This window comes from Streptomyces sp. NPDC002324 (assembly GCF_053593335.1).
The window spans coordinates 113,198-170,868 of record NZ_JBSFCF010000004.1; the positions used below are offsets into that span (position 1 = coordinate 113,198).

44 protein-coding genes and 1 riboswitch (1 of these 45 cut by a window edge) are annotated in these 57,671 nt (G+C 71.9%); of the genes, 16 read left to right on the forward strand and 28 right to left on the reverse strand.

The genetic code is table 11. The features are described 5' to 3' along the window. Positions 1 to 5: 5 nt before the first annotated feature. The 3 genes from ACWCRJ_RS08065 to ACWCRJ_RS08075 form a co-directional block, all read right to left on the reverse strand. A complete protein-coding gene (locus ACWCRJ_RS08065) occupies positions 6 to 1,292 on the reverse strand; it encodes a DUF2690 domain-containing protein (protein ID WP_450938512.1) in 1,287 nt (428 codons plus the stop codon). A gap of 826 nt (positions 1,293 to 2,118) precedes the next feature. Then, on the reverse strand, positions 2,119 to 2,625 hold the full coding sequence (locus tag ACWCRJ_RS08070; protein ID WP_450938513.1) for a DUF3017 domain-containing protein: 507 nt from the start codon (positions 2,623 to 2,625) through the stop codon (positions 2,119 to 2,121). A 541-nt stretch (positions 2,626 to 3,166) separates the two neighbouring features. After that, on the reverse strand, positions 3,167 to 4,021 hold the full coding sequence (locus tag ACWCRJ_RS08075) for a bifunctional methylenetetrahydrofolate dehydrogenase/methenyltetrahydrofolate cyclohydrolase (RefSeq protein WP_450938514.1): 855 nt from the start codon (positions 4,019 to 4,021) through the stop codon (positions 3,167 to 3,169). A 284-nt stretch (positions 4,022 to 4,305) separates the two neighbouring features. On the opposite strand from ACWCRJ_RS08075, the gene ACWCRJ_RS08080 reads away from it, so the two are divergent. Beyond that, positions 4,306 to 4,887, forward strand: a complete 582-nt coding sequence (locus ACWCRJ_RS08080; protein WP_450938515.1) for a hypothetical protein — start codon at positions 4,306 to 4,308, stop codon at positions 4,885 to 4,887. Positions 4,888 to 4,990: 103 nt separating this feature from the next. Here the strand turns inward: ACWCRJ_RS08080 and ACWCRJ_RS08085 are convergent, their stop codons facing one another. From ACWCRJ_RS08085 to purN, 3 genes are all read right to left on the reverse strand, one after another. Then, on the reverse strand, positions 4,991 to 5,362 hold the full coding sequence (locus ACWCRJ_RS08085; protein WP_450938516.1) for a hypothetical protein: 372 nt from the start codon (positions 5,360 to 5,362) through the stop codon (positions 4,991 to 4,993). Between the two features lie 238 nt (positions 5,363 to 5,600). Beyond that, positions 5,601 to 7,193, reverse strand: coding sequence for a bifunctional phosphoribosylaminoimidazolecarboxamide formyltransferase/IMP cyclohydrolase (purH, locus tag ACWCRJ_RS08090; protein WP_450938517.1), 1,593 nt, complete (start codon positions 7,191 to 7,193; stop codon positions 5,601 to 5,603). Then, on the reverse strand, positions 7,190 to 7,819 hold the full coding sequence (purN, locus tag ACWCRJ_RS08095) for a phosphoribosylglycinamide formyltransferase (RefSeq protein WP_450938518.1): 630 nt from the start codon (positions 7,817 to 7,819) through the stop codon (positions 7,190 to 7,192). The genes purH and purN overlap by 4 nt, the downstream gene beginning before the upstream one ends. Before the next feature lie 334 nt (positions 7,820 to 8,153). Here purN and ACWCRJ_RS08100 point away from each other — a divergent pair, with 334 nt between their 5' ends. Beyond that, positions 8,154 to 8,948 carry a hypothetical protein gene (locus ACWCRJ_RS08100; protein ID WP_450938519.1) on the forward strand — a complete coding sequence of 265 codons (795 nt, stop codon included), beginning with the start codon at positions 8,154 to 8,156 and terminating at the stop codon, positions 8,946 to 8,948. Positions 8,949 to 9,015: 67 nt separating this feature from the next. Here ACWCRJ_RS08100 and ACWCRJ_RS08105 read toward each other — a convergent pair whose 3' ends face one another. Next, positions 9,016 to 11,256, reverse strand: a complete 2,241-nt coding sequence (locus ACWCRJ_RS08105; RefSeq protein WP_450938520.1) for a cell division protein PerM — start codon at positions 11,254 to 11,256, stop codon at positions 9,016 to 9,018. 138 nt (positions 11,257 to 11,394) lie between these two features. Between ACWCRJ_RS08105 and ACWCRJ_RS08110 the strand changes: the two genes are divergently transcribed. After that, positions 11,395 to 12,360 (forward strand): RNA polymerase sigma factor, encoded by a 966-nt coding sequence (locus ACWCRJ_RS08110; RefSeq protein ID WP_450938521.1) that lies wholly within the window; start codon positions 11,395 to 11,397, stop codon positions 12,358 to 12,360. 96 nt (positions 12,361 to 12,456) lie between these two features. Here ACWCRJ_RS08110 and sucD read toward each other — a convergent pair whose 3' ends face one another. The 7 genes from sucD to ACWCRJ_RS08145 form a co-directional block, all read right to left on the reverse strand. Continuing rightward, the gene (gene sucD, locus ACWCRJ_RS08115; RefSeq protein WP_046915897.1) at positions 12,457 to 13,341 is read right to left on the reverse strand and encodes a succinate--CoA ligase subunit alpha; all 885 of its coding nucleotides are present in this window, start codon (positions 13,339 to 13,341) and stop codon (positions 12,457 to 12,459) included. 21 nt (positions 13,342 to 13,362) lie between these two features. After that, on the reverse strand, positions 13,363 to 14,541 hold the full coding sequence (gene sucC, locus ACWCRJ_RS08120; RefSeq protein WP_013001321.1) for an ADP-forming succinate--CoA ligase subunit beta: 1,179 nt from the start codon (positions 14,539 to 14,541) through the stop codon (positions 13,363 to 13,365). A gap of 678 nt (positions 14,542 to 15,219) precedes the next feature. After that, on the reverse strand, positions 15,220 to 16,245 hold the full coding sequence (locus ACWCRJ_RS08125) for a hypothetical protein (protein ID WP_450938522.1): 1,026 nt from the start codon (positions 16,243 to 16,245) through the stop codon (positions 15,220 to 15,222). A 286-nt stretch (positions 16,246 to 16,531) separates the two neighbouring features. Then, positions 16,532 to 17,740, reverse strand: coding sequence for a VWA domain-containing protein (locus ACWCRJ_RS08130; RefSeq protein ID WP_450938523.1), 1,209 nt, complete (start codon positions 17,738 to 17,740; stop codon positions 16,532 to 16,534). Next, complete coding sequence (locus tag ACWCRJ_RS08135) at positions 17,737 to 17,907, reverse strand: hypothetical protein (RefSeq protein ID WP_450938524.1); 171 nt, start codon at positions 17,905 to 17,907, stop codon at positions 17,737 to 17,739. The genes ACWCRJ_RS08130 and ACWCRJ_RS08135 overlap by 4 nt, the downstream gene beginning before the upstream one ends. Further along, a complete protein-coding gene (locus ACWCRJ_RS08140; RefSeq protein WP_450938675.1) occupies positions 17,904 to 20,360 on the reverse strand; it encodes a DUF5682 family protein in 2,457 nt (818 codons plus the stop codon). Before ACWCRJ_RS08140 ends, ACWCRJ_RS08135 begins: the two co-directional genes overlap by 4 nt. A 26-nt stretch (positions 20,361 to 20,386) precedes the next feature. After that, complete coding sequence (locus ACWCRJ_RS08145; RefSeq protein WP_450938525.1) at positions 20,387 to 21,541, reverse strand: ATP-binding protein; 1,155 nt, start codon at positions 21,539 to 21,541, stop codon at positions 20,387 to 20,389. Between the two features lie 133 nt (positions 21,542 to 21,674). Between ACWCRJ_RS08145 and ACWCRJ_RS08150 the strand changes: the two genes are divergently transcribed. Together ACWCRJ_RS08150 and ACWCRJ_RS08155 are read left to right on the forward strand one after the other, a co-directional pair. Next, positions 21,675 to 23,042, forward strand: coding sequence for an SWIM zinc finger family protein (locus ACWCRJ_RS08150; protein ID WP_450938526.1), 1,368 nt, complete (start codon positions 21,675 to 21,677; stop codon positions 23,040 to 23,042). Positions 23,043 to 23,094: 52 nt separating this feature from the next. Next, positions 23,095 to 24,732 (forward strand): DUF5691 domain-containing protein, encoded by a 1,638-nt coding sequence (locus ACWCRJ_RS08155; protein ID WP_450938527.1) that lies wholly within the window; start codon positions 23,095 to 23,097, stop codon positions 24,730 to 24,732. Between the two features lie 156 nt (positions 24,733 to 24,888). Here the strand turns inward: ACWCRJ_RS08155 and ACWCRJ_RS08160 are convergent, their stop codons facing one another. Continuing rightward, positions 24,889 to 25,305 carry a cobalamin B12-binding domain-containing protein gene (locus ACWCRJ_RS08160; RefSeq protein WP_450938528.1) on the reverse strand — a complete coding sequence of 139 codons (417 nt, stop codon included), beginning with the start codon at positions 25,303 to 25,305 and terminating at the stop codon, positions 24,889 to 24,891. Between the two features lie 649 nt (positions 25,306 to 25,954). Between ACWCRJ_RS08160 and ACWCRJ_RS08165 the strand changes: the two genes are divergently transcribed. After that, entirely contained in the window at positions 25,955 to 26,818 is an 864-nt protein-coding gene (locus ACWCRJ_RS08165; RefSeq protein ID WP_450938529.1) for a lipase family alpha/beta hydrolase, read from the forward strand. Positions 26,819 to 27,251: 433 nt separating this feature from the next. Then, positions 27,252 to 28,865, forward strand: coding sequence for a M23 family metallopeptidase (locus ACWCRJ_RS08170; protein ID WP_450938530.1), 1,614 nt, complete (start codon positions 27,252 to 27,254; stop codon positions 28,863 to 28,865). A 99-nt stretch (positions 28,866 to 28,964) separates the two neighbouring features. Here the strand turns inward: ACWCRJ_RS08170 and pcrA are convergent, their stop codons facing one another. Then, positions 28,965 to 31,481, reverse strand: coding sequence for a DNA helicase PcrA (pcrA, locus tag ACWCRJ_RS08175; protein WP_450938531.1), 2,517 nt, complete (start codon positions 31,479 to 31,481; stop codon positions 28,965 to 28,967). Between the two features lie 241 nt (positions 31,482 to 31,722). After that, positions 31,723 to 31,896, forward strand: a riboswitch (cyclic di-AMP (ydaO/yuaA leader). Positions 31,897 to 31,905: 9 nt separating this feature from the next. On the opposite strand from pcrA, the gene ACWCRJ_RS08180 reads away from it, so the two are divergent. Further along, positions 31,906 to 33,180 carry an NlpC/P60 family protein gene (locus ACWCRJ_RS08180; protein WP_450938532.1) on the forward strand — a complete coding sequence of 425 codons (1,275 nt, stop codon included), beginning with the start codon at positions 31,906 to 31,908 and terminating at the stop codon, positions 33,178 to 33,180. A 27-nt stretch (positions 33,181 to 33,207) separates the two neighbouring features. Here the strand turns inward: ACWCRJ_RS08180 and ACWCRJ_RS08185 are convergent, their stop codons facing one another. After that, entirely contained in the window at positions 33,208 to 33,561 is a 354-nt protein-coding gene (locus ACWCRJ_RS08185; protein WP_005481106.1) for a hypothetical protein, read from the reverse strand. Between the two features lie 588 nt (positions 33,562 to 34,149). Here ACWCRJ_RS08185 and ACWCRJ_RS08190 point away from each other — a divergent pair. After that, a complete protein-coding gene (locus ACWCRJ_RS08190; RefSeq protein WP_450938533.1) occupies positions 34,150 to 35,229 on the forward strand; it encodes an NlpC/P60 family protein in 1,080 nt (359 codons plus the stop codon). Positions 35,230 to 35,616: 387 nt separating this feature from the next. Here ACWCRJ_RS08190 and ACWCRJ_RS08195 read toward each other — a convergent pair whose 3' ends face one another. Both ACWCRJ_RS08195 and ACWCRJ_RS08200 read right to left on the reverse strand, forming a co-directional pair. Continuing rightward, on the reverse strand, positions 35,617 to 36,426 hold the full coding sequence (locus tag ACWCRJ_RS08195; protein WP_450938676.1) for a LuxR C-terminal-related transcriptional regulator: 810 nt from the start codon (positions 36,424 to 36,426) through the stop codon (positions 35,617 to 35,619). A gap of 122 nt (positions 36,427 to 36,548) precedes the next feature. After that, the gene (locus tag ACWCRJ_RS08200) at positions 36,549 to 37,838 is read right to left on the reverse strand and encodes an ATP-binding protein (RefSeq protein WP_046917654.1); all 1,290 of its coding nucleotides are present in this window, start codon (positions 37,836 to 37,838) and stop codon (positions 36,549 to 36,551) included. Positions 37,839 to 38,004: 166 nt separating this feature from the next. Between ACWCRJ_RS08200 and ACWCRJ_RS08205 the strand changes: the two genes are divergently transcribed. After that, positions 38,005 to 39,582: a PspC domain-containing protein gene (locus ACWCRJ_RS08205; protein WP_450938534.1), complete on the forward strand. Its 1,578-nt coding sequence runs from the start codon at positions 38,005 to 38,007 to the stop codon at positions 39,580 to 39,582. A gap of 1,013 nt (positions 39,583 to 40,595) precedes the next feature. Here ACWCRJ_RS08205 and ACWCRJ_RS08210 read toward each other — a convergent pair. Continuing rightward, entirely contained in the window at positions 40,596 to 41,138 is a 543-nt protein-coding gene (locus ACWCRJ_RS08210; RefSeq protein ID WP_401610393.1) for a DoxX family protein, read from the reverse strand. 544 nt (positions 41,139 to 41,682) lie between these two features. Continuing rightward, on the reverse strand, positions 41,683 to 42,933 hold the full coding sequence (locus tag ACWCRJ_RS08215) for a hypothetical protein (protein ID WP_450938535.1): 1,251 nt from the start codon (positions 42,931 to 42,933) through the stop codon (positions 41,683 to 41,685). Positions 42,934 to 43,044: 111 nt separating this feature from the next. Between ACWCRJ_RS08215 and ACWCRJ_RS08220 the strand changes: the two genes are divergently transcribed. The 3 genes from ACWCRJ_RS08220 to ACWCRJ_RS08230 all read left to right on the forward strand — a co-directional run bounded on the left by ACWCRJ_RS08220 (position 43,045) and on the right by ACWCRJ_RS08230 (position 44,437). Further along, positions 43,045 to 43,296, forward strand: a complete 252-nt coding sequence (locus tag ACWCRJ_RS08220) for a hypothetical protein (RefSeq protein ID WP_450938536.1) — start codon at positions 43,045 to 43,047, stop codon at positions 43,294 to 43,296. Next, on the forward strand, positions 43,293 to 43,430 hold the full coding sequence (locus ACWCRJ_RS08225; RefSeq protein WP_450938537.1) for a hypothetical protein: 138 nt from the start codon (positions 43,293 to 43,295) through the stop codon (positions 43,428 to 43,430). The genes ACWCRJ_RS08220 and ACWCRJ_RS08225 overlap by 4 nt, the downstream gene beginning before the upstream one ends. A 113-nt stretch (positions 43,431 to 43,543) precedes the next feature. Continuing rightward, on the forward strand, positions 43,544 to 44,437 hold the full coding sequence (locus ACWCRJ_RS08230) for a DUF4429 domain-containing protein (protein ID WP_450938538.1): 894 nt from the start codon (positions 43,544 to 43,546) through the stop codon (positions 44,435 to 44,437). Between the two features lie 44 nt (positions 44,438 to 44,481). On the opposite strand, the gene ACWCRJ_RS08235 is transcribed toward ACWCRJ_RS08230, so the two are convergent. After that, positions 44,482 to 45,276: a class II aldolase/adducin family protein gene (locus ACWCRJ_RS08235; protein ID WP_450938539.1), complete on the reverse strand. Its 795-nt coding sequence runs from the start codon at positions 45,274 to 45,276 to the stop codon at positions 44,482 to 44,484. A 233-nt stretch (positions 45,277 to 45,509) separates the two neighbouring features. Between ACWCRJ_RS08235 and ACWCRJ_RS08240 the strand changes: the two genes are divergently transcribed. Continuing rightward, positions 45,510 to 45,992 (forward strand): pyridoxamine 5'-phosphate oxidase family protein, encoded by a 483-nt coding sequence (locus tag ACWCRJ_RS08240; protein ID WP_450938540.1) that lies wholly within the window; start codon positions 45,510 to 45,512, stop codon positions 45,990 to 45,992. 17 nt (positions 45,993 to 46,009) lie between these two features. Here ACWCRJ_RS08240 and guaA read toward each other — a convergent pair whose 3' ends face one another. Next, positions 46,010 to 47,590: a glutamine-hydrolyzing GMP synthase gene (gene guaA / locus ACWCRJ_RS08245; protein ID WP_450938541.1), complete on the reverse strand. Its 1,581-nt coding sequence runs from the start codon at positions 47,588 to 47,590 to the stop codon at positions 46,010 to 46,012. A gap of 323 nt (positions 47,591 to 47,913) precedes the next feature. On the opposite strand from guaA, the gene ACWCRJ_RS08250 reads away from it, so the two are divergent. Continuing rightward, positions 47,914 to 48,285 carry a chorismate mutase gene (locus ACWCRJ_RS08250; RefSeq protein WP_450938542.1) on the forward strand — a complete coding sequence of 124 codons (372 nt, stop codon included), beginning with the start codon at positions 47,914 to 47,916 and terminating at the stop codon, positions 48,283 to 48,285. Between the two features lie 551 nt (positions 48,286 to 48,836). Here ACWCRJ_RS08250 and ACWCRJ_RS08255 read toward each other — a convergent pair. From ACWCRJ_RS08255 to ACWCRJ_RS08270, 4 genes are all read right to left on the reverse strand, one after another. Next, positions 48,837 to 49,580, reverse strand: coding sequence for a hypothetical protein (locus ACWCRJ_RS08255; protein WP_450938543.1), 744 nt, complete (start codon positions 49,578 to 49,580; stop codon positions 48,837 to 48,839). A 328-nt stretch (positions 49,581 to 49,908) separates the two neighbouring features. Then, positions 49,909 to 51,690 (reverse strand): GMC family oxidoreductase N-terminal domain-containing protein, encoded by a 1,782-nt coding sequence (locus ACWCRJ_RS08260; RefSeq protein WP_450938544.1) that lies wholly within the window; start codon positions 51,688 to 51,690, stop codon positions 49,909 to 49,911. 106 nt (positions 51,691 to 51,796) lie between these two features. Next, complete coding sequence (locus ACWCRJ_RS08265; RefSeq protein WP_450938545.1) at positions 51,797 to 53,452, reverse strand: succinic semialdehyde dehydrogenase; 1,656 nt, start codon at positions 53,450 to 53,452, stop codon at positions 51,797 to 51,799. 213 nt (positions 53,453 to 53,665) lie between these two features. Further along, positions 53,666 to 55,057: a diacylglycerol/lipid kinase family protein gene (locus ACWCRJ_RS08270; protein ID WP_450938546.1), complete on the reverse strand. Its 1,392-nt coding sequence runs from the start codon at positions 55,055 to 55,057 to the stop codon at positions 53,666 to 53,668. 370 nt (positions 55,058 to 55,427) lie between these two features. Here ACWCRJ_RS08270 and ACWCRJ_RS08275 point away from each other — a divergent pair, with 370 nt between their 5' ends. Further along, complete coding sequence (locus tag ACWCRJ_RS08275; RefSeq protein ID WP_450938547.1) at positions 55,428 to 56,372, forward strand: alpha/beta hydrolase; 945 nt, start codon at positions 55,428 to 55,430, stop codon at positions 56,370 to 56,372. 4 nt (positions 56,373 to 56,376) lie between these two features. On the opposite strand, the gene ACWCRJ_RS08280 is transcribed toward ACWCRJ_RS08275, so the two are convergent. Beyond that, positions 56,377 to 57,671, reverse strand: the 3' portion of a protein-coding gene (locus ACWCRJ_RS08280) for a serine/threonine-protein kinase (RefSeq protein WP_450938548.1). The gene runs 433 nt beyond the window's last position; the window shows 1,295 of its 1,728 coding nt (coding positions 434-1,728); its start codon lies beyond the right edge, outside the window; it ends in the stop codon at positions 56,377 to 56,379.

Genomic DNA, 57,671 nt, shown 5'->3' on the forward strand with positions numbered 1-57,671 from the left:
CACCACTACCCCGTGCAGCCCTTCTGGCCCGACGCCAGCGTCGCGCAGGCCGCGGCATCGCCCGCGTCCTTCACGGTGACCATCAGGGTGTAGGCGATGTTGTCGCCGGCCTCTTCGATGGCGGCGGTCTGCTTGGTCCCGCCTGCCGTGACCTGGACCTCGTCGCCCTGGGCGGCGCCGGTGATGCGGGCCCAGGCGGCCTGGCAGGTCTTGCTGTAGCGGACCTCGACCCGTGTCGTGCCGATCGTGGCCTCGTCGGCGGTGCGCACGAGGTTGCCGATGCACCCCATGGTCTCCGGGTCCTTGCCGTCGCAGTCCTTGCCGCTGCACTTCACTCCGGCCGGGAGGTCGGGGTTCGTGCCGGTCGAGGTCGACCGGGAGGCGGGCGGTTTGCCGTCCGCCTGCTCCTTCCCGCCACCGTCGGTGAGGAGGAAAAAGGCCGCCCCGATCACGACGAGCCCCCCGACGGCTCCCACGAGGAACATCGGCACACGCCGCTTCGGCCGGGAATCGCCGTCGTCGGACCGGCCCTCACCGCCAGGCGGCGGGCCGAACACACCGGACGGCGCCGAGGCACCACCGGAGACCTGGGCGCCACCGGAAACCGCGGCACCACCGGAACCCGGCGCCCCGGCAGGACCCCGGGACGAGGACGCCGACGAGACCGAGGCCGAGCCCGAGGCAGAGGCGGAGGAAGCCGACGAGGGCCACCCCCCGACCAGGCCCGACGGTGATGACGTCGAGGGCCGGGACGCGGCCGACGACGGCGTGGCGCCCCAGCTGGTGCGCGACGAGCCACCGGAGGCAGCCCTCGCCCCGTACGGCGGGCGCGAGGCGCTGTCGTCGGCCGAGGAGCGCGGCTGCAGCGGCACCGACGGGACGACGCCGGCCGGGCCCGCCACACCCGGTGTCACGGTCGCGCTCCGGCCTCCCCTGCCGTTCCTGCCACCCTTGACGGTGGACTGCCCGCCCGTCTCGCCCAGGGCGGCGCGCGCCTGGGAGATACGGATCGCCTCCATGGTCATGTCGTGGCGCATCTCCGAACGGCTCCAGGCCCGCTCGGCCAGCTCCCACATGGTGGCCAGATGGACGGGATCGGTGCCGGTCACCTCGGCCAACGCCACGATCGCGCCCTTCGGCGCGAGCAGTCTGCCGTTGAGATACCGCTCCCAGGACGTCTTGCTGTAGCCCGTGCGGTCGGCCACCGCCGCGATGCTCAGTCCACCGCGGTCGACGAGCCGACGCAGCTGACCCGCGAACTCCCTGACCTGTGGATCGAGTTCATCGGGCAAGGCCCTCCAACGAGGCATTTCTTCCCCCCTCTTCCCCCCGTACGGATTCCCGTACGACTCTCCGTACAGATGCCCGTACGGATCTCCGTACGACTCTGGACTGTCCCCCCGTGCCCGCTGTCCGCGTGCCACGCATGATGCCCTCGCTGCATTCCGTTTCGGGACCTGCCCGTCGGTCCCGAGGCCCTCTCCGGAGCCCCGTTCTGGCCTACCCACTGGGATGCGCCCGGTCGGGATGTCAGTTCCCCGGAAAGGGGCGCGCGGGAGCATTCCGGGCAGGGCCGCGCGCTGCGCACGCCCCCCGCACCGTCAGCGATCCAGTGTCCCACCGACGTCCCGGAATTCCGGGCGGAATCGCAGGTCCCCGCACGGGACGTCCCGGACCGCCCCAAATACCCTCGTCCGCCCGGGTATTGAAGGTCCACGTCCCACATCCTCGAACCTGTCGGCACAGCGGCACACCGACGGCACCTCCACCTCACGCGGGTCGCACACGGACTCGTGCGCATCGTGTGCGGCAGTGAATACCGGAAGACGCGAAGGCGCGGAGCGGAAAGTGACGCGGACGGCCTCGTGAGGTGAGACGACGCGAGGAGCGTGACGAGGGGGCGCGCGGATGACGTCCGGGTGCCACCGTCGTCGCGCGGCGCGGACACCTTGGCGGAACGGTCACTTCCGTGCCACAGCGGGCTGACAGGTGTTGAAGGGGGCGTCCGCCGTGCAGGAACGTGGAACGCGACGGCGGTCCGTCCTTACTCGGGGGAGGGGACGGACCGCCGTCGTACGCGCTCGGACCGGGGGGATTCTCCCGGCGGGGCGAAACGCCTCAGCCCGCCTCGTCGCCCACCGTGAAGTGCAGGGTGTCCTTGAGGAACGGGATCTCCAGCAGCGGCTTCGGCTGGGCCATCAGCGCGAGGAGCACGATGGCGGTGCCCAGGAAGATGTACGTGGCCATGTCCGTGAAGCGGGAGCGGACGGCGAGCATGCCGACATCCCGGACGGCCCAGCGCAGCACCGCGCCGCCGAGCATCGCGGCCCCGATCAGGATCGTGCCGGCCCGAAACGCGTCCAGCGCGGTGAGCAGCAGCCCGAGCCCCACGGTGGACAGGACGGCGAGGATCGGCCACTGACGGACGGGCGCGGGCGCCTCACGCGGTGCCGCCCGGCCACCACCCTCGGGCCGCGCGGTGTCCTTGGTGAACATCGGGAACCGCCGGGTGCCGCGAACGGGGTTCCCTTCGGCATCGGGCACGCTGATGTGATCACGGACCTCGATCTCGTCCGCGGCCTCGGTCGCACCGGCCACCCCGGTCGTCCCGGCGGTCTTCGCCATGTCCACCCTTTCCGAAGCAGCGCTCTCGTCCGCCGCAGCCCCGTCCGTCGTCGTCCCGGACCGTTCCGCGGCCCTCGATCCGCCCGCCGTCTCCCCGGACCACCCACCGTCGGACGAACCGGCGGGCGAAGGCGACGTCACGAGCGGCTCGGCCTCGGCTGAAGCCTTTGCCGGCGTCGAAGGGGTCGGCGCCGTCGAAGGGGTCGGGGCCGTCGAAGGGGTCGGGGCCCCCGAGGCCGTCGAAGCCGTCGAAGCCGTCGAAGCCGTCGAAGCCGTCGAAGCGCCGGACGTCCCCGAAGCCGTCGAGGCGTCGGACGTCCCCGATGCCCGAGAAGCGTCCGGCCGTGCCGGCTTCAGCGGCTTCAGCGGCTTCTCCGACCCACCGGCCGTCTCCGCCCCTTCCGCCGCCCCTGGCTCCTCCGCCGCCCTCGACTCCCCCGCCGCCCCTGGCTGCTCGGACGTCCCGGAGGCCTCCGCCGTGCCGGGCGCACCGGAGGCGCCCGACTCCCGCGGCGCCCCGGAAACGCGCTCCGCCCCGCCGTCAGCCGGCACTGCGCTCCGCCGCCTCCACCACGTTGACGAGCAGCTGGGCGCGGGTCATCGGGCCGACGCCGCCGGGGTTGGGAGAGATCCAGCCGGCGACCTCCGCGACGCCGGGGTGGACATCGCCGACGATCTTGCCCTCGGCAGAGCGGGACACACCGACGTCGAGGACGGCGGCGCCCGGCTTCACGTCCTCGGGCCGGATCAGGTGGGCGGAGCCGGCCGCGGCGACGATGATGTCCGCCTTCCGCAGGTGCGCGGACAGATCACGCGTGCCGGTGTGGCACTGGGTCACCGTCGCGTTCTCGCTGCGCCTGGTGAGCAGCAGCGGCATCGGGCGTCCGATCGTCACACCACGCCCGACGACCACGACCTCGGCGCCCTTGATCTCCACGCCGTACCGGCGGAGGAGGGTGAGGACGCCGTTCGGGGTGCAGGGCAGCGGGGCGGGCTCATTGAGGACGAGGCGCCCGAGGTTCATCGGGTGCAGACCGTCCGCGTCCTTGTCGGGGTCCATCAGTTCGAGGATGCGGTTCTCGTCGATGCCCTTGGGGAGCGGCAGCTGGACGATGTAACCGGTGCAGGCGGGGTCCTCGTTGAGTTCCCGCACCACCGCCTCGATCTCCTCCTGGGTCGCGGTCGCGGGCAGTTCACGCTGGATGGACGCGATGCCGACCTGCGCGCAGTCGCGGTGCTTGCCCGCGACGTACTTCTGACTGCCGGGGTCTTCGCCGACCAGGATCGTGCCGAGTCCGGGCGTGATGCCCTTCTCCTTCAGCACCGCCACGCGGGCGGTCAGATCGGACTTGATCGCGGCTGCGGTGGCCTTGCCATCGAGAATCTGGGCGCTCATGGCCCCAATCTTCGCGGATGACCGGTGCCGGGTTCCAATCCGGTCACCAGGCGGACGCCTTCCGACCTGTACCGGGCCGGACCGCCGCCCGTGCCGGACAAGATCGGATGTGTTGCACTTGCACAACACCCGAGCAATCTCCCTGGACATCCGAGCAGGCATATAAAACGATTGGGTCACAGTGCCGCGGGCACTGCCGGGGGGCGTGACCATTTCAAGATGCCAGGGCATTCCTCCGAACCGTGCCGCGCGTCCCCGCACCAGGCAACGGAGGAAACCCCGCCATGAGTTTCGGCGACCCGAACAACCCGTACGGCCAGCCCCAGCAGCAGCAGCCGCCCGCCCAGGGCTACGGCTACCCGCAGCAGACCCCGCCCCAGCAGCCCGGGTACGGCTACCCGAGCGCACCGCCGGTCTCCCAGGGCTACGGCGGCTACCCGAACGCACCCGAGACCATGCCGAGCTCGGTGAACGCGGCCCGCATCATGCTGTGGGTGATCGTCGGCCTTCAGGTGGTCGGTGTGCTGCTGTACGCCATCGGCGCGGTCCTCGTCTCCGCGGCGAGCGAGAAGGCCGAGGACCCCGCCCTCGCCGAGGCGCTCGGCAACATCTCCATCGGCCAGATGGTGGCGACTGCCATATTCGCGGCGGCCTGGCTCGTCTACGCGGTCATGATGGCCGTGAAGTTCAAGTCCGGCGGCAACGGCGTACGCGTCGCCACCCTGGTCTTCGGCATCATCACCGCGATCCTGGGCGTCTTCCCGTTCATCGTGATCGGCCTGGTCCACCTGGTGCTGGGCATCCTGATAGCCGTCTTCGTCGGCAACGCCAACGGCAAGGCGTGGTTCAACCGCCCGCGCTACTGAGCACCGGGCACCGCGCGCAGCCGAGCGGCGCACGGGACCGGGCGCCGGGCACCGCACCCGAAGGGCCGTGCCTCCCGTACGCGGGGGCACGGCCCTCGGTGTGTCAGAGCGGGCAGAAGCTGCCGCTCGCCGGTGACAGCTGGTTCACGCCGTGGTCGTAGCTCTGCGTCTGGCCGGGCCCGAGCGGATAGCTGAGGGTGCCGCCGACGCAGTAGGGCGTGTCCGTGGCGTTGACGACGGCGGTGACCCGCAGGGCCGGGCTGTATGTGGCCCGGTCGCCCTCTCTCACCATGACCGGCTGGGCGCCGAGCAGCGGCTGGAGGCAGACGTACCCGCGGAGACAGGACACCACCGCCTCCTCTCCGGCAGCACTCGCGTCCGCGGCCGTGGCGCCGCTCATCCCCGTACCGAACGCGACGGCGAGCACCGCCCCGACGGCCGCCGCCCGGCGTGAACCACTCGACCTGGTGCGCATGACCGACCCCCTGAGTCCCTGTCGATGGAACGGACTCCTCGACCCTCGCAGCGGAACCCACGCCTCTGCACCGGGGTATCGGCCATTCCGCATGCTCCCGCCCCAGGCGGACACGCCGAAGGGCCCGCCGGTGTGCCGACGGGCCCTTCGTCTCACGCAATCGGCTCACGCCATCGGCGCGGCGGATCAGTAAAGCGAACCAGTGGAGCGAAGCAGTGGAGCGGATCAGTGGAACGGGTCAGTGGAAGAAGTGCCGCGTCCCCGTGAAGTACATCGTCACGCCCGCCTTCTGCGCGGCCTCGACGACCAGCTCGTCACGGACCGAACCGCCCGGCTGCACCACGGCCTTGACGCCGGCCGCGGTGAGGATCTCCAGCCCGTCCGGGAAGGGGAAGAACGCGTCGGAGGCGGCGTACGCGCCCCGCGCGCGCTCGGCCCCGGCGCGCTCGACGGCGAGCTTGGCGGAGTCGACGCGGTTGACCTGCCCCATCCCGACACCCACCGAGGCGCCGTCCTTGGCCAGCAGGATCGCGTTGGACTTCACCGCGCGGCAGGCCTTCCAGGCGAAGGCCAGCTCAGCCAGCTCGTCGGCGGAGAGGGCGTCCCCGGTGGCCAGGGTCCAGTGGGCGGGGTCGTCACCGTCGGCCTGGAGGCGGTCGGTCACCTGGAGGAGCGCGCCGCCGTCGACGGGCTTGAGCTCGACCGGGGCGGCGGGCGCGCCCGGCGCCTTCAGCACCCGGATGTTCTTCTTCTTCGCGAGGGCCTCCAGCGCGCCGTCCTCGTAGTCGGGCGCGACGATCACCTCGGTGAAGATCTCGGCGACCTGCTCGGCCATCTCCTTCGAGACCGGCCGGTTGACCGCGATCACACCGCCGAACGCCGACAGCGGGTCGCACGCGTGCGCCTTGCGGTGCGCCTCGGCGACATCCGCGCCGACCGCGATCCCGCACGGGTTCGCGTGCTTGATGATCGCGACGGCCGGCTCGTCGTGGTCGTACGCGGCACGGCGCGCGGCGTCCGTGTCCGTGTAGTTGTTGTACGACATCTCCTTGCCGTGCAGCTGCTCGGCCTCGGCGAGACCGCCGGTCCCGGAGACGTACAGCGCGGCCGGCTGGTGCGGGTTCTCGCCGTAGCGCAGGGTGTGCGCGCGCTCCCAGGTCGCCCCGAGGAAGTCGGGGAACTGCGAGTCGTCGGCCGGCGCGTACGAGGACGCGAACCAGGAGGCCACCGCCACGTCGTACGCGGCCGTGTGCTGGAAGGCCTCGGCCGCGAGCCGCTTGCGGGTGGTCAGGTCGAAGCCGCCGTGCTGCACGGCCGCGAGGACGTCGGCGTACCGGGCGGGGCTGGTGACGACCGCGACGGAGGGGTGGTTCTTGGCGGCGGCGCGGACCATCGAGGGGCCACCGATGTCGATCTGCTCGACGCACTCGTCGGGGGTGGCGCCGGAGGCGACGGTCTCCCGGAACGGGTAGAGGTTCACGACGACGAGGTCGAACGGCTCGACACCCAGCTCGGCGAGCTGGTGCCGGTGGTCCTCCAGGCGCAGGTCGGCGAGGATGCCCGCGTGCACCTTGGGGTGCAGGGTCTTGACCCGGCCGTCCAGGCACTCGGGGAAGCCGGTCAGCTCCTCGACCTTGGTGACGGGGACGCCGGCAGCGGCGATACGCCCGGCGGTGGACCCGGTGGAGACGAGTTCGACGCCCGCCTCGTGCAGGCCGCGCGCGAGGTCTTCGAGGCCCGTCTTGTCGTAGACACTGACGAGCGCGCGACGGATGACCCGCTGGTCGCTCGTGCCGCTCTGGCCGGCCGTGACAGTGCTGTCGGCGGTCACTGGATAACTACCTTTCGTCCCTCAATGCGATAGCCGTTGCGGGCGAGCCGCCCCACGACATCGACGAGCAGCCTTCGCTCGACTTCCTTGATGCGCTCGTGCAGAGCGCTCTCGTCGTCCTCGTCCCGGACCTCCACCACGCCCTGCGCGATGATCGGCCCGGTGTCGACGCCGTCGTCGACGAAGTGGACGGTGCAGCCGGTGACCCGGGCGCCGTACGCGAGCGCGTCCCGCACGCCGTGGGCCCCCGGGAAACTGGGGAGGAGGGCCGGGTGGGTGTTGACGAACCGCCCGCCGAACCGCGCCAGGAACCGCTTCCCCACGATCTTCATGAACCCCGCGGAGACGACGAGATCCGGCTCGTACGCGGCGACGGCGTCGGCGAGCGCCGCGTCCCACTCGTCACGCGTCCCGTGGTCCTTGACCCGGCACACGAAGGTCGGCAGCCCGGCGCGCTCGGCGCGGGCGAGCCCCTCGATGCCACCGCGGTCGGCTCCGACGGCCACGATCTCGGCGCCGTAGGCCTCGACGCCGGCCGTGGCGATGGCGTCCAGCAGCGCCTGGAGGTTGGTGCCGGATCCGGAGACCAACACGACGAGGCGCTTGGCCACGGGCTTGGCGGCCACGGTGGGGCCCTTTCTACGGTTTCTGCTTGACGGGTTCTGCTTGTGGGATTCCGCAGGGGGAACGTTCAGGTCTGCCGTACGCGCACATGCACTTGTACTTTCATACGAATGCTTTGTGTCCCCCAATACGGGGAAGTCTACGAAGCGGCCGACCGTCAGCAACGATACCGGCACACCGGACGGCCCCCGTGGGACGGGGGCGTGGCCGGGAGGTAGCGTCTGCCGGGAGTGGGCTCGGGAACGCGGTCGGCGTGTGTGGCGTTCAAGGAGTGACAGCTCATGCGCTACCAGTAGATTTCACCGCCGTACTCACCAAGGGGAAGACGCACACCTGATGCCGGACCGCAGTTTCCGCCTTCCTCCGCTCCTGCTGCGCGAGCGGAGTTCCTCGCCCACGCCTCCGCGCGAGAGCGAGGACACCCCCGAGCAGTCCGGGCAGCCCGGGCGGGGCCAGGGCGCAGGCGCTTCGGACGACAACCCGTTCGCGCCGCCGCCCGAGGGCACGCCCGACCGGCCGTGGCGGCCACGCCGGCCCGACGGCCAGGGTGCCGACGACGGAGCGGGGCGCGATGGTGGCCACTCGCCGTGGGGCAGTCAGTGGAGCGACCGGCAGCCCGGCCGCTCGTCCGGCGGACCCTTCGGTCAGCGCTCCGGCGGGCAGGGCGGTCCGGGTGGACCCGGCGGTTCCGGCCAGGGCCCCGAGGGCGGTCCGGGCCGCGGCCTGCGCTGGGACCCGACGGACCCCGCCCAGCGCCGCGCGCGGTACTCGTTGCTCTGCGGCATGTGGGCCTTCTTCTTCGCCCTCTTCGCCTGGCCGTACGTCGCCCTGCTGCTCGGCTCCCTGGCCGTGTACTGGGCCGTCAGCGCCCTGCGCGCCAAGCCCGCAACCCCGGACCCGGACCGGCCGGCGGCCCCCGAGCCGAGCGGCCGGCCCCAGCGGACGGCGGCCATCAGCGGCCTGGTGACCTCGACGATCGCCCTCGCCATCGTCGCCATCACCTTCACGGCCCAGTTCGTGTACCGGGACTACTACACCTGCGTCAACGACTCCCTGACGACCACCTCCGCGAAGGCCTGCAAGGAACTCCTGCCGGAGGGGCCGCTGCGGCAGATTCTGGGCGCGCAGTAGGAGCGCCCCGGGCAGAGTTGCGCGAAGGCGCGCCGTCGGTGGTCATCGGCGGCGCGCCTTCGGTTCGTCACACGGGCTCCTCGCGGCTGGGGGGCGGGGTGTGTTCGCGTCCGTCCTGCTCATCCCGCCCGTGCCGGTCGTGCCGCCCGTGCCGGTCGTGCCGGTCGAGTGCGGACGCCTCGCGCAGCGCCGCCCAGCGGGCCGCGCGGGAGTCGGGGTCCCAGACGGGCGGGGGTACTGCGGCGGACTCGTCGGCGTACGGATCGACGGCGGCGTACGACGTGAGGGCGTCGGTGTGATCGGTGTCATCGGCGTGATCGGTGTCATCGGTGGCGAGGGCGCTGGGGTCGCGGGGGTCGCTGGGGGCATGCGTGAGGCCCCTCGTGCTACCGAGTCCCGGGCCGGGACCGGTGTCGGTGGCGGTGTCGGTGGAGGCGTCGGCTGAGGCGTCGGCTGAGGCGTCGGTGACAGTGGCGGTGGCGCCGGCGTCGACGGCGGGCGAGGAGTCGGCCGGGATCGACGGTCCGACCGGACGGCGCTTCGCTCCCGGGAACCACGTCGGGAACCGGCGGGGGCGCTTCGGAAGCGGCTGAGGTTGATGCTGAGGCTGTGGTCGCGGCTCGGAGGGGGGTGCCGTTGACCGACCCGTGACCGCCCGGGACCCGGTACGGGACCCAGTGCGGGGATCAATTCGGGATTCGGATCGGGATTCGGTTCGGGGTCCGCCCGGTGTGTCACCGGGAGCCTGCCCGCCTCCGACGGCGTTCGCCCCGCGCCGGAACACTCCGGCCGCCCCCGACCGCTTCCGCCGTCCGGCCCCCTCGCCCACAAACTGCCCCGGCGTCTTCCCCTGTCCGGCCCCCCTGGCCACCGGCACCGCCGACGTCTTCGTCCGGCCGGTCCCCCCGGACGCGTCCGCCCTCGTCCGGGCCCGCGTCCGGCACCACCGCGCGACCAGGGCCACCGGCAGCCCCACCGCGCCCACCCAGGCCCCGGCCGCACCGCCGGCCTGCCACCACACCGGTCCGAAGGCGGTCAGGGCGGCCACTCCGAGAGGCCCGCCGGCGAGGAGGGCGAGGAGGGCGAAGGCGACGGCGGACAGGAGGGCCGCGAGGAAGGTCGCGACGACCGTGCGCCCCGCGGACCACGGCGCCGTCCGGTCGGCGGCCGCCCGCGCCGCGGTGAACAAGCCGACCGTCACCCCCGCGGCGAGCGGCACCGCTCCCACCATCCAGTACACGGGCGTGCCCCCGCCCGCCGGGACCGCCGCGAGCAGCGGGAACGGGGGCAGAAGGACTGCCGGGGCGGCCGCCTCCAGTGGGGCGACAGTGGGTCCGGCGCCCAGCACGAAGCCGGGGCCGAGGGCATAGGCCGCCGCCCACAGCGCCGCGTTCGGGATGAGGGCGAGGCAGAGGAGCAGTACGGCGAAGCGCCCGGACAGCCCCTCGGTGAGCTGGAGGAAGGAGGCGCGTGCCGCGCCGCCGTGCCACACCAGGGAGACGGCCACCAGCAGAGCGCCGCCACCGCCCAGCACGAGCACGCCCGCCCCGGCGGCGCGTCCGGCGGCCGCCGCGAGATGCCGCCGGTACTCCGTCCTCGGGGCACCGCCGAGGAGCGCGGGCAGCGGCAGCCGGGGGCGCCCTCGCGCCGCCCACACCCCCGTGCCCGCCGCGAGCGCCGCCAGCAGCGGCACGCACAGCACGGCCCACCACCACGACGGCCGCAGCACTCCGCCCGAGGCGTAGAGCGTGACCGCCGCGCCGACGGTCGCGTAACCGATGACGAGCCCGGCCCACGTCGCACGAGCACTCACGCCGGAACCGTCGCCCGCGTGGTCGCGGGCCGATCGGTGCAGCAGGACCACCGGCAGGGCGAGCAGGAAGAGCGGGACGAGGCCGACCGGCGCGGGGGTGCCGGTGAGCGTGTCGGTGCGGACGAGTTCCACGCCGTGGGAGAGCAGCCACAGCGCAGCCGCCACGTGCAGGGCCCCGCCAGGCCCGCTGTCCGGGTACGGCGAACTGATCCACAGCACGGTCACGAGGGCGACGAACGCCCCCAGTCCGAGCCCCGCCGCCAGCGCCCCGCCCAGCACCCCGGCGACGAGCTTGGAGGACCGCCGCCGCGCCCGCCGGAGCAGCGGCGACAACGGCGACCGGGGCGCGGACGAGTACAGGGACGGCGTGGAGGCCACGGGCCTCATGGGCACCCCGGACGCCGTGGGAGGCGCCGACCGGCCGTGGCCGACGGAGTGCTGGTCCGGCCCCGCGGCCGGGTCGTTCGGGTCGGTCGCGTGTGTCACGTCGGCCATGCTCCCAACGACACGCGCTTCAGGTGCGTAACGGAGGATTCCTGCACGTGTCGCCCAATATGTTCTTATGTGCTTTTTCGTACGCAGATCGGTCCAACGGAGGTCGCTTCCGGGGTCGCTTCTGGGGGAGGCGATCCGGTGACCGGGCGTGGGCCCCGGACCGGGGCCGCCATCGGGCACCGTGACGAAGGCGGACGCTGTGACGCAGACGGACGCCACAACGGAGGCGAGTGGTACCAGCAGCCGCTCGGCCCGGACGACGCCGCCCGCGCCGACGTCGACCTCTCGGATCCTGCCCCGCCGCCCCTGACACCCGGCCAGGCCTTCGACGCGCTCTACGCGTACTGCGCCCCCGCGCTCGTACAGCAGACCTATCTGCTCACCGGGCAGCGGCGCCTCGCGCGTGAGTCGGTGGAGCGGGCCTTTCAACTCGCCTGGCACCGCTGGCCGGAGGTGGCCGTCGACCGTGACCCGGCGGGCTGGGTGCGGGCGGCGGCCCACGAGTACGCCCTCTCCCCCTGGCACCGGCTGCGCCCCCGCACCCGGCGGCACCTCGAACCGCAGCCGGCCGACCCCACCGACCGCGCCCTGCTGTCCGCAATGCTCGAACTGCCGCCCCCGTACCGCCGCACCCTGCTCCTCTACGACGGCGTCGGCCTCGACCTGCCCGACACGGCCGCCGAGACGGAGTCCAGCACACCGGCCGCGGCGGGCCGGCTGCTCTACGCCCGCACCAGGGTCACCGAGCGGCTCCCGGAGCCGGTGGCGGCCGACGACCTCGGCCGTCTCCTGGCCGCACTCCCCTCCGACGTCCGTCCGGGCCCCGCCAGGCCCCTCGCCCTCCGCGCCCGGGCCGACCTCCGCGCCCGCCGCTGGATCCACGCCGCCATCGCCTTCACCACCCTCCTGCTCACCACCACCGCCCTCACGCTGTACACGGCCCCGGACCACTACGAGGCCCCGGTCCCCCCGGGCGCCCCGATCCACGGCGTCCCTCCGCGAGCGGCCCCCGGCCCGCTCTCCCCGCCCCAGCAGAAGCTCCGGGCCAAGCTGCGGGCCGAGACCGCCGCCGGGCCGGAACGTCTGCACCCGGAGGCCCACTGAGCCGGGGCGCGGGCCGAAGCCGGCCCCGGGAACGCCAGCGGGCCCGCACCCCCGACAAGGGATGCGGGCCCGCAGAAGGCTCGGCGGATCCGAAGATCAGCCGCCGAGGATCTCGCGCGCGAGCTTGGCCGTCTCGGTGGGCGTCTTGCCCACCTTGACGCCGGCGGCCTCAAGGGCCTCCTTCTTCGCGGCGGCCGTACCGGAGGAGCCGGAGACGATGGCGCCGGCGTGGCCCATCGTCTTGCCCTCGGGCGCGGTGAAGCCGGCGACGTAACCGACGACCGGCTTCTTCACGTTCGCCTTGATGTAGTCGGCGGCCCGCTCCTCGGCGTCGCCACCGATCTCACCGATCATCACGATGAGGTCGGTGTCGGGGTCGGCCTCGAACGCGGCGAGCGCGTCGATGTGCGTCGTGCCGATGACCGGGTCGCCACCGATGCCGACGGCCGACGAGAAGCCGATGTCTCGCAGCTCGTACATCATCTGGTACGTCAGCGTGCCGGACTTCGAGACGAGACCGATGCGGCCCGGCTTGGTGATGTCGCCGGGGATGATGCCGGCGTTCGACTGGCCGGGGGTGATCAGACCCGGGCAGTTCGGGCCGATGATCCGGGTCTTGTTGCCCTTGGAACCGGCGTACGCGTAGAACGCGGCCGAGTCGTGGACCGCGATGCCCTCGGTGATGACGACCGCGAGCGGGATCTCGGCGTCGATGGCCTCGACGACGGCGGCCTTGGCGAAGGCCGGCGGTACGAAGAGGACGGACACGTTCGCGCCCGTCTTCTCGATCGCCTCGGCGACGGTGCCGAAGACCGGGATCTCGGTGCCGTCGACGTCGACGGTCGTGCCCGCCTTGCGGGGGTTCACGCCACCGACGATGTTCGTGCCGTCGGCCAGCATGAGCTTGGTGTGCTTCATGCCCGTGGCACCGGTCATGCCCTGGACGATGACCTTGGATTCCTTGTTGAGGAAGATAGCCATGGCTGTTCTGTCCCTCGTCCCTTACTTCGCGGCCGCGAGCTCGGCGGCCTTGTCGGCCGCGCCGTCCATGGTGTCCACGCGCTGGACCAGCGGGTGGTTGGCGTCGGAGAGGATCTTGCGACCCAGCTCGGCGTTGTTGCCGTCGAGGCGGACGACGAGGGGCTTGGTGACTTCCTCGCCCTTGTCCTTGAGCAGCTGCAGCGCCTGCACGATGCCGTTGGCGACCTCGTCACAGGCGGTGATGCCACCGAAGACGTTGACGAACACGGACTTGACATCCGGGTCGCCCAGGATGATCTCCAGGCCGTTCGCCATGACGGCGGCGGAGGCGCCACCGCCGATGTCGAGGAAGTTGGCGGGCTTGACGCCACCGTGGTTCTCACCGGCGTACGCGACGACGTCCAGGGTGCTCATGACGAGACCCGCGCCGTTGCCGATGATGCCGACCTCACCGTCGAGCTTGACGTAGTTGAGGTTCTTCTCCTTGGCGGCGGCCTCCAGCGGGTTGGCGGCCGCGTGGTCGACGAGCTCCTCGTGGTCGGGGTGGCGGAAGTCCGCGTTCTCGTCCAGGGAGACCTTGCCGTCGAGGGCGATGACGTCGCCGGAGGCGACCTTCGCCAGCGGGTTGACCTCGACGAGGAGGGCGTCCTCCTCGATGAAGGTCTTCCACAGCGTCACCAGGACGTTGACGACCTTGTCGGCGACCTCGGCCGGGAAGTTCGCGGCCTCGACGATCTCGCGGGCCTTCTCGGGGGTCACACCCTCGTTGGCGTCGATCGGCGTCTTCGCGACGGCCTCGGGCCGGGTGGCCGCCACCTCCTCGATCTCCATGCCGCCCTCGACGGAGGCGATGGAGAGGAAGGTGCGGTTGGTGCGGTCGAGGAGGTACGAGACGTAGTACTCCTCGACGATCTCCGGAGCGGTCTCGGCGATCATCACCTTGTGGACCGTGTGGCCCTTGATGTCCATGCCGAGGATGTTGGTCGCGTGCTCGACCGCCTCGTCTGCGGTCGCCGCGAGCTTCACGCCGCCGGCCTTGCCACGGCCACCGACCTTCACCTGGGCCTTGACCACGGACTTGCCACCCAGACGCTCGGTGGCTGCGCGAGCCGCCTCAGGCGTGTCGATGACTTCACCGGCCAGCACCGGTACATCGTGCTTGGCGAAGAGGTCCCTCGCCTGGTACTCGAACAGGTCCACGCGCGTCCGTCCCTATCAGTGAGCTAGCGGTTCGTTGGATGCGTGGGCGTGCCGCGAAGGGCAACGTGACGTCCGCCGTGAGTCACAAGGGAGGCGCACACGGTGTCCGAGCGCGCGGCATGTCCGTCTCGCAGGTTATCGCTGCTTCCGGGAGGCCCCTAAATCGCGGGTCACACCTGAGCGGTGATACCTGTCACATGATGCCGCCCTCACTGGCACCGCGTGCCGCGTATGCGGGACCTCACCGAACGGGGGTACGTCCGGTGAGGTCCCTGCGAGGCCCTTCAATGACTCCGAAGGGCCCCTGGCGGGTGATCTCCTCCCCGATCGGAGACCGTCCGCCACCGACCCCGACTCCCGCCCGGACCGGGCCGACGGCTTTCGGCGGTCCGGGTTCGAGCCGTGGGTCGGTTGTCTGTGGCCGACCCCGCAGCCGCGCCTACGGGGTCGGGTCTGGGGTCGGGCTCTGGAGCAGGGGGTGGGCGCCGGTGGCGTTGCCGCTGCCGCGCGGGGGTGGTCGGATGCCTTTGTTCATGCGTGCCTGGGGTTCCTTCGGGATCCGGGTCGGCCGTGGGTGCCCAGGGAGGCAGGAGCCGCGACCGGTAGATCTCCATGCCTCCCGGAGCCAGGGCTCCGCGAGAGGGAAGGGCGACAGTCCTTCGGAAGAGAGGACCGGCGCTAGCCGGGGAACTCGGGGATGTCCCGGTGCCGGTCCCGGATACCGCCCGGGGCATCGGCCGCGGGGGCGCCGGGTACGACGCTCAGCGGCGCCCGGCCGAGCGAGGCGACGGTCGACGCCTCCACGTGCCGGGGCCAGCCGTTGTCGACGGCGGAGTGGCGGCCGAGGGCACCGGTCGGAAGACCGCCGGGGCTCCGGTGCGCGGGTCCTCGCACGACGGGCGCGTCCCCGGCCCCGGCGTCACGGCGAGGAGCCGGCACGACCGCCGATCCGCTGACGACGCCCGTCGGCCCGAAGGCGACGGAGGGGGGAACGGAACTCCGTTCGCCGTCACCGCCGCCGTCACCGTCGACGGTCGAGCCCGGACTCCCGGCCACCGCTCGGCCCGGTTCCCGCGGCGTCGCCTCGACCGGCTGAGCCTCCACCGGCGACGTCGTCCACCCGGACGGTTCCGGAAGCCCCGGCACCGTGGGCAGCCACGGCATCCCGGACGACCCCTCGGCGATCGGCCGTAACACGGGAGGGACGACCGGCTGCACGACGTCGTCGACGACGGGCGGCACGACTGCCTCGACGACCGGCCGTACCAGGTCGTCGACGACTTGCCGCACGACATGCTCGGTGGCCTGCTGTGCGAAGCGTTCGGCCACCGGCTGTACGGCTTGCTCGGTCACCGGCCGCAGTACCGGGTGGTCGGTCACCGGCTGGGCGACGTCCGCCATGACCGGTCGAGCGATCCGCTCGGCCAGGGGAGCGATCCGCTCGGTCAGGGGAGCGGTCACCTCGGTCAGGGGAGCGGTCACCTCGGTCACGGGCTGAGCCGTCGACTCGCCGACCGGCCGGACGACCCGATCGGTCCCGGCAGCGGTGACGCCGGCGGTGACGGCAGCCGGGAGGGAGGACACCACCGGTGCCGCCTCGTCCGCCGCGCTCGCCCGCGCGCCGCACAGGACACCCAGCGCGAACAGCCCGCCCACCAGCAGCCCCACCCGCACGACACGGCGCCCGGCGGCCCCGCGCGTCACGCGCAAGACGGCACCGGCACCGGGGAGCGGGGCTGCTGCGGTCAAGACGGGGAGGTCCCTCCCGTGCGACGGAACGGCGGAGTACGGGGGCGAAGATGCGCGAGATACGAACACCCGTGTGGAGGCTGTGAAGCGCTGCCGATCCTCGCACGGGACTCCCGCCGTCACGCAAGCCCCGTGTCACCGACGCATGGTCATGTCCTCTTTTCAACCTCCCTTGTCCGGTTACCGACTGGCACGTCGGTCACGACCGACGTCCCGGCCCTAGCCCTCCTCGGCCCGCCCCTCACGCACTGTCCGGTATCGGCAGCGGCCGCTTCTCGATCGCCGACGCCAGCACCTCCGGGAAGAGGTCGGGCGTGCAGGCGAACGCGGGTGCGCCGAGCGCCGCGAGGGCCGCCGCGTGCTCGCGGTCGTACGCCGGTGCCCCCTCGTCGGAGAGCGCGAGCAGCGTCACGAACCGCACCCCCGACGCCTTCATCGCCGCCACCCGCTTCAGCATCTCGTCGCGTATCCCGCCCTCGTAGAGGTCGCTGATGAGCACGACCACGGTGTCCGCGGGCCGGGTGATCTGCGACTGGCAGTACGCGAGGGCCCTGTTGATGTCCGTGCCGCCGCCGAGCTGGGTGCCGAAGAGGACGTCGACGGGGTCGTCGAGCTGGTCGGTGAGGTCCACGACCGCCGTGTCGAAGACGACGAGCCGGGTGCTGAGGGAACGCATGGACGCCAGCACCGCCCCGAACACCGACGCGTAGACGACGGAGGCCGCCATCGACCCGGACTGGTCGATGCAGAGGACGACCTCCTTCTTCACCGACTGCGAGGCCCGCCCGTACCCGATGAGCCGCTCGGGCACGACCGTCCGGTGTTCCGGCAGGTAGTTCTTGAGGTTGGCCGCGATCGTGCGGTTCCAGTCGATGTCGTGGTGGCGCGGCCGGTTGACGCGGGCGCTGCGGTCGAGGGCGCCGGTGAGGGTGGCCCGGGTGCGGGTCGCGAGCCGCTTCTCCAGGTCCTCGACGACCTTCCGTACGACGGCCCGCGCGGTCTCCTTGGTCGTCTCGGGCATGGCCTTGTTGAGGGACAGGAGGGTGCCGACGAGGTGTACGTCCGCTTCCACCGCCTCCAGCATCTCCGGCTCCAGCAGCAGCGCGGACAGACCGAGCCGGTCGATGGCGTCCCGTTGCATGATCTGGACGACGGAGGAGGGGAAGTACGTCCGGATGTCCCCCAGCCACCGGGCCACGGACGGCGCCGACGCCCCGAGCCCCGCCGAACGGTCGTGCCCCGCCCGCGCCTTGTCCCCCTTCCCGTACAGCGCGGCCAACGCCTGGTCCATCGCCGCGTCCCGTCCGCCGAGCGTGCACCCGGTGCCGTCCGCCGTGTCCCCGCCGAGCACGAGCCGCCAGCGCCGCAGACGTTCGCCGGCTCCGTCGTCCCCCGCCCCCGTGTCCGCCTCTGTCCCTGTCGCTGTCCCTGTCTCCACCCCGCTCGTCATCCGCGTACCCCCGCCCGAGGCCTGGCCCAGAGCGGCATCACCGTCACGGTCGCCGGGCGCTTGCCCGAACGCCCCCCGTGGCCGGGGCCGCGCCCGTCCCCGGTGCCCACCACGGTGTCCATCGCGTCGGCGGCCCGCGTCGGCTCGCGCAGTCGTTCGGTCGTCATCCCGCCACCCCCACAAGGTCGTCATCGGTATGCACCCGGCGGCCGTCAGCGTCGCGGTCGCCATCGCGGGCGCCATCCCGGTCACGGTCGCCATCGCCATCGCGGTCGCCGTCCAGGCCGAGCAGCAGCCGCAGCACCGGGAGCACCGCGTCCGCGCGGTCGCTGTCGAGGTCGTCGGCGAAGCCGGGTAGGCCGGAACCGCCGGCCGGCGTGCTCCCCCGGCGCCCCGGCCCGCGCCGCACCTGCTCGCCGAGCGTCCGGCGCACCCCCGGCTCGTACGCCGAGAACGTCCGCCGCAGCAGGGGCAGTACGTCCGTGAACGCGTCCGCCGGGACCCCGGTGAGCCAGGCGTCCACCAGGCCGAGGAGCCGTTCGTCGTGCACGAGCAGCATCCCGCCGCCGGAACCGCCTCCGACGAAGCCCTCGATCCACGCCGCCGCGTCCGCCGGCGCGGTCCCCGGTGACAGCACCAGCCCCATCAGCCGCGCCGCCTCGTCCTGCGCCAACTCCCCGTCGTCCAGCAGCAGTCGTACGGCCCGCCCCCGGATCACACCCGGCACCGTGTCCCGTCCGGCCAGGACGTGGAGCACCGAGTGCCAGCGGGCCCGTATCCCGCGCCCGCTCCCGCCGTCCCGTGCCGCGTGGTCCGCCGGGGCGGCGTCACCGAGCAGGCCCACCGCCCCCTGCACGGCGTCGACATGACGGCGCATCTCCTGTGCCGCCTCCGCGTCGAGCGCGGCGCACGCGGGCGGCAGGCCGACGAAGACCCGCTCGGCGAGACCGGCGGCGACCTCGGTGAGCGCGCGGGTGTCGGTGGCGCGGACGTCGCCGTAGCGGAGGGAGCGGACGAGGGCCGGGAGTGCCTGGGCGAGGTGGCCGACGTCGGCGTCGAGGGCGGCGCGGTCGGCGAGCACGCGCATCACCACGGGCAGGGCGGCGGGGAGTTCGGCGAGGAGACAGCGCTCGGCGAGGCCGGTGATGTCGGCGAGCGAACCGGCCATGACGGCGTCCGCCTCGGCCTTGGCGGTCGCCGCGGAGAGCACTGTGGTCCCCCAGACCCCGGCCTCGGCCACCCGCACCGACAGCTCCGGCTCCCAGCGCAGCTGCCAGGTCTCCCGGAACGTGCCCGTGCTGCCGCGCGAAGTCGCCGGCTCACCCCACTCGACGCCGAGCAGCCGCAGCCGGTGCAGCAGACGGCTTCGCTCGGCGTCGTTCTCCTTGCGCAGGTCGAGCTCCAACTCCCGCTCCAGCGCCTCCGGCTTGAGCCGCAGCCGACGCTGGAGCCGCGTGAGGTCCCGCTGCAACGGCACCGCCGGCGCCGCGTCGGGCACCTCTCCCAGGACATCGCCGACCACCAGCCGGTCCCGCACCAGCGACAGCGGTACGTCCGATCCGTCGCACATCACCGCCCGTACGGCGTCGGTGGTCTCCGTGAGGCCCGGCAGCGGGCGCCCGCGCATCGCGGCGAGCGTCTCGGCCAGCCGTACCGCCTCGATGACGTGCGCGGAGGAGACGATCCGGTCCTCCTCGCGCAGCAGCCCCGCCACCTTGGTCAGCCATCGCTCCACGGGGCGGTCCGGCACGGCGAACAGATGCCCGTACCAGCCCGGCGACTCGATCCCCGCCCCGTAGCCACCGGCCCGGGCCAGTCGCCGGTTCGTCCACGGCACCCAGGTCATGTCGGCCTTGACCTTGGGCAGACTCTTCAAGGACGCCCGGTCGGCGGCCACGGTCCGCTTCTCCCGCAGCGCGGGCACGTGCCAGGCCCCGCACACCACGGCCACTGCGTCGTCCCCGAACTCCTTCTGCGCGGCCCGCAGCTGCAAGCGCATGTGCGCCTCGCGCACCGGATCACGGTCTCGCCCCCCGCTCCCGTACACCTCCCGCAGCGCCCCCATGGCCTCCTCCAGCACCGCGAACGGGGCGAAGACGTCCCCGCCCGTCCCCCGGTGCTCGACGACGTCCTCCCACCACCGCTCGGCGTCGTCGTACCCGGCGACTTCGGCGAGCGCGGCGAGCGGATCACCCCGGAGAGCTTCATCCCCCTGGGCGGTCGGCTCGTCCGGCTCGGCGGCGGCGTCTTCTCTCGCCCAGGCCAGTGTGTGCGCGGCCGGCAGGTCGATGAAGCGGGCCGGGACGCCGTGGGCCAAGGCCCAGCGGACGGCGACCCACTCCGGCGAGAACTCGGCGAAGGGCCAGAAGGAGGAACGGCCCGGCTCGTCGACCGCGTGGGCGAGGAGCGCGACCGGCGGCCGCATGTCCTCGTCGGCGGCCAGCGGAATGAGCGCATCCGCCTCCGGGGGCCCCTCGATCAACACGACCCGGGGCCGCGCCGCATCGAGCGCCGCCCGCACGGCCCGCGCCGACCCCGGCCCGTGATGCCGCACCCCGAGCAGCAACGATCCACCCCTGACCCCCCGCGGCGTCGCCTCGTCCGGGGCATCGCCGCGCACGGCCGCCGTTCCCTCCCCCCGTTCCGTCACGCGCTCACCTCACGGCAGGCTCGGTAGAAGTCGGTCCAGCCGTCACGTTCGCGGACGACGGCCTCCAGATACTCCTGCCAGACGACGCGGTCGGCGGCCGGGTCGCGGACGACCGCGCCGAGGATGCCGGCGGCCACGTCGGAGGCGCGCAGGACGCCGTCGCCGAAGTGGGCGGCGAGGGCGAGGCCACCGGTGACGACGGAGATCGCCTCGGCGGTGGACAGCGTGCCGCTGGGCGACTTCAGCTTCGTACGGCCGTCCGTCGTGATGCCGTCGCGCAGCTCGCGGAAGACCGTGACGACGCGGCGGATCTCGTCGACACCGTCGGGCACGGCCGGCAGGTCGAGGGAGCGACCGATCTGGTCGACGCGGCGCGAGACGATGTCGACCTCGGCGTCGGCGCTCTCCGGCAGGGGCAGCACCACGGTGTTGAAACGGCGGCGCAGGGCGCTCGACAGGTCGTTCACCCCGCGGTCGCGGTCGTTGGCCGTGGCGATGAGGTTGAAGCCCCGGACGGCCTGCACCTCCTGCCCCAACTCCGGTATCGGCAGCGTCTTCTCGGACAGGATCGTGATCAACGTGTCCTGGACGTCGGCCGGGATGCGGGTCAGCTCCTCCACCCGGGCCGTCATGCCCTCCGACATGGCCCGCATGACGGGGCTGGGCACCAGGGCGTCACGGCTCGGACCGTGGGCGAGCAGCTGCGCGTAGTTCCAGCCGTAGCGGATCGCCTCCTCCGGGGTGCCCGCCGTGCCCTGCACGAGCAGCGTGGAGTCGCCGCTGACGGCCGCCGCCAGGTGTTCGGAGACCCAGGTCTTGGCGGTGCCGGGCACGCCGAGCAGGAGCAGGGCGCGGTCGGTGGCGAGTGTGGTCACGGCGACCTCGACGATGCGGCGCGGTCCGACGTACTTCGGTGTGATCACCGTGCCGTCCGGGAGCGTCCCGCCGAGCAGATACGTGGCGACGGCCCACGGTGAGAGCTTCCAGCGGGCCGGCCGGGGCCGGTCGTCCTGGGCTGCCAGCGCGGTCAGTTCCCCGGCGAAGGCGTGCTCGGCGTGCGCCCGCAGCACCTCACCGCCCGTGCGTGTGTTCGCGGGCGCGGACTGGTTGCGGCTCGGGTCGACAGTGGTCGTTCCAACGGACGCAGGCATGGCTGAGTCCCCCTCCAGCTCGGCCGGTTCGGATCTGCTGACCACACTGCACCACGCCACTGACAATCCAGTCTGACCTGGGGAAATTAGATCGCGCAAGCCAATTGTCAGTGGTGGGATCTACCTTCGGAACATGACTCAGCAGGGGGTGCGCTGGACGGCTGAGCAGGTGCTGGCATTGGCACCTGACGCCGCGTCGCGCAAAGCCGGAAGCAAACTCGCCGCGGCAGGGCCGTGGTCGGGTACTGGCAGTTCGGACGAGGGGACGGTGTGGGGACTGTGCAAAGGAAGTGGCAGCAAGCCGTATCAGACGATCATCGACGTGGCGGACTCCTCGGGGCCCGCGTACAAGTGCGGTTGTCCGAGCAGGAAGTTCCCGTGCAAGCATGCGCTGGGGCTGCTCCTGCTCTGGGCGGGCGACGCCGCAGCGGTGCCGTCCGGGCAGGCGCCGGACTGGGCGCAGCAGTGGCTGTCAGGCCGCCGCACGCGCGCAGCGGCGAGGACGACGAGGACGGGCGCGGCATCTGGGGCCACGTCCGCTGACCCCGAGGCGGCGCGCCGCCGAGCGGAGCGGCGCGCCGACCGCATCACCGCGGGCGCGACGGAGCTCGAACAGCGACTGACCGACCTGTTCCGCGGCGGCCTGGCCGCCGCGGAACAGGCGGGGTACGGGCTGTGGGAGGAGACGGCGGCCCGCATGGTCGACGCCCAGGCCCCAGGACTCGCGGCGCGGGTGCGGGAGTTGGGCGCGATACCGGGCTCGGGCCCCGGCTGGCCGGCCCGCCTGCTGGAGGAGTGCGCGCTGCTTCATCTGCTCGACCAGGGCTGGCTGCGCCGCGATCGTCTGCCGGACGGCCTCGCGGCCACGGTCGGTTCCCGGGTCGGCCTGACCGGCTCGCCGGACGGCCCACCGGTCCGCGATCGCTGGCTCGCCCTCGCGCAGTACGACACGTCCGACTCCCACTCCCCTCTCACCACCCGCCGCATCTGGCTGCACGGCGTCCACACGGGCCGTACGGCCCTGCTCCTCTCCTACGGAGCCGCCGGTCGCGCGCCTGAGCTGTCGCTTCCGGTCGGGCTGGCGTTCGAGGCCGAGGTGTCGGCGTACCCGGGTGCCGGTCAGCTCCGAGCGGCCCTGGGCGAGCGGTTCACGGCTCCCGAGCCCACCGCCGTACGACCGCGGGGCAGCACTCCGTCCGAGGCGGCGGCCGGTTACGGCGCGGCCCTGCGGGACGATCCCTGGCTGGACTCCTTCCCGGTCGCCCTCGCCCGCGTCGTCCCCGTCCCGGACGGCGACTCCTGGCAACTGACCGACGCCGACAGCGACCTCGCTCTCCCCCTCGCCCCCTCCGCACGCGCCCGCCCCGGCCTGTGGCGCCTGCTGTCCCTCTCCGGCGGCCGGCCCGTGACCGTCTTCGGCGAGTGCGGCCACCGGGGCTTCACCCCGCTGACGGCATGGGCGGAGCAACCTGCGGGCGGGCAGGCGGTGGCGTTGTGCTGAGGAAAGGCGAGGCGGCGGACACAGTGGTCGGGCGGCGGACGGAAGGAACCTCATGACCAGTGCGTCAGAAGCTTCGGCGGGGCCCTCCTGGGAGGAGCTGGTCACGACCGCGCTCCTCGGGACGGACCGCCGTGCGCCGGCCGAGCCGTTGCCCGGACGGGCGGCGCCCGTGGCGTTGCTGGACGCGGCGGCCGTGGAGACCGTGCGGCGGCGGGCGGGGATACGGCCGGTGCGGGCGGTGGCACGGCCGGAGCCGGTGGCGCCCGACCGGCGTCCGCCGCTGCCGCCCGCCGCGGCGCGGAGGCTCGCGACGCTGCTGGCCGACCGGCCCGGCACCGGTGGCGGACGCCGGGGCACGGCGCCCGATCTCATGGAACTGCTGCCGCAGTGGCTGGCGTTGGCCAACGCGCACGGCTACGCGGCGCCTCCGGAGGCCCTGCCCGCGCTGCTGGACGCGGCGCGTGGCCGTACCGACCTACGGCCCGCCGTGCTGGTCTTCGCGGGGGCGCGGGCGCTGTGGCTGGCCCGGTTCAACAAGGACTGGCGTTTCGCGCTGCGTGCCGCGCCCGGCGGTGGCGCGGCCCTGCCCGGCCCGGACGAGCCCGAGCGGGTCCAGCGGTTGTGGCGGGAGGGCCTGTTCGCGGAGCGCGTCGCGCTGCTCACGGCGCTACGGACCGAGGACGCCGCCTCGGCGCGCGAGGTGCTGTCGGGGACGTGGCAGACGGAGCGGGCGGAGGACCGGCTGATGTTCCTCGACACCCTGCGCACCGGGCTGGAGGCGGCGGACGAACCCTTCCTGGAGGGCGCGTTGGCCGACCGCAGCCGCAATGTGCGGGCCACGGCAGCGGAGTTGCTGTCCGCTCTGCCCGCATCGGCGCTCGCGGGACGGATGGCGAAGCGGGCGACCGCGTGTGTGGCCGTCGACCGCACAGGCAGCACGTCGACGACTGCCGGAACCCCCACGCTCGTGGTCGAGGCCCCGCACGAGTGCGACCCCGGGATGGAGCGGGACGGCGTGCTGCCCAAGGCGCCCGCCGGGCGGGGTGAACGGTCCTGGTGGCTGGGCCAGTTGGTGGAGGCGGCGCCGCTCGGGGCATGGTCGCGGCGGTTCGGGGGGCGTACGCCGGCGGAGATAGTGGCACTGCCGGTCGCGGACGACTGGCAGGGTGAGCTGCATGGGGCGTGGTGCCGTGCGGCGGTGCGGCAGCAGGATCCCGAGTGGTCGCGGGCGTTGCTGGGGGCGCCCTCGACGCCGGAGGCCGGCGGACCGGGGGCCGTGTCGCTGGCCGAACGGGCGAAGCTGCTGGCGACGCTCAGCAGCGGGGAGCGGGCCGAGTGGGTGGCGGGGTTCATCGCCACCCACGGTCTGTCGGAGGCGTTCCAGCTGCTCGGGGTGTGCGCGGTGCCGTGGGCTCCGCCGCTCTGCCGGGCGGTGGTCGACGCGCTCAACATCGCGCGGGACGCCGGGAGTTATCCGTGGAGCTTCAGCGGGGTGATGGGGCTGGCCGAGCGGTGCCTGGATCCGGCGGAGGCGGTGCGACTCCAGCCGCTCACCGCGACGCCGGAGGATGCGGAGGGCGCGGCGCCGGGGGCGGGCGGGTACTGGGCGGAGGCGTTCCAGCGGCTCGCGACGACGCTGCGGTTGCGGGCGACGATGCGGGACGAGTTGGCGGGGGCGGGCTCCGCGTGAGGGGTGGGGCGGAGGTTGGTCGGTGGGGAGTGAGTCGGCGGGGAGTGAGTCGGCGTGGGGTGCGTCGGCGGGTGCGGGTCCGGTGGGGGCGGGTCCGGTGGGGGCGGGGCGCGCAGGGCCTTCGCTCTCCAGACCCGCAGAGCCTGGTCTCGCCCTCTACGCCCCCGCCGACGCCCGCGCATTCACTCGTACCCACTCCACGATCGACGCCGTCGTCGCTCCCGGCGTGAAGATCTCGGCGACTCCCTTGTCCTTGAGCGGCGCGATGTCCGCCTCGGGGATGATGCCGCCGCCGAAGACGAGGATGTCCTCGGCGTCGCGCTCCTCGAGGAGTTCGATGACGGCCGCGAAGAGCGTGTTGTGGGCGCCGGAGAGGATGGACAGACCGATCGCGTCGGCGTCCTCCTGGATCGCGGTGTCGACGATCTGCTCGGGAGTCTGGTGGAGGCCGGTGTAGATGACCTCCATACCGGCGTCGCGCAGCGCCCGCGCGATCACCTTGGCCCCCCGGTCATGGCCGTCGAGTCCCGGCTTGGCCACCACCACGCGGATCGGACCGGTTGCCACACCCATCACTGCCTCCATGAAACGACTACACCAACCCGTAACAGAACACAGCCTCACATGTCGCGCGAACCGCGCAGAACGACCACATCACGGATTCGGGTTCATGGAACGCCTACCCACGCCACACTCCGGGAAAGTGAACGAACGTTATCTCCAGCATCCCGCTACCGGCAGTTTCACGGCCCAGAGCGAGGGGGAAATCACACGGTGGGACACGTTCGCCGCGCACTGCTCCCGGTTTCCGCGGCTCACGCGTCGCGGGGACCGAGGTGATCACGGAGGTGATCGCGGCATCCGGGCTGTTTCCGGACCGCCTGCACAGGCTCCCGTGGCGTGCGCGCCACGGGGTAGCGTGCGCACAGCAAGGAGAGTCGTCGGAAGGACGCCGTACCGCCTCACTGCCGCGAAGAAGCGCGGCGACGGGACGGACCGGCACCGGCAGACGGCGGAGGGCAGGGCAGCGGGGAGTCAGGAGCGTCGCATCCCCGTCGCGTGATCGGCGCCTCAGGCGTCGCACACGCACCGCACGTCACGCGCGCCACACGCACCGCGTCACGTCGCCTCGCACCCGTCGCCCGTCGGCCACGTCCGCGGCCCTTCACTAGGGCACACGGGGGGACAGAGGCGTCCACCCGTCTGCCGACGGGAGGTCGGCATGAAGGTCACCAGGGCGGTCACGCCCCTTCTTCCGCTCTGCGAGCGGCTGCTGCTGCCCACGAGCCTGGCGGGCCTGTCCATGGCCCTTCTCAAGGCGACCGCCCTGGAGTTGGCCATTCTCGCCGGACATATGCTGCTCTATCCGTCCGGAATGGTCCAGGAGCGCCGGACCACCCCCACGCTCCCCCCGGCGGACACCCCCCGGCTGCCCGCCGAGGACAAGCCCCCGGTCCTTCTGCTGCACGGCTTCATCGACAACCGCTCGGTCTTCGTCCTGCTGCGCCGCGCCCTCGCACAGCACGGCGGCCGGCATCTCGAATCGCTCAACTACTCCCCCCTCACCTGCGACATCCGCGCCGCCGCCGAACTGCTCGGCCGGCACATCGAGGACATCTGCGAGCGCACGGGCCAGGAGCAGGTGGACGTCGTCGGGCACAGCCTCGGCGGACTGATAGCGCGGTACTACGTGCAGCGGCTCGGCGGTGACCTCCGCGTCCGTACGCTCGTCACGCTCGGCACCCCGCACGGCGGCACCCGGGCCGTGCCGCTGGCGGACGCGCACCCCATCGTCCGCCAGATGCGGCCGGGTTCGGCGCTGCTGGAGGAACTGAGGGAACCGGCACCGGGCTGCCGTACGCACTTCGTGGCGTTCTGGAGCGACCTCGACCACGTGATGGTTCCGATGGAGACCGCCTGCGTCGACCACCCGGACCTGATGGCGCAGAACGTCCGGGTCACCGGTATCGGCCACCTCGCCCTGCCGGTTCACCCCGCGGTCGTCGGCGAGATACGGCAGGCCCTCGACAACCCGTCGACAGAGGCCCGCCCCACCGCCCGCCCCGGCGGCCTGACCGTCGCCTGAGCCCGCGACCGCCGCCACCGGCACCGGCACCGCCACCGGCACCGGCACCGGCGAGACAGTGACGCTCGCCACACGGTGGCGAAACAGGGACGTAAGGCGGTAAACCCGGCGCACACCCGCGCGCCCCTGCCACGCGCCCGACTCACGCCACTCCTTCCGGCAGCCACAACGCGCCCCATCTCCGGCCCGCCACCACCCCGCGAAACGTCTCGCCCCCGTCGACACGGGCGTCCCGTCACCCTCACGCGGCGGTCGACTATCGAACAACCTTCGAACGCAAGGCCAAACTCGTACCCACAGACCACCGAAAGACGCTCGAATGCCCGTTTCCTGCGCGCGTGAAACCCGTTGAAGATTGTCGCGCCCGCATACCGCCGGGTACAGTCACCGCACTGCTCTGCCAGCCCCTGTCGTCGAGGCGAAAGAGAAGTTGGTGAACGATCGTCACCCGTCGGGGACCGCAACACCCCCGGCTCCGGCTTCCGAAGCCGACCCGGCGCACTACGCGTCGTACGGCCACCAGGAAGCCTCCTATGGCGACTTCACCACGTACGGCGAATTCCCCGCCACCGGTTTCGACTCCGGTACCGGCGCCCACGCGACCGCGACCGGCACCTTCGCGACCGACCCCCTCTTCGGTGACCTGCCGGGCAATGACACCGGCACGGGCTCCTACGACGCCTCGCAGTGGTCGACGGGCAACCACCAGACACCGAACTACGACCCGTACGCCGCGCAGCACCAGGCCGCGTACGACACGGGCAGTTACGAAACGACGTCCTGGACGGCGGGTTACGACCACCTCTCCCAGGTCCCGACGCAGCCGGCCGGTCCCGACGCCAGTGGCCAGTGGGACGCGAGTGGCTGGCTGCAGGCCGAACCGTCCGACGAGGCGGGCCAGTCGGGGCACACCGACCAGACCCAGCAGTGGGTTGGCACCCAGCACTTCGACACGGGCGCGTTCGACGCCACGCAGTGGAACAGCGACGGCACCCCGGCCGGCGACGAACACGGCGGCCCCGCCGAGGAGTCGTACGAAAGCGACTGCGCGGCTTCCGAGTCCTACGAGGCACAGTCGCACCCGCAGACCGTCGTGGTGGACCTCTCGGCCGAGGCCACGGACTTCCACCAGCAGGCGACCGCGACCTTCGAGCAGATCGCCCCGTACGACCAGGACGAACACCCCTCCGAGGACGACGAGTTCGAGCCCGATGACGCGGACCGCGTCGCGCTCCTCGACGGCGAGGAGGAGGCCGCCCCGGCGGAGACGAGGACCGCGGGCCCCGGCCGGGCGGCCACCCGCGCGGCCTCGCGGTCGCGCCGGAAGCCTCCGGCCAAACGTTCCGCCCTGCTGACCGTGGCGGTTCCGTCGGCCTGCGTCATGGGTGTCGCGGGGATCGCGGCGGCCTCGGTCGGCGCCACGTCGGACGACACGGAGACGACCGCGTCGGTCAAGTCGGACGCCACCGCCGTGAAGCCGTCCATCGCCAACAACCAGCTCGACACGCAGCTGGAAAGCCTCTCGGCCGAGGCCGACGACTTCGCCGACCGGGCGAGCCGGACGCAGGAGCGCATCGACCTCAAGGCGCAGCAGGAGCTGGAGCAGAAGAAGGCGGCGGCCGACGCGGCCCGCAAGGAACGGCTGCGGCCGAAGTTCGCACTGCCGGTCGCCCAGCACGGACTCAGCGCGTACTACGGACAGTCCGGCGTCAACTGGATGTCTCTGCACACCGGCATAGACTTCCCGGTCTCGTACGGCACCCAGGTGATGGCCGCGACCGACGGCACCGTGCGCACCCAGTGGAACAGCGCCTACGGCAACATGGTCATCGTGACCGCCAAGGACGGCACCGAGACCTGGTACTGCCACCTCTCCACCTACAAGGTCGCCTCGGGTACGACCGTCAAGGCCGGCGACCCCATCGCCTACTCGGGCAACTCGGGCAACTCGACCGGCCCGCACCTGCACTTCGAGGTCCACCCGGCGGGCGGCTCCGCCATCGACCCCCTGCCGTGGCTGCGCAGCCACGGGCTGGACCCGACGTAACGGGCACCGTAGCGGGCACCGTTACGGACAGCGAGAACGAAGAACGGGCCCCTGCCGAACGCAGGGGCCCGAGGTGTGTCACGCGGCGACCGACCACCGCTACAGCTTCTCCACCGGTGCGTACCGCAGCAGCAGCCGCTTCGGCTTGGTGTCGCCGAAGTCGATCGTCGCCTCCGCGTTCGCGCCCGTGCCCCCGACGCCGACGACCGTGCCGAGGCCGAACTGGTCGTGGGTGACGCGGTCGCCCACGGCGAGCGAGACCACCGGCTTCTCGTTGCTGCGGCGGGTCGCGAAGCCGGACGCTCCGGAGGCCGAGGAACGGGAACGGGACGACGACAGCGAGGACGCGATCCCGGAGGCCGGACCCGAGGACACCGGCGCGGAGGCACCCGTGCGCTTCCACTCCAGGTGTGTGGCCGGGATCTCTTCCAGGAAGCGGGACGGCGGGTTGTACGAAGGCTGGCCCCAGGCGCTGCGGAGGGTGGACCGGGTGAGGTAGAGCCGTTCCCGCGCGCGGGTGATGCCGACGTACGCCAGGCGGCGCTCCTCCTCCAGCTCCTTGGTCTGGCCGAGGGCGCGCATGTGCGGGAAGACGCCGTCCTCCATGCCGGTGAGGAAGACGACCGGGAACTCCAGGCCCTTGGCGGTGTGGAGGGTCATGAGCGTGATGACGCCCGAGCCGTCCGCCTCGTCGTCGGGGATCTGGTCGGAGTCGGCGACCAGCGCCACCCGCTCCAGGAAGGCGGGGAGCCCGACGGGCGTCGCGGCTGCCGCCTCGCTCTCACCCTCGCCTTCCGCGGCCGTGGCCTCCTGCTCAAACTCCAGCGCGACGGCGGCGAGTTCCTGGAGGTTCTCGATGCGGGTCTCGTCCTGGGGGTCGGTGGAGGCCTGCAACTCGGCCAGATAGCCGGTCCGTTCGAGGACCGCCTCCAGGATGGTCGCCGGTCCGGCGCCGGACTCCACGACGGTCCGCAGGTCCTCCATCAGCGTGTTGAACCGCTTGACCGCGTTCGTGGACCGGGCCGCCATGCCGTAGGCCTCGTCGACGCGCTTCAGCGCCTGCGGGAAGCTGATCTTCTCGCGCTGCGACAGGGCGTCGATCATCGCCTCCGCGCGGTCGCCGATGCCGCGCTTGGGGACGTTGAGGATGCGGCGCAACGGGACCGAGTCCTCCGGGTTGGCGAGGACCCGCAGATACGCGAGGACGTCCCGGACCTCCTTGCGCTCGTAGAAGCGGACGCCGCCGACGACCTTGTAGGGCAGGCCGACGCGGATGAACACCTCTTCGAAGACACGGGACTGGGCGTTCGTACGGTAGAAGACGGCGACGTCGCCGGCCTTCGCGTCGCCCGCGTCCGTCAACCGGTCTATCTCGTCGGCGACGAACTGGGCCTCGTCGTGCTCGGTGTCGGCGACATAGCCGGTGATCTGCGCGCCCGCGCCCGCGTTCGTCCACAGGTTCTTCGGGCGGCGGGACTCGTTGCGCTCGATGACCGCATTGGCCGCGCTCAGGATCGTCTGGGTGGAGCGGTAGTTCTGCTCCAGCAGGATCGTCGTCGCGTCCGGGTAGTCCTCCTCGAACTGGAGGATGTTGCGGATGGTCGCGCCACGGAAGGCGTAGATCGACTGGTCGGCGTCACCCACGACACAGAGTTCGGCGGGCGGTACGTCCCACTCGTTGGGCGGCACGTCCACGGGGTGCTCGGAGGTGCCGACCAGCTCTCTGACCAGAGCGTACTGGGCGTGGTTGGTGTCCTGGTACTCGTCCACGAGGACGTGGCGGAAGCGGCGGCGGTAGTGCTCGGCGACATCGGGGAAGGCGCGCAGCAGATTGACCGTCGTCATGATCAGGTCGTCGAAGTCGAGCGCGTTCGCCTCACGGAGGCGGGACTGGTAGAGCGCGTAGGCCTGGGCGAGGGTCTTCTCGAAGCCGTCGGTGGCCTGGGCGGCGAAGTCCTCCTCGTCGATCAGCTCGTTCTTCAGATTCGAGATCTTGGCGCTGAAGGACTTGGGCGGGAAACGCTTCGGATCGAGGTCCAGGTCACGGCAGACGAGCGCCATCAGGCGCTTGCTGTCGGCGGCGTCGTAGATCGAGAAGGAGGACGTGAAGCCAAGCTTCTTCGACTCGCGCCGCAGGATCCGTACACACGCGCTGTGGAAGGTCATGACCCACATCGCGTTCGCGCGCGGTCCGACGAGCTGCTCGACGCGCTCCTTCATCTCGCCCGCGGCCTTGTTGGTGAAGGTGATCGCGAGGATCTGGCCCGGGTGGACGCGCCGCTCGCCGAGCAGGTGCGCGATGCGGTGGGTGAGCACCCGGGTCTTGCCGGAGCCGGCTCCGGCCACGATAAGCAGGGGCGAACCCGCGTGGACCACGGCCGCGCGCTGGTTCTCGTTCAGCCCGTCCAGGAGGGCCGCCGCGTCCAGGGCGGGACGGGGGGCTCCGTCGCGGTAGTACGCGTCCCGGTCCGGGGGCACGTCGAACTTCCCACCGAACAGATCGTCCGGAAGCGGCTCCGGTACGTGATCGTCCTCGGGTGGCGGCGGGGGCTCCTCCGCATGGCCGCGGGGGGCCTGGAGGTCCGCCAGGAAGCTGTCGTCAAAGAGGCTGCTCATCGCTCTCCGAGTCTAGGCGCCCGCACTGACAGCGAGAGGCCGCCCCGGAAAGTCCGCCCCCGCCACCTACCGCGACCGCCGTGCGACGGTGAGCGATCGAGCCTACCGTTTGTCGCGCCGAAGAGGCTAAGGTCACGAAAACGTATCGGGCATATCGCACATCAACCTTCACACGAGCCACACGAGTTGGCTAACTTTTTCTTCTGGGCCGTACGACCCAACCGGCGAACGTCGCCGGGCCGCACGACCTCCGCCGAGTCCGGTACGCCTCCCCGAGGCGCCCGGAGCCGGGGACCCACCGTTCTCCGGGGTGAATCGACCCGACCGCCGCGCGCGGCGAGGGCCGTAGGGCAAACCTTCCGAAGCTTGCGCCCGAACCCGACAGCTAACTCGGTAGGCGGACAACGGAAGGAGACGCCGCACCATGGCGCCGCACCGCAAGCCGCGTCCGGCCGGAACGCGCGCGGGCATACGCACCCCCGCTCTCGCCACCGCCGCCCTCACCTCGGTGGCCCTGCTCTCCCAGTCGGGCACCGCCACGGCCGCGCCCTCGACCGACGACAAGCCGAGCCTGGAGGAAGTCGAGAAGAAGGTCGACGCCCTCTACCGCCAGGCCGGTTCGGCGACCGAGAACTACTACGGGGCCAAGGAGAAGACGGCCAGGCAGAAGAAACAGGTCGACACCCTTCTCGACGGCGTCGCCAAGCGCACGGAGAAGCTCAACGAGACGCGGGAGGAACTCGGTTCCTTCACCGCGCCCCAGTACCGCACGGGCGCGGCGGCCCCCGACCTGGCCTCGCCGCTGCTGGCGGGCGACCCGCAGGGCTACCTCGACCAGAACCAGTTGACGGACCGTTCGGCAGACCGCCGGCAGGAGGCCGTCGGCGCGTACGTCACCGAGCAGGCCGAGGCGGCGGATCAGCGCCAGGAGGCGAGCGACAGCCTCGAACAGCTCACCGAGTCGCAGAACAGGCTCAAGGCCGGCAAGGCCAAGGTCCAGGCGAAGCTCGCCCAGGCCCGTGAGCTGCTCGCCGGCCTCACCGCCGAGGAGAGGGCCCGGCTCGCCGCGATCGAACAGCGCGAGCGGGAGGAGGCCGACCGCAAGGCGGAGGAACTCGCGCGACAGCAGGCGGCACGGGCGACGACCGTGGAGACGCGGGAAGCCCCGCCTGCCCAGGAGGGTCAGGGATCGCAGGAAGGCCAGGGATCACAACAGCCAGGCCGGGGATCGCAGGAAGGCCAGGGATCGCAGGACACCTGGGAGGACACGTCCACCGGCACGGAGACGTCCACCGGCGCCACCTCCGGGACCACCCTCCCGGCCGAGGACTTCACCTATGCCGCGAAGGCCGACAGGGCCATCGCCTTCGCCCGCGCGCAGATCGGCAAGCCGTACGTCTGGGGCGCCACCGGCCCCGGCTCCTACGACTGCTCCGGGCTCACCCAGGCCGCCTGGAAGGCCGCCGGCGTCGACCTCCCCCGCACCACCTTCGATCAGCTCACCGCCGGCACCACGGTCCCCCTCGCCGAGGCCAGGCCCGGCGACCTGGTCTTCTTCTACGACAACATCGGCCATGTCGGCCTCTACATAGGCAACGGCATGATGATCCACGCCCCGAAGCCGGGCACCTACGTCCGCGAGGAGTCGGTCTTCCACGACGGCGAGTCGTCGGTGCACAGCGTGGTGCGGCCTGCGTAGCCGCACGGTCGACCCGGGGGCGCGCCGTCAGGTCCAGAGCACCGCGATGAAGATGTTCGCGATGGTCAGCGCGCCCACCAGGCCGAACAGCGGCTTCTCCACCGTCTCTTCGTCCCGTTTCACGTAGACCAGTCCCAGGATCACGATCAGCAGTGCGAGTTTGACGCCGATCTTGATGTTGTCGACGGGTTGATCGTCCGCCTGGTTGAGGCCGACGAGGAGCACACCGGTGACGAGCATGGTGAGGGCGCCGTGGAGCATCGCGGGGACGAAGCGGGCGGTGCCCTGGCCCATGGCCTTCATCTGGGTCAGGAAACCGCCCAGGAGGGAGGCGATGCCGATGATGTGGAGGGCGACGAGGATGTGGATGAGTACGTCCATGCGCGGAGCCTAATGAGGGGTCCGCGGTAGGCCGGGCGCGGGGGCCGTTCCATCTCACGGGGAAAGGTGGCCGCAAGCGGCCTCCGGGGGGCATGGCCTTTCGCGAATCTCCGGCACGAAGTTCTCCCGCGCGAAGACATCCGGCATGCACACATCCGACACGAGGGCACCGGCACGAGGGCATCCGGCGGGGCCGTGACGATCTTGCATATATGCGCCGCATAGCATCGCGGCCCTCCCGGCAGGTCCGAAATGACCGTATCGGTCATCGCGCAGCGTGAAGTCGGCGACGCCAGGACGGGATCACGGTCACATACGGTCACCTCGTGGTCGGTGCACGCCACTTCCGTACAACGCGTTACCGTGCCCTCACGCCCAGGTTTAGCGTCCTCCCTCAGGTGACCGGCTCCCCACCGCCGCCCGGCCAGGGGCGGCAGTCGGACACCACCGCCGAGAAGGTCCGGCGGCGTCCCGCTCCCCCTGTGCGGGCCGCCGCCGGACGCGTCACCGCTCCCCCCAGGCGGTCCGTACGGTCGGACGATGTCCGTACCGCGGACGGCGGTCGTACGGAGAGGACATGGACTCCACGTGGCAGCGCACCGCAAGCCCAGACAGCGCTCACTCGGCGGCCACACGGTCCGCACGGCCGCGACCTTCGCCCTCGCGGGCGCGGCGACCGCGACGGGTTTCGACGGCACCGGGCACGCCGACCCCCAGCTCACGCCTGACCAGGTCAGGGCGAAAGTGAACAAGCTGTTCCAAGAGGCCGAGGTCGCCACCGAGAAGTACAACGGCGCGAAGGAGAAGGCCGACACAGCGCAGGAGAACCTCGAAGAGCTGCGCGACCAGGCCGCCCGCCGCACCGAGCGGCTCAACTCCGCACGGGACGAGCTGGGTTCGCTGGCGGCGGCGCAGTACCGGCGCGGGGGCATCGACCCTTCCTGGCAGCTCGCGCTCTCCGCCGACCCTGACCAGTACCTGGACGGCGCCGCCCTCGCCGAGCGGGTCGGCAGCCGGCAGTCGGCGGATGTGGCGAGTGTGCGGAAGCAGTTGCTGGAGATCGAACGGCTGCGCGGGGCCGCCCGGGTCGAACTGGGCGCACTCAAGACCCGGCAGACGGAGCTGAAGCGGCACAAGAAGACGGTCACCTCGAAGCTGTCCGACGCACGGCAGCTGCTCGGCCGGCTCACCAGTGAGGACCGGGCACGGTTCGACACCGCGGGCGGCAGCACGGGGCACGCCTCCCGCTCCTCCACCTCGCCCCGGCGCGACCTCACCGGCCCGGTCTCCCCCGTCTCCGCCACCGCCGACGCCCCCGACTCCCGCGCCGCAGCGGCCGTCTCCTACGCCTTCTCCAAGCTCGGCAGTCCGTACGTCTGGGGCGCCACCGGCCCCAACGCCTTCGACTGCTCCGGTCTCACCCTGGCCGCCTACCGCGCCGCCGGCGTCTCCCTCCCCCGCACCACCTACTCCCAGATCAACGCCGGCCGCCGCGTCTCCCGTTCCGAACTCCTCCCCGGCGACCTGGTCTTCTACTACTCCGGCATCAGCCACGTGGGCATCTACATCGGCAACGGCCAGATGATCCACGCCCCGAACCCCTCCGCCCCGGTACGCGTGGCCCCGCTCGACGAGATGCCGTACGCGGGGGCAACAAGGGTGGCCTGAGCGGACGCCTCCGGCCGGGCGGGACGGAGCGAGACGGAGCGAACAGCACGGGGCGGCTGCCTCGCGCTGGTGGGTGGCGTCGGGCGGCTGCCGGACGCCGAGGCATGGATGCCCGGCGGCACGAACGGTCCGGCAGCACGGGCCTGCTTCCGCTGGCCGGGGGCACGGAGGGTCCGGCAGACGGGCCAGCCTCCGGCTGACCGGAGGCACGGTCAGCGGGTCAGCCGGTCAGCCGGTCAGGGCGAGATCGACCTCGAAGGCGACGCCGCCCAGACCGACCTGGCGCCCGCACCATCGGTGCCAGTGCCAACGCCGGTGCCAGCGCCACCGCCCAGCGCTGGTGCCAATGCCAGCGCTCGTGCCGATGTCGGCACCTGCGCCCATCCCTCACACCAAGCGTCGTGCCGTCGCCCATCTCGTCAGCTCGTGCCGGTTGGAGAGCTGCAGCTTCCGCAGCACGGCGGACACATGGGACTCCACCGTCTTCACCGAGATGTAGAGCTGCTTGGCGATCTCCTTGTACGCATACCCGCGGGCGATGAGACGCAGCACCTCGCGCTCGCGCTGGGTGAGTCGGTCGAGGTCCTCGTCGACGGGCGGGGCGTCTGTAGAGGCAAAGGCGTCCAGGACGAAGCCGGCCAGGCGTGGGGAGAAGACGGCGTCACCCTCCTGCACCCGGAAGATGGAGTTCACGAGATCGGAGCCGGTGATCGTCTTGGTGACATAGCCGCGCGCCCCACCCCGGATCACACCGATCACATCCTCCGCCGCGTCCGACACGGACAGCGCGAGGAACCGGACGGGCTGTTCGGCGTCCGACATCAACGCAGAACAACGGCGCAGCACTTCGACGCCTCCCCCGCCGGGCAGATGCACATCGAGGAGCACCACCTCGGGCCGCGTGCTCGTGATCACCGAGACCGCCTGGTCGACGTCGGGTGCCTCCCCGACGACCTCCACCCCCGTACGGTCCGTCTGCCCGATCTCGGCCCGCACTCCCGTACGGAACATCCGGTGATCGTCCACCAGCACGACCCGGACGTACCGCCCGGCCCCGGAGACACCGGCCCCGGCCCCGCCTTCGGTCGCAGCGGACTGCCCGGCCGTGGCGGACTTTCCAGGTGCGGCGGTCACACCGGTATCGCCGGCCGTGCTGGCCGTGGCGGGTGTATCGGGGCGGCCGGACTCGCCGGGCACGCCCTCAGCCGCATCCGTGCCTCTCGCGGCCTCGCCTCTCGCGGCCTCGCCTCTCTGGCCCCCGTTCGGCTCAGTGCCCGAACCGCCCTGTGCGGCAAGGTCGTTCGCCCCGTTCGCGTCACTCATGACGTCGTCTCCGCCCTCTCCATCTCCAACTCGACCTCCGTGCCGCCGTCCGGTACGGCGCGGAGCCGTGCCGTGCCTCCGTTGCGCTCCATGCGGCCGATGATCGATTCTCTGACGCCCATGCGGTCGGCGGGTATCGAGTCGAGATCGAAGCCCGGGCCTCGATCGCGGACGGACACGAAGACCGTCCTTCCCTCGACCTCGGCGAAGACCTGCACGGCGCCGCCCTCGCCACCGTACTTGGCGGCGTTCACCATCGCCTCGCGCGCGGCCTGCATCTGCGCGGTCAGTCCTTCGTCGAGGGGACAGTCCCCCACGACGACCACCTCTATGGGAACGCCGTGCTTGTCCTCGACCTCCGCGGCGTTCCGCCGCACGGCCTCGGCGAGGGTGTCCGGCTCGTCGTCCTCGTCCTTTCCTGTGCCCTCGGGTTTGTACAGCCAGTTCCGCAGGTCGCGCTCCTGGGCTCGGGCGAGGCGGCGGACCTCGTTCGGGCTGTCCGCATTGCGCTGTATCAGTGTCAGCGTGTGGAGCACCGAGTCGTGGACGTGGGCCGCTACCTCCGCGCGTTCTTGGGCGCGGATACGCATCAGGCGCTCCTCGGAGAGGTCCTGGGTCATACGGACGAGGTACGGGCCTGCCAGCAGCGTTATGCCCACGAGGACCGCGAGCGCGGCCTGCAGCACCGAGCCCAGGTGGGCGGCCGAGCCCTGCAGGACGAATATCCCGGACACGCCCGCGGTGACCAGGAGGACACCGGCCACGGAGCGGAGGAGCGTGATCGTGCGCCGCCGTCGGCCGACCTCGGCCCAGCGGGCGCGCCGCGCGTTGTCCGCCTGACGCCAGACCAGGGCGACACCCGCCGCGACGAGCACGGTCGGCCAGAGATACGCCCGGGCGGCCTCGCCGAGGTCCACATTGCCGACGAAGACCATGGCCACGACGACCATGAGGAGGAGGGCGACTATCTGGCCGCGGTCGGGTTTGCGGGCCACGAGTCTGCGGCGGCCGTCGGGCGAGGTCTCGGTGGCGATGGCCGGCGGCCGCTGGTTGTCGACGCCTCCCACACCGAGCGGGACGAAGAACCAGAACGCCGCGTAGACCAGGGCACCGAGGCCGTCCGCGAGAAAGAGGCCGGCGAACACGAGCCGCACCCAGGTCACGGGCAGCCCAAGATGTCCGGCGAGCCCTCGCGCCACGCCTCCGAGCCAGCGTCCGTCGCTGCTGCGGTAGAGCTTGCGCGGGGGCCGCGGAGTGTCGACTGGCAGTGCTGCGGCTTCCGGCATGCCATCGATATTCACACGCACGGCGGATCGAGGCATCAGGGTCGGTCCCCGAGACGTCCCTGATCTTCGGCCCAGGCGTGATCGAACACATCCCCGGACGGATATCAGGGTTCGACCAGGGTCGTCCCGACTGCCATCGGACCGGCTCGGCGGTCACGATGGACGCATGACGGATCACCAGCACGCGGCAGCGGAGCCGGGCCCCGGCTCGGGTCCGGACGCCCGGCGGCCCATGACCGAGCCGCAGGACGCCGTGCCCTCGCCGGGCACAGGCGCAGAGGAGCCGCGCGCACACGGGAGCGCGGACACGGGCCGGCAGGCGGGCACGGGTGCGGGGACAAGCGGGGGTGCGCCTGCGGATCAGGCGGCCTCCGCCGGCCCTCACGGAGCTGCCGGCCGCTCCTCCCCCGGAGCGGCCGACCCGGCCGCTCCGGGCTCGGCGGGGCGCCCCGGCCCTGAGGATCCGGCCGGCGTGCCCGCCGCTCCGCACAAGTTCCGCCGTGACCGGCAGTACAAGATGCTGGGCGGTGTCTGCGCCGGGCTCGGGCGTCAGTGCGACATGGATCCGGTGATCTTCCGGGTGGTGCTCGCGGTGCTCGCCGCGACCGGCGGCTTCGGCCTCATCTTCTACGGCTTCGCCTGGCTGTTCATACCGTATGACGACGAGGAGGAGAACGAGGTACGGAAGCTGCTGACCGGCAGGGTCGACGGCCAGGCCCTCGCGGGCGTGCTCTTCGCACTGGTCGGCTGCGGTGTGTTCCTCACCATGCTGAGCAACACGACCGTCCTTACCTTCTCCGTGGTCGTCTCCCTGCTCCTGGCCGGCGCGGGTTACTGGTCGCAACAGCGCGGAGCCCCCGACCCCGATCCTCTCGCCGCGCAGGCCGTCGCCGACGCCCCACCCGAGGCCCAGGCGCCGCCCGTGGCGTCCGGCTACCCCTCCTGGTGGCGCGACCCGATCATCAAGGACGGAAAGCACGTGGGCGGCACGGGCTATCTGTGGGGGCCGTGGACGACCCGCGACCGGGACATGGCGGCAGCGGTCAACATCGCCGGGGGATACATGCCCTCCCGCCACGACATACGCGCCGCGCGCCCGCCGAAGCCGCGCGGTCCGCGGTGGACAGGGGGCTGGATATTCCTGCTCGCTCTGCTCGCCGGCGGACTCGGCACCGGAGCGACCTGGGAGAACCTGGCTCTTGCCACCAGCCTGCAGACCGGCCTGGCCTGCGCGCTGACCGTGTTCGGCCTGGGCATAGCCCTGAGCGCCTTCCTCGGCCGCACGGGAGCAGGGTCGATCTTCTTGTCCCTGGTCACTGCGGGGCTCCTGGCATGCACGGCGGCGCTCCCGGCGAACATCAGCACCGACTGGGTCCGTACGGAGTGGACACCGCGAAACGTGAAGAGCGTGGCGCCCCGCTATGAGCTGGGGACCGGCGTGGGCACGCTGGACCTGTCCGGAGTGGACATACCGAAGGGAGAGACGCTGACGACGAGCGTGGAGGTGGGCGCGGGCAAGGCGAGGGTGGTGGTCCCGCAGGGCGTCACCGTGCGTCTCGACGTCGAAGTGGGCCTCGGTGACATCCAGTTGCCAGGTGACGACAAGGAGGACGTGGACGTGGCACCGGACAGGAGCGATCGGCTGACGCTGTCCCCCGCGAAGGGTTCGGGCAGCGGCGGGATGCTCATCATCGACCTCGAAGTGGGTCTGGGACAGGCGGAGGTGGCCCGTGCTGCGTCATGAGTTCCGCCCGGGGAAGCTCATAGCCGGCCTCTTCCTCACCGCTGCCGGCGTCGTGTATCTCGGCGACGCGAGAGACGCCTGGGTAACCCCTTGGTTCGCCGTGATACCCCTCGTGATCGGAGGGCTGTGTCTGGCGGGAGTAGTGGGTCTCCTGAACCACGCGGTACGAGGACGCCGGACGTCTGAACGGAGGCGGCCGACGGGACCGACGGGGAATGGGAGTGCGGCGGGGCCGTCCGGAGCGGCGATGAGTTCGGGGGCGACTGGGCCCGGGGGTACGGCCGACTCGGAGGGAGCGACGGGACCGAGCGGTTCTGCGGGATGAGTCTTCCTGGGCGGCCGGGGATCGGATGCGGGATGGGATGGGGAATGGGCTGCCACTGCCGGGGTGCAGGGAGTGAGCAGCGGAGAGTGGGCAAGGGCCGCCGGGCATGCACGGATAAGTCGGAGTTACGAGGCGTGGCGGCCTGCGAGAACAGACGGTGAGCGGGGCGGGCGGCAGTCGGACAGGGGGCGCGGGACGGGACGGCGACGGGCGACGGGGCGGTCGGTACGACGGGGTCGGCGCAGCGAAGGGCCAACTCGGAGCTTGAGAGGGGGCAAGTGGGCGACGTCCTGGGCGCGGCGCGCGGAGGCTTGTGGGCAGCCGGGGCTTGACGTGTCTGGCTGGGGGGGGCGCCACCGGCCCGGGGAGGAGATGGCGGTCTGCTGCCAGGCCGACCAGTACCGCAGTGCAGGCGGGACAAGGCCGTGGGACGGTCATGGGTCGAGGGCCGCAGACTGGTGGCGGGCCGATCGGAAGCCTGGTCCGGCTCGCGAAGAGGTCCCCACTCATGCTGGTGTAGGCGGCCCAGCTGGGGTCACTGGGGCGTTGTGGGCAGGTGCCGTGGCCGCGCGCTGTGCCGGGTGGTGAGGGTGAGCAGCAGCGACCTGCGAGCCGTGGCTGGTGCCGTGCTGCCGCAAGCTCTGCCGGGTGGCTTCGGTGGGCCGTGGGCGGGGTGGTGCCATGGGGCTCAGTGGTAGGCGCCTGCGCGGTGCCTGCTGCCGGCGTGGCGGCGGGAGCGGATGGCCGCGTCCACGGAGAGGACCGGGGCGCCGGCGAGGATCAGGGGGATCCAGGCCATGAGGTAAGGGAGGTCGTTGCCGTAGTAGTACGGGGATGCCGACCAGCTGACTGTCAGCCAGAGGCTAAGGGAGATCAGGGCCCCGCCGAAGGCGGCGAGACGGGTGAAGAGGCCGAGGAGGGCGCCGATGCCGACGGCGAGTTCGCCGATGGCGATGGCGTAGCCGAAGCCGACGGGGTTCTTGAGGGCCATGTCGATCATCGCTGGGATGGCGGAGGAGTCCCTGGTGGCACTCATCATGTCGCCGATGGAGCCGGAGCCGGAGGCTGACATGAACGCACTGTCGGTGAGTTTGTCCAGGCCGGCGTAGATGAAGGTGATGGCGAGGAAGACGCGCAGGGGCAGCAGGGCGTAGCGGGAGGCTGTGTCCCGCCAGTCGGGGCCACCGTCGAGGTAGGGGGTGTGGGAGTCCGTGCGAATGCCGTGAGTCATGGTCTGCGCCGCCTCTTGTCCGCCGTGCCGTTGACCCCTCAACAGACGATACGTTCGGAGGGGTGGGGGTGCTCAATGGTTCGGGCGTGTTTTTCCGGCTCAGGGTGGCTTGTCGGGGTCGGGGTGCGGCCTCGTGGGACCGTTCCTCCGCCCTCGCCGTGCTTACCCGTCCCATCCCATCCCAAGGGGCTGCGCGCCCCCCTTGCACTCCGCCACGCTCACCTCACGGCGCCCGGCCCCGCCCCACGCATCGGCCCCGCTCGCGATACCGCCCCAGCCGAACGCAGCCACCCCAGCGATGTTCGACAAGGCCTGAAGGACCCCGCCGCAGGTCGTCGACCGGCCCATTCGCCAGGCCCTCACGCCACCGGCCCAGGCCAGCCCATCCGACAGACCCCACGCCACCGGTCCAGGCCGGCCAAGCCACCCCGCCGAAGCTGAGGTCACTCGAGTTACGCGACCCGGCACCCGGCATCGGGCTGCCCGGTACCCGGCTGTCCGGCGCCCGTCCCGTCGCCCCCTTTCCCTTCCTCTCGTCGGTCGCTCAGTCCGCTGAGACCTCGATCGTGTAGCGGTTGGTCTCTACGCCGGCGGCTGTGACGACCTGGACGTCGACCTTGCCGGGTTCGACGTCGGCCGGGACGGGGGCGGTGAGGACGGCGTCCGTGGGGTTGCTGAAGCCGCCGGTGACGGGGACTAGGGGGACGTGGACATGGACGGCGCCGATGCGGACGACCATGCGGGAGAGGTGGTCGGCGGTCTGTGCGCCGGGTGGGACGAAGCCGGCGCCGCGGATCTCGATGTCGTCGCCGTTGCGGATGGGGGCGTCCAGGTCGCCGGCCTCGCGGGCGCGGACGACGGACAGGACGACGGGACGGCCGCCCTCGGCGTATTTGCCCGCGACGTAGGTGGCGGCGGAGACCAGGACGAGGAGGGCCAGGCCCCAGGGGAGGTCCGGGAGTTGGTCGGGGCGGCGGGCGAGGCGCACCGCCGCGAAGGTGAGGGCGACGGTGCAGATGATCACGTACTGGATGTCCGTGAAACTGCCCCGACCGGAGTCGTCGGTGAGGAGGTCGGCGGCGCGGGGGCGATGGGCGCGGACCTTCTGGAGGCGTTGGGAGAGGACCCGGAGGCCGACGACGCGGCGGACCAGGACCGCGATACCGCAGACCACGGCCAGGACGGTCACGATGCCCGCGCCGCGGGTGAGGTCGAGGCCGGCAATGAGGGCGTCACGTTCCCGGTGTTCGGAGGCGGCGGCCAGGCGGCCGACGAGGACGAGGATCGCGAAGACGACGAAGAGCACCCAGGCGACCGCGATCGCACGGGAGGTGGAGAGACGGTTGTCCTCACCGATGACGGGGGCGAGGGCGCCGCCGCGGGCACGGTGCAGATATCCGGCGCCCGTCAGTGCCGCACCCACCAGGAGGGCGGCCAGCAGTCCGGCAGTGCGGGCGACCGTCCAGCCCGCGCCGATCGCGGTGAGGGACTGGACGAGGAGGAGGGTCACGACGGCGGCCCAGACGACGATCGCCGTGCGCAGCCACAGGCGGCCGAGCCAGGCCTCGCCCTCGACGCGGCCTCGTTCGGCGACGAGGGCCGCGGACTGGGTGAGTTCGTCCGAGACCCACTGGCGGGAGGCGGACACGGAGTGCGCGACGGCCGCCGGCAACCCTTGCCCGGACGCGAACTCCTCTCGCTTCATCAGGAACTCGGCGACCGCGCGCCGATGTCCCGCACGCGCCCCGTGCGGGCAGTCCCCGCACGTGCACCCGCCTTCATGGGCCGCGCCCATGCCCCCTCTCGCCTCCTGCACCGCCACGCCCGAGCCCGCCTTCCCGCACCGCGTCCGCCTGCGCGACCGCGTCCCTCGGCATTCGCCGCCGTTGTCATTGCCATCTTCTTCATGGCCATCCTCTTCATGGCCACCGTCGTCATGACCGCCGTCGTCATGACCGCCGTCGTCATGACCGCCGTCGTCATGACCGCCGTCAGTACCGTTGTTGTCGTCCACCGTCCGCGAAGTCAGTACCGATGCCGTTGTTGTTCCGATGCCGTTGTCGTTCCGTTGTCGTCGCCGTTTGCCGTCGCCTTCAACGACGCCGTAACAGTGCCGCGCTCGGCGCTTTCATGGACGACTCCGAGCGTGACTTCGTGAACGCGGACCTCGTGAACTTCGTGGACCTCGTGGACCTCGTGGACCTCGTGGACGACTTCACAGCCGTCGCCGGGCCTCGCATGTACGTCCGCCTGCTCCCACAGCCGTGCGGCCGTACAAATGCCCTGCGATGACAGCGAATTGTGCCGTACGGAACACGGACCGCGTCCGGCAGGTCCGCTCCGCGCAAGGGAGGGGCGGGGTGAAGTCCCGGTGCCCGTGTTGACCCGGCTGGGAGAATCTCACCATGGCCGAGATCATCCAGCGGGACGGGGCCTGGGCCTTCGACGGCAGCACGGTCCGGATCACGCCGGGCCTGCACCGTTCCGTGGCGCTGTTCCGGCAGACGTACGGGGAGATCGCGGTGCCGCTGGAGGCGGTGTCCGGTGTCGTCTACGAGCCCGAACGCAAGCGCGGGCGGCTCCGGTTGCGGCTTCGTGAGGGCAGTGATCCGCTGCTGCAGGCCACCGGGGGGCGGCTGCCGGAGGGGGCCGATCCGTACCGGCTGTCGGTGGACCTCGACCGCTCGGGGATCGCCGAGTACGTGGCCGAGGAGATACGGCAGTCCATGCTGCTGGAGCAGACACCGAAGGAGCCCGCCACGGTGTATCTCCTGCCCGGCCCGCCCGTGCCGGTGTCCGTGCGGTCCAGTGACGGCACGGTGTCGTTCGACGGTACGCGGGTGCGGATCGACTGGAACGACACCTCCGACCGGGTCAAGCGGGCGACCGGCCCGCGGATCATCGACGTCGGCGAGCTGGTGCAGGTCGAGTGGCTGCCCAACTCCGGTTACGAGGACGGGTTCCTGCGGTTCGTGACGCGTGAGACCGTCTTCTCCAAGCTGCCGCCGGAGCGGGACCCGTACGCCCTCGATCTGTGGGGCAGCACCCGGCGCGACCTCCTCACGGCACTCGTCGCCACGGCGGTCACGGCGCGGCTTCCCCATCCGTCCAGCCGCGGCGCCGCCGACCGCCCGGACGCCTCCCGGCCCACGCCGCCCGCCGTCGAGCCGCCACCCACCCCTGACCACCACGACGTCCTCCTGCGTCGCCTCCGCGAGCTGGGCGAACTCCACCGCCAGGGTGTCCTGACGGACGAGGAGTTCGCCACCACGAAGGCGGTCGTACTGCGCGACTTCTGACCCGCCCGGACGGGCCCGGAGACCAGGGCCCCGGGCCGGCCCCGTCAGCTCAGCAGATCCGGCTCGCTCCTGCTGATGTCCTGCCACAGCGGCTGATAGTTGATCCATGCCACCAGATCGCCGCCTGCCTGCTCCCGCGTCGCCGCGGCCAGCCGGTGTTCGATCAGCAGGGGCCGGCCCGCGGCCTTGGCGGTGAGCTGCACCTGGGCCGAGCGCTCCATCGACAGGAACCACCATGCCGCCGCGTCGACCGAGTCGCCGACCGTCAGCAGACCGTGGTTGCGCAGCACGAGCGCCTTGCGGCTGCCGAGCACCTCGGCGATGCGGCGGCCCTCCTCCGCGTCCACGGCGACGCCCGTGTAGTGGTCGTAGAGCGCCTGGTCCTCGTAGAACGCGCAGGACTCCTGGGTGATCGGGTCGAGCAGGTCGCCGAGCGCGGCCAGCGCGCGGCCGTGCACGGAGTGACAGTGCGCGACCGCGACGACGTCGGGGCGGGCGGCGTGCACCTGGGCGTGGACGGTGAAGGCGGCCTGGTTCACGTGATAGCGGCCCTCGATCACCTGTCCGTCCTGGTTGGCGAGGACCAGGTCACTCACCGTGACGTGCTTGAACGGCATCCCGAACGGATTGACCCAGAAACAGTCGCTGAACTCCGGGTCGCGCGCGGTGATGTGCCCCGAGACGCCTTCCTCGAACCCCATGCGCCCGAAGGTCCGCAGGGCCCCGGCCAGGCGTTCCTTGCGGTGTCGCCGCTCGTCCTCCGCCGACTCGTGCATCGGCGGCATCGCGAACCGGAGCTGGTCGGTGGGTAGGGGCAGGGGCGGTGTGGGCCCGTGCATGTGTCCTCCAGGGTGACTTCCTTTACGAATCGGAAGTTACCGTCGGTTCCCCTGGCAGAACAGGCCCGTCCCGTGAAGAGAGTGCGCAACCGTTACGCAAGTCACGGAAGCGCGCCACACCGCACTCGTTCGCTCGGGTCGAACCGCCGCCGTACGTCGCTCGGTATGTCGCTCGGTACGTCGCTCGGGGTAACCGGACGGTGGTTGTCGGGTATCCGCGCGAGACTCGACGTATGCCGGAGAATCTTTCGAACTGGGGCGGGTTCGTCGCCGCCGAACCCGAACTCGCACAGACCGTCGAGGCGCGCTTCGGCGCCTTCACCCATCACGTCCTCGCCACGCTCCGCCGGGACGGCTCCCCGCGGACGACCGGGCTGGAGGTCCGGTTCGTGAACGGGGAGCTGTGGCTGGGCATGATGCCCGACTCGCTCAAGGCGCTCGATCTGCGCCGCGACCCCCGTTTCTCGCTGCAGGCCAATCCGGGCCCGGGCACCGAGATGGGCGGCGGTGACGTGCGGCTGAGCGGGCGGGCGGTCGAGGTCGACGATCCCGCGGTCAAGGCGGCGTACGGCGAAGAGGTGGAACCGCCGGAGCCGTTCCACCTCTTCCGCACCGAGCTGACGGAGGTCGTGCGGACCTACATCGAGGACGACACGTACCTGGTCGTCCAGGTCTGGAAGCCCGGAGAGCCGGTGCGGACCCTCAAGCGGACCTGAGCCCGGTCAGAAAGGGCTCACTCCCACTCGATGGTGCCCGGGGGCTTGCTCGTCACGTCGAGGACGACCCGGTTGACGTCCGCGACCTCGTTGGTGATCCGGGTCGAGATCTTCGCGAGGACCTCGTACGGCAGCCGGGACCAGTCGGCCGTCATGGCGTCCTCGGAGGAGACCGGGCGCAGGACGATGGGGTGGCCGTAGGTGCGGCCGTCGCCCTGGACGCCGACGGACCGGACGTCCGCCAACAGCACCACCGGGCACTGCCAGATGTCGCGGTCGAGGCCGGCGGCCGTCAGCTCCTCGCGGGCGATGGCATCGGCCTCGCGGAGCAGGTCGAGCCGCTCCTTGGTGACCTCACCGACGATCCGGATGCCGAGGCCGGGGCCCGGGAACGGCTGGCGCTGGACGATCTCCTCCGGGAGCCCCAGCTCCTGGCCGACCATCCGGACCTCGTCCTTGAAGAGCTGGCGGAGCGGCTCGATCAGCTTGAATTCGAGGTCTTCCGGCAGCCCGCCCACGTTGTGGTGGGACTTGATGTTGGCCGTGCCGGTGCCGCCGCCGGACTCGACGACGTCCGGGTAGAGCGTGCCCTGGACGAGGAAGGCGACCTCGGGGCCCTCGTCGGCGATGATCTCCGCCTGCGCCTGCTCGAAGACGCGGATGAACTCGCGGCCGATGATCTTCCGCTTCTGCTCGGGGTCGGAGACCCCGGCGAGCGCCTTGAGGAACCGCTCCTCCGCGTCGACGACCTTCAGCTGGACGCCGGTCGCGGCGACGAAGTCCTTCTCGACCTGCTCGGTCTCGTTCTTGCGCATCAGACCGTGGTCGACGTAGACGCAGGTCAGCTGGGAGCCGATGGCCTTCTGGACGAGGGCCGCGGCGACCGCTGAGTCCACGCCGCCGGACAGGCCGCAGATCGCGCGCTTGTCGCCGACCAGCGCGCGGATGGCCTCGACCTGCTCCTCGATGACGTTGCCGGTGGTCCAGCTCGGGGTGATGCCCGCGCCCCGGTAGAGGAAGTGCTCCAGGACCTGCTGGCCGTGCGTGGAGTGCATGACCTCCGGGTGGTACTGGACGCCGTACAGCTTCTTCTCGTCGTTCTCGAAGGCGGCGACCGGGACGACGTCGGTGGAGGCGGTGACGGTGAAGCCCTCGGGGGCGGCGGAGCAGGCGTCGCCGTGGGACATCCAGACCGACTGCTCGTCGGGGGTGCCCTCGAAGAGGGTGCTGCCGGACTTGGCGACATGCAGGGGCGTACGGCCGTACTCACGCGCCCCCGTGTTGTCGACGGTGCCGCCGAGGGTGGTGGCCATCAGCTGGAAGCCGTAGCACATGCCGAAGACGGGGACACCGGCCTCGAAGAGCGCGCGGTCGAGGCGGGGGGCGCCCTCGGCGTAGACCGAGGAGGGGCCGCCGGAGAGGATGATCGCCGCCGGGTTCTTGGCGAGCATCTCCGCGACCGGCATGGTGCTCGGCACGATCTCGCTGTAGACCCGGGCCTCGCGGACCCGTCGGGCGATGAGCTGGGCGTACTGGGCGCCGAAGTCGACGACCAGGACGGTGTCGGGGACGGCGGCAGCGGGGTTCGCTGATGACACGGGGTGCCTTCCGGCGGTGGGGCGGGGGTCTGTGTGGTCGAGTCTACCGGGGTGCGCCCCGGCGGAGCGGGCCCACGGTGGGCTCCGCCCCGGACCTCCCGGCGCAGAACCGGGCCGGGACGGGCCGTGGCATACTGACGCCCATGCTCACGCACCCGACCTTCCTCTTTACCTATGGCATCCGGTCCGCCGGCTGCCATGGTCGTGTTGCTTGAGTCACTGACGAGCGACTTTCCCAGGCGCCCCGGACCGACAAGGTCCGGGGCGTCTGGCGTTTCCCGGTCCTGCCGCCCCGGGAGCCTCATCCGACCAGGAGCCTCCCCATGACCACCGCCGCCACGACCGCCGCCGCCACCGCCACCGCCATCACCGCCACCACCGCCGCCGCCATCACCGCCACGACCGCCGCTGCCACCTACGCCACCGACATCACCGGCGCCCACACCTCCGAGGCCGCCGATGTGATCACCGGTGCCCGTGAGCGCATCGACGCGCTGGACGACCGGATCATCGGCCTGGTCCAGGAACGGGTGGCGGTCTCCACCGTGATCCAGCAGGCCCGGATCGAGTCCGGCGGCCGCCGGGTGAGCCTCTCCCGCGAGATGGAGGTCCTGGGCCACTACAGGGACGCCCTCGGCAAGCCCGGCACCGCGCTCGCCATGACCCTGCTGGAGCTGTGCCGGGGTCGCGTCTGACCGGCGCACGTACGCCTGGCCTCTCACCCGTACGGCGCGTGACCGTCGTCCGCCGCGCTTCGTTGGTGTCGGTGTCCGTGCCAGCCAGGTCCGGGCCCGAAAGAACCACGCGTGGCTCCGCTGGAGCGATGAGGCGCACGGATCGTGCCGTGCGCCGTGGGACCTCGCTCCAGGGTGGTGACCGGACGGCAGGGGACAGCAGCCCGGTCACGCAAGAAAACGGCCGGCTCCGGGGACGCCCGGGGCCGACCGGCGGAAACCTGTCCGAGGGTGGCCGGAACGGTTACGGAGGCCGTCACCCCTGCCTCACGACACGGAACAGGACACCGCGGAAAGGACATCGCGGAACAGGACACCGTCGACCGCCCCTGGTCGACACCCGGCGCACGCCCCCGGTGCGCAGGGCGCAGACCCTCTCATCCACCATCCCGACACGCGGCGCGACCCCCCGTTGCCGCTTCGGGGCACCGGCGCCGCCCCGACGTCGGTGCTGACGCAGAAGGGCCCCGCGACTTCCGTCCCGCGGGGCCCTTCGTCACGCCGTGGTCCGCTCAGCCGGCGGCCTTCTCCAGCTTCGCGACCTGGGCGTCGATGATCGCGTCCGGCACCTCGGCCTTGTCCGCGTCGAGCATGTTCATCGAGTAGAACCCGATGAGCGTCGAACCGCTGCGCACCACCGTGAAGGACATCGGGATCTTGGCGCCCTCGATGTCGGCCTTCAGCTTGTACGCGACGGCCTCGTCGCCCTGCTTCGGGGCGGTGCGGGCCTCGACGTCGGTGTACTTGTTGCCGACGTGCTCGTACCCGTCGCAGTTCTCCGTCGCCTTGCGCAGATCGGCCATGACCTTCTCGGCGTCGCTCTCCTCGTGCGCGGCGAGGGCCAGGGAGATGACGCTCGCGGAGAGCTTGTCCTCGGAGGTGACGGTGCGTCCGGCGCGGGCCTTCGGCTGCGGGTCCGAGGTGAAGTTGAACATGTTCGCGAGCGGCTGGCAGGCGGCCGGGTTCGCGGGAACGGGTACGGCGGGCATGTCCTCCGCGGGCATGTCGGCGATCTTGTAGCCCTTCACGTCCCCCTTCGCGAGGGCCGCCTCCTTCAGTTGGGCCTCGGTCAGCGCGGCCTTCCCGGCCCCGTCCTGCCCGTCCTGCCCGTCCTGTCCGCCCTTCGCGTCCCCGGCGGCCGACGGCTTCGCCTCCGCGTCCTCGGCCTCGCCGCCGCCCCCGCCACACGCCGCGGTGAGCCCCAGCGCGGCCGCGACCGAGACGGCCACCACCGCCCGCGACACCTTCGACCTCATGTCCCCCACCTTCATGTCCCCCACCCTTACGGCTTTCTTCGCATGCCTCACAGAGGCCTCACAGGCCACATCAGATCATGCGGGCGACCTGGAGTCGCAAGCGGTTTCGGGTATCACTTCAGCCTCGACAACATGTGACTCAGGTCACATAAGAAATCTGTCATCGCGGGGGCAACCCTTCACACGACTCACCGGTCACACCTGGCACACGAGAGAAGGACCCGCGCTCGGAGGGGGGTGCGGGTCCTTCTCCGCTGTACCTCGCGCGCACGGCCATCGCGCCGCCGTCGCCCCACCGTCATCGCAGCCGCGGACGCCGCGGCCGGACCTACTTCTTCGGCGGAACGGCCGGCACCGGCAGCAGCGGCAGCCGCAGCGCGCCGAAGGCGTCCGCCGGGACCGCCGGGCGCAGGGGCTCCACGGGAACGAGGCGCTCGTAGGCCGCTCCCGGAGCCGGGCGGTGGTCGGCCTCGCCCTTGTTCGGCCAGTACGACATCGCGCGCTCGGCCTGGGCGGTGATGGTCAGCGAGGGGTTCACCCCCAGGTTCGCGGAGACGGCGGCGCCGTCGACGACGGAGATGCCGGGGTGGCCGTAGAGGCGGTGGTACGGGTCGATGACGCCGTCGGCCGGGGTGGCGCCGATGGGGCAGCCGCCGAGGAAGTGCGCGGTGAGCGGGGTGCCCATCAGCTCGCCCACGTTGCTGCCGGCGAAGCCGTTGATCTCGGCGGCGAGGGTGGCGGCGGCCGTCGAAGCGGCCTCGATCTGCTTGGGGTTGGGCGCGCCATGGCCCTGACGTGCGGTCAACAGCCCCTTGCCGAGGCCCTTCGGCTTCAGATGCGTCGACAGGGAGTTGTCCAGGGACTGCATCACCAGGCCGATGATGGTCCGCTCCGACCAGCGGCGGTTGGACAGCGAACGGGCCACCAGCAGCGGGTGCCTGACCGCGTTCGCCAGCCAGCCGAGCACGCGGGAGGCGTCCGACGCGGTGCCGCCCGCGTAGGGGACCTGGAGGATCGACAGGCCGCCCATCGCGTTGGACCCCTTGCCGTAGCGGACCGGCTCGATGTGGGTGTTCTCGTCGGGGTGGATGGAGGAGGTGATCGCCACACCTCGGGTGAAGTCGACCTCGGGGGCGCCGTGGGCCTTGCGATAGCGGCGCCGGTCGGTCTGGGCGCCGACCAGTGCCTCCGAGTTGGTGCGGGTCAGCATGCCCAACCGGTCGGAGATGTGCGGCAGTTGGCCGCCCGCCTTCATCCGGTGCAGCAGGGTCTGGGTGCCGTAGGTGCCGGCGGCGAGGACGACGCGGCGGGCCTTCAGCACGCGGGATTCACCCTTGCGGCGCGCGTCGGTCGGCAGGGTCGTGACGGCGTAGCCGCCCTGGGAGTCCTCGGTGACGGCGACGACCGTGGTCATCGGGTGGACGACCGCGCCCGCCTTCTCGGCGAGGTGGAGGTAGTTCTCGTTGAGGGTGTTCTTGGCGCCGTGACGGCAGCCGGTCATGCACTCGCCGCACTCGGTGCAGGCCCTGCGGGCCGGGCCCGCGCCGCCGAAGTAGGGGTCCGCCACCTGCTCGCCGGGGGCGGCCTTCGCGGTGCCGTCGGCGTCCTCGCCGTCGCCGAAGAAGACACCGACCGGGGCGAGGTGGAAGCTGTCGCCGACTCCCATCCGCTCGGCGGCGGCCTTCAGGTGCACGTCGGAGGGGGTCATCGTCGGGTTGAGCCGTACGCCGAGCATGCGCCGGGCCTGGTCGTAGTACGGCTTCAGCTCCCCCTGCCAGTCGGTGATGTCCTTCCACTGCGGGTCCTCGAAGAACGGTTTCGGCGGTTCGTAGAGGGTGTTGGCGTAGTTGAGGGAGCCGCCGCCCACGCCGGCCCCGGCCAGCACCATGACGTTGCCCAGCAGATGGATGCGCTGGAGGCCGTACATGCCGAGGGCGGGGGCCCAGAGGTAGTTCTTGAGGTCCCAGGAGTTCCTGGGGAGGGTTGCGCGGGTGAAGCGACGGCCCGCTTCCACGACGCCGACCTTGTAGCCCTTCTCGGTCAGGCGCAGGGCGGTGACCGAACCGCCGAAGCCCGATCCGACCACGATGACGTCATAGTCGTACGACACTTGTTCTCCTCGTCGAGAACGGTCCTCAGCTGCGGGCCGTATGTGGTTGCTCACGCTCACGCGGCGGAGCCGCACATCGATACGGCCCCGCGCCCTCACGGGGCGCTCACCTCAGGCGCAGCGCCTTCATCGCCTTCAGGCTGCGGCTCATGAACTGGGCGTACTTCTCGTCGTCCATGCCCAGGGACGGGGCCATGGGCAGCAGGCGCTGCTGGGCGACGGTCTGGGCCTCCGTGTACTTGAGGATGCCCTCGGAGCCGTGGCGGCGGCCGAGGCCGGAGTCCTTCATGCCGCCCATCGGGGACTGGACGCTGCCGTAGGCGGAGGCGTAGCCCTCGTTGACGTTGACCGTGCCGGCGCGCACGCGGGAGGCGACCTCGCGGCCGCGGCGGCCGTCCTTGGTCCAGACGGAGGCGTTGAGGCCGTACGCGGTGGAGTTGGCCTGCGCGACGGCCTCGTCCTCGTCCGTGAAGCGGTAGATCGAGACGACCGGGCCGAAGGTCTCCTCCGTGCACACGGACATGGGCTCGGTGACGCCGTCGAGGATCGTGGGCTCGTAGAAGTAGGGGCCGATGTCGGGGCGGGCGACGCCGCCCGCGACGACCTTCGCGCCCTTCTCCACGGCCTCGTCGACGTGGCGGGTGACGGTCTCCAGCTGGCGTTCGCCGACGAGGGAGCCCATCTCGGCGCCGTAGGCGAGGGACCTGCCGAGGCGCATGGCCCTGGTGCGGGCGGCGAAGCGCTCCAGGAAGGCGTCCGCGACGGACTCGTGGACGTACAACCGCTCGATGGAGATGCAGAGCTGGCCGGCGGAGGAGAAGCAGGCGCGGACGGCTCCCGCCGCGGCCTTCTCTATGTCGGCGTCGGCCAGGACCAGCATCGCGTTCTTGCCGCCGAGTTCGAGGGAGACGCCGACGAGGCGGGCGGCGGCGCCCTGGGCGACCTCGCGGCCGGTGCGGGTGGAGCCGGTGAAGGAGACATAGTCGGCGTGCCGCACGACCTCGGGGCCGATGACGGGGCCCTCGCCGAGGACGACCTGGAAGACGTCGGCGGGCAGTCCGGCCTCGATGAGCAGGTCGCGGGCCCACAGGGCGGTCAGGCAGGTCTCCGTGTCGGGCTTCATCACGACCGCGTTGCCCGCGACGAAGGCGGGGATCGCGTCACCGACCGACAGTTCGAGCGGGTAGTTCCAGGGGGCGATCTGGCCGATCACACCGCGCGGGTGGCGCAGCTCGGTGACCTTGGTGAGGGTGGGTACGGCGCCGGTGTGCCGCTTCGGCTTCAGGTAGAAGGGGGCCTTGCGGCCGTAGTGCCGGGCGGCGACCGCGACGGCCTGGACCTCCTCGTGGGCGTGCAGACGGGCCTTGCCGGTCTCCAGCTGGATGAGGTCGAGCACCTCGCCCTGGCGCTCCAGCACCAGGTCGTGGAAGCGGAGCAGGACGGCGGCGCGCTCGCGCACCGGCCGCTGGGCCCAGACGGCCTGGGCGGCGCGGGCCCGCTCGTAGGCCGTCGCCACGTCCTCGGGGGTGGACTCCGGCAGGTCGGCGAGCTTCTCACCGGTGAAGGGGGTGTGGTTGGCGGTCCGGCCGGAGCCGACCACGCCCTTGGTGAGCTGGGCGACCAGTTCGGGGGTGACCACGTCGGCGGCGGTACGGGCGCCTTGCGGGGCTGCCGCGAGGGGGTTGGTGCCTGTCGTCCGTGCCGTGCCGGTCGTTCCCGTGATGGTCGTGCCGGTCTTTTCGGGGGCCTGCGAGTCCGTCATGACGCGCAGGGTATTCCGGACCGGACGACTTTGGGTACCCGGCGGTAACAGGGTTTCACCGGGCCCACCCATCACGCCAGTGATCGCTGGCAACGAAGTCGCTGATCAGCGCGGCGGGCGATGCCGTACGGGGGCGGATGCGGCGTGGATCACCTTGTGCGAATCCGCGGGTCGCCCCCGGGTCACGGCGTGCACGTCCGCCACGCCGGACGCCTAACGCCACCGGTCCCACAACTGCTGCGCCCAGCCGTACCGTTCGCGGTGCTTGGGCAGGGCCGTGCGGCCGACCGCGGCGGCGAGCTTGCGCAGCCGGCGCCAGTCCAGGGGCGGCTTGGGCTCGGGGACGCCGGGCCGGTCGCGGGGCACGCGGACGCGCAGGGCCTTGGGCGAGACCCGGCAGTGGACGGGGGTGGGCAGGAGGAGGGCCTCGCCGTCGACACCGACCTCGATCTCGGCCCGGTCGGCCTCGACGACGATCTCGTCCGCGACGAGGAGGCTGAGCCCGGGGGCGTTCGGGCCGAGGACCATCCCGGCCGCCTCGGCGGCGCTGTCGACGCGCACTCCGACGACGCCCAGCACCCCGGCGTCCAGCCGCTCGCGGCGGCCGAGGCCGACGAGGTCGTCGCTGCGGTAGACGTTGTTGCTGACGAGGACGGCCTGCGGCGCGTCGATGACGGCGTCCCCGATACGGGCGGTGAGCCGCGGGCCCCGCTGGTGCGTGAGCAGTTCGGGCAGCAGCTCCAGGGTGGTGCGGACCTTGTCGTCGCGGTAGGCGGGGCTCTGCACGACGGCGGCGTACGCGCCGAAGGAGGCGTTGTTGACGAACGGATGGCCGCTGGCGTAGCCGAGGTCGACGTGGAGCTCGACACCCTTGTCGGTGAGCGCGTCGAGGCAGGCGGCGGGGTTGTCGCGGTCGAGGCCGAGGTCCATGGCGAAGTGGTTGCGGGTGCCGGCGGAGATGACGAGGAGGGGGACGTCGTACGCGGCCGCGATGGCGGCGACCTGGGCCTGGGTGCCGTCGCCGCCCGCGACACCGAGGAGGTCGGCGCCGTTCCTGACGGCGTCCCGGGCCAGTACGGCGACGTCCTCGTGGTGCGCGGGGTCGAGCAGATGGACCGTGGCGCCGAGCCGCTCGGCGCGCTCCTTCAGCCGGAAACGCTCGACCTTCCCGCCACCCGACCTGGGGTTCATGATGAGGAAGGGCCGGGTGGGGGCGGGGGTGCGGTGCTCGGGCACGTGCACCTGGTGGGACTTGGTGCTGCTGAGGGCGAACTTGCCGGACCAGACGGCCACGGCCCACAGCCCGGCGGAGGCGATCACGACCCACAGCAGGTTGACGACGGCGAACCACCAGATGACGCCGACCGGCGCGGCCACGGCCAGTACGCCCGCCGCGATCCGGACGGCCCCGCGGTGGATCAGCACCCACCACAGCGCGGCCACGGTGAGTCCGGCTCCCAGCACGACGCCCGCGGCGAGCAGCAGGCTCGCGCCGCGCGCGTAGCCGAGCGGCAGAAGTACGGCGAGCGCGGCGCAGCCGAGTGCGGCCCTGGCCGCCCAGCGCTGTCTCGCGTGAGCCCGCACGTCCAGGTGTTCGATGCCCACGCTCGCTAGCCCTTCGCGCCGATCATGCACTTGACACGGCATGTTAGGGGCAAGGGGCCGGACAAAGCGATGCCTCCTGGACACCGGCCGCGTCGTCCTCGGCCGTCCCGCGCGCACACGGAGGACGACTCCCTCGCAGCGAAAACCCACCATTGTTTTCGAGAGCGGGCATTTCGCCGCAACCCCCGTGCCCCGCTTGGCATTTGTTCGAGCTCGCCGCCTATAGTCCGGGTGCGCACGCGAGCAGGCCGTGTGGGCGCTCCCCCGGTGGACGCTTCGAGCCACGAGCGGACGCGGACGCCTCGATCGGATCCCGCGCCCGGGGACAACGGACGCCTGCCGTCGGGTCGTATGCGAAGGGCTGGTGGCCGTGCGTCGCCTCTGGGGTTGTCTGTTTCTTAGCGCCGCGGCGGTCGCGGCGCTCCTCGTCTCCGGCACGCGCGACAGCGCGGCGGCCGGCCGCGACGAGGCCACGTACTCCTACGGTTCGCACACCCGGCAGACCCTCGACGCCTACTGGAACGCCGCCGGCGAGGAACGGAACGGCACGCAGCCGGGCCTCGTGATCCTGCACGGCGGATACTGGCACGAGGACACCGGCTGGGCCACCTGGTCACGCACCTTCGCGGACGCCGGGTACGCCGTCTTCGCCGTCGACTACCGGCTGAACCACGACGCGCCCTGGCCGGCCCAGCGGACCGACGCCCTCTCCGCGCTCGACTGGATCCGCGACCACGCCGCCGACTTCGACCTCGACGTCAACCGGATGGTGCTCCTGGGCTCCTCCTCCGGGGGCCAGATCGCGACCAGCGTGGCGACGTACCGGTCCGGTGTGCACGGTCTCGACGGCGTGGTGGGACTGTCCCCCGTGGTCGCCCCGTACCGCGCCTGGCGGGACGGCAACGCCGCCACCGCGACGGACCGGCAGCGCAGGCTCCGCGACAACGCCGTCATTCTGGCGCGCTGCTCCCCGGAGGCGAAGCCGGTCACAGGCTCGGACACGCGAGCGCCGGCGAATGCCCCCGACACCGCGTCCACGCCCCCCGACTGCCGGGAGACCTGGAACGACATGGCGGCCAAGAGCCGGGCCTCCGGTGCCGACGACGCCCCCATGTACCTGGTCCACTCCAAGGGCGACGCCGCACCCGTCCAGCCCTCGCTCGACCTCGAAGCGGCCGAGGAGAGGGACCACAACATGCCCGCCAACGGGGTGACGGTGAAGTCGGTGGCCGGTTCGGCGCACGGCGCGGCGCTGCTGGACGATCCGAAGGTGGCCGAGCGGGTCATGGCCTGGATCGCCGAGAGGACGTACTGAGCGCCTACGTGTGCGTGAACTCCAGGTTCGAGAGGACCGTACGCGCGATCTCGCGTCCCTGCCCGGTGAAGTGCCCCTTGCCGGGATAGTCGATCCAGACCCGGTAGACGTCGCCGTTGCGCGCCTTGTAGTACAGAACCCGCGCCTCACGCAGGCGCGGGGCCCGGGTGTCCGTGGTCGTGTACACGATGGTGTTCTCGGCGGCGTCCCGGTCCTCGAACCGGGCCTCCTGCGGCCGCCCCTTCGGCGTCGGCGTGTCGGCGATGTCCAGGCTGTACTCGCCGTCCTTGACCACCTCCCAGTCGGCGTACGCCTTGTCCAGCGCGTTGCCCGGGATCTCGTTGTCCTTGTCGTCGTTCTCGACGTCCCGGTCGACGTTGATCCGGATCAGCCCGCTGGGGTCGCTGTACTGCGCGAAGGTGCCGTCCGTGGCGTCCGGCTCGAAGGTGTCCTTCACGAAGTCCCCGGGCACGCCCACGCTCGCGGCGACCTTCGCACCGAGGTCCCGCTGCTTCCAGCCGTCCGGCAGGGGCCCCGCGAAGGGGTCGGCGATCACCAGGTACGCCGTCACCGCCGCCGCGACGACCACCGCGCCCAGCCCGGCCAGGGTCCTGGCGCCGACCCGGATGCCCCGAAAGTCACCGGCCGGGGTCCCGGCGACCTGCGGAACGGCCCGGGTGGGCGCGGGCTCCGGCGGGTTCGCGGCCGCCTCCAGCAGCTCGCGGACGCGGGCGGCGGCCGGGCGGCGCGCCGGGTCCTTCTGCAGCAGGCCGTTGATGGCCTCGGCGAGCGGACCGGTGGCCGAGGCGGGCGCCGCCGGCGTGGCGTTGAGGACGGACTGCAGGGTCGCCGGGGTGTTGCTGCGCCGGAACGGCGACACGCCCTCGGTGGCGGCGTAGAGGACGACGCCGAGCGACCAGAGGTCCGAGGCGGGGCCGGGCCGCTGGCCCAGCACCCGTTCGGGAGCGATGTACTCGGGCGAGCCGACGATGCCCCCGGTGTCCGTCAGGTTCGTCTCGCCCTCGATCTGGGCGATGCCGAAGTCGGTGAGGACGACCCGGTCGTGGCGGCCTAGGAGGACGTTGTCCGGCTTGACGTCCCGGTGCAGGATGCCCGCCGCGTGCGCCGCCTCCAGCGCGCCGAGCACGTCGAGGCCGATTCTCGCCGCGTCCCGCACCCCGAGGGTGCCCTCCTGGAGCGCGTCGCCGAGCGAACGCCCCCGGACGAGTTCCATGACGATCCACGGCTGGCCGTCCACGACCGCCACGTCATGCACGTTCACGACCGACGGATGATCGA

Coding starts and splice junctions, on each gene's coding strand:
- sucD (WP_046915897.1), bottom strand. CDS start 13,341: ATGGCTATCTTCCTCAACAAGGAATCCAAGGTCATCGTCCAGGGCATG.
- ACWCRJ_RS08075 (WP_450938514.1), bottom strand. CDS start 4,021: ATGAGCGCCCAGATTCTCGATGGCAAGGCCACCGCAGCCGCGATCAAG.
- ACWCRJ_RS08160 (WP_450938528.1), bottom strand. CDS start 25,305: ATGGGTGTGGCAACCGGTCCGATCCGCGTGGTGGTGGCCAAGCCGGGA.
- ACWCRJ_RS08215 (WP_450938535.1), bottom strand. CDS start 42,933: ATGGGCGCGGCCCATGAAGGCGGGTGCACGTGCGGGGACTGCCCGCAC.
- ACWCRJ_RS08100 (WP_450938519.1), top strand. CDS start 8,154: ATGCCGGACCGCAGTTTCCGCCTTCCTCCGCTCCTGCTGCGCGAGCGG.
- ACWCRJ_RS08135 (WP_450938524.1), bottom strand. CDS start 17,907: ATGACGACCGAACGACTGCGCGAGCCGACGCGGGCCGCCGACGCGATG.
- ACWCRJ_RS08155 (WP_450938527.1), top strand. CDS start 23,095: ATGACCAGTGCGTCAGAAGCTTCGGCGGGGCCCTCCTGGGAGGAGCTG.
- ACWCRJ_RS08130 (WP_450938523.1), bottom strand. CDS start 17,740: ATGACGAGCGGGGTGGAGACAGGGACAGCGACAGGGACAGAGGCGGAC.
- ACWCRJ_RS08250 (WP_450938542.1), top strand. CDS start 47,914: ATGACCACCGCCGCCACGACCGCCGCCGCCACCGCCACCGCCATCACC.
- ACWCRJ_RS08240 (WP_450938540.1), top strand. CDS start 45,510: ATGCCGGAGAATCTTTCGAACTGGGGCGGGTTCGTCGCCGCCGAACCC.
- ACWCRJ_RS08230 (WP_450938538.1), top strand. CDS start 43,544: ATGGCCGAGATCATCCAGCGGGACGGGGCCTGGGCCTTCGACGGCAGC.
- ACWCRJ_RS08220 (WP_450938536.1), top strand. CDS start 43,045: ATGGCCATCCTCTTCATGGCCACCGTCGTCATGACCGCCGTCGTCATG.
- ACWCRJ_RS08200 (WP_046917654.1), bottom strand. CDS start 37,838: ATGCCGGAAGCCGCAGCACTGCCAGTCGACACTCCGCGGCCCCCGCGC.
- ACWCRJ_RS08235 (WP_450938539.1), bottom strand. CDS start 45,276: ATGCACGGGCCCACACCGCCCCTGCCCCTACCCACCGACCAGCTCCGG.
- ACWCRJ_RS08255 (WP_450938543.1), bottom strand. CDS start 49,580: ATGAGGTCGAAGGTGTCGCGGGCGGTGGTGGCCGTCTCGGTCGCGGCC.
- ACWCRJ_RS08105 (WP_450938520.1), bottom strand. CDS start 11,256: ATGGCCGACGTGACACACGCGACCGACCCGAACGACCCGGCCGCGGGG.
- ACWCRJ_RS08180 (WP_450938532.1), top strand. CDS start 31,906: ATGGCGCCGCACCGCAAGCCGCGTCCGGCCGGAACGCGCGCGGGCATA.
- ACWCRJ_RS08085 (WP_450938516.1), bottom strand. CDS start 5,362: ATGCGCACCAGGTCGAGTGGTTCACGCCGGGCGGCGGCCGTCGGGGCG.
- ACWCRJ_RS08205 (WP_450938534.1), top strand. CDS start 38,005: ATGACGGATCACCAGCACGCGGCAGCGGAGCCGGGCCCCGGCTCGGGT.
- ACWCRJ_RS08265 (WP_450938545.1), bottom strand. CDS start 53,452: ATGACGGACTCGCAGGCCCCCGAAAAGACCGGCACGACCATCACGGGA.
- ACWCRJ_RS08080 (WP_450938515.1), top strand. CDS start 4,306: ATGAGTTTCGGCGACCCGAACAACCCGTACGGCCAGCCCCAGCAGCAG.
- ACWCRJ_RS08150 (WP_450938526.1), top strand. CDS start 21,675: ATGACTCAGCAGGGGGTGCGCTGGACGGCTGAGCAGGTGCTGGCATTG.
- ACWCRJ_RS08070 (WP_450938513.1), bottom strand. CDS start 2,625: ATGGCGAAGACCGCCGGGACGACCGGGGTGGCCGGTGCGACCGAGGCC.
- ACWCRJ_RS08185 (WP_005481106.1), bottom strand. CDS start 33,561: ATGGACGTACTCATCCACATCCTCGTCGCCCTCCACATCATCGGCATC.
- ACWCRJ_RS08165 (WP_450938529.1), top strand. CDS start 25,955: ATGAAGGTCACCAGGGCGGTCACGCCCCTTCTTCCGCTCTGCGAGCGG.
- ACWCRJ_RS08210 (WP_401610393.1), bottom strand. CDS start 41,138: ATGACTCACGGCATTCGCACGGACTCCCACACCCCCTACCTCGACGGT.
- pcrA (WP_450938531.1), bottom strand. CDS start 31,481: ATGAGCAGCCTCTTTGACGACAGCTTCCTGGCGGACCTCCAGGCCCCC.
- ACWCRJ_RS08145 (WP_450938525.1), bottom strand. CDS start 21,541: ATGCCTGCGTCCGTTGGAACGACCACTGTCGACCCGAGCCGCAACCAG.